50 protein-coding genes (1 of these 50 only partly in view) are annotated in these 56,304 nt (G+C 71.6%); 20 read left to right on the plus strand and 30 right to left on the minus strand.

The window, feature by feature from the left end:
* Positions 1 to 213 precede the first annotated feature (213 nt).
* The 3 genes from ACFYX0_RS33660 to ACFYX0_RS33670 all read right to left on the minus strand — a co-directional run bounded on the left by ACFYX0_RS33660 (position 214) and on the right by ACFYX0_RS33670 (position 3,881).
* Positions 214 to 2,766: an ATP-dependent Clp protease ATP-binding subunit gene (locus ACFYX0_RS33660; RefSeq protein WP_388976057.1), complete on the minus strand. Its 2,553-nt coding sequence runs from the start codon at positions 2,764 to 2,766 to the stop codon at positions 214 to 216.
* A gap of 183 nt (positions 2,767 to 2,949) precedes the next feature.
* Positions 2,950 to 3,153 (minus strand): helix-turn-helix transcriptional regulator, encoded by a 204-nt coding sequence (locus ACFYX0_RS33665; RefSeq protein ID WP_388976060.1) that lies wholly within the window; start codon positions 3,151 to 3,153, stop codon positions 2,950 to 2,952.
* Positions 3,141 to 3,881, minus strand: a complete 741-nt coding sequence (locus tag ACFYX0_RS33670) for a cupin domain-containing protein (protein ID WP_388976062.1) — start codon at positions 3,879 to 3,881, stop codon at positions 3,141 to 3,143. The genes ACFYX0_RS33665 and ACFYX0_RS33670 overlap by 13 nt, the downstream gene beginning before the upstream one ends.
* Before the next feature lie 183 nt (positions 3,882 to 4,064).
* On the opposite strand from ACFYX0_RS33670, the gene ACFYX0_RS33675 reads away from it, so the two are divergent.
* A complete protein-coding gene (locus ACFYX0_RS33675; protein ID WP_388976064.1) occupies positions 4,065 to 5,048 on the plus strand; it encodes an oxidoreductase in 984 nt (327 codons plus the stop codon).
* Here ACFYX0_RS33675 and mgrA read toward each other — a convergent pair.
* The gene (gene mgrA, locus ACFYX0_RS33680; RefSeq protein ID WP_311694691.1) at positions 5,026 to 6,027 is read right to left on the minus strand and encodes an L-glyceraldehyde 3-phosphate reductase; all 1,002 of its coding nucleotides are present in this window, start codon (positions 6,025 to 6,027) and stop codon (positions 5,026 to 5,028) included. The genes ACFYX0_RS33675 and mgrA overlap by 23 nt on opposite strands.
* Positions 6,028 to 6,146: 119 nt before the next feature.
* Between mgrA and ACFYX0_RS33685 the strand changes: the two genes are divergently transcribed.
* Together ACFYX0_RS33685 and ACFYX0_RS33690 are read left to right on the plus strand one after the other, a co-directional pair.
* Complete coding sequence (locus tag ACFYX0_RS33685; RefSeq protein WP_388976066.1) at positions 6,147 to 7,073, plus strand: LysR family transcriptional regulator; 927 nt, start codon at positions 6,147 to 6,149, stop codon at positions 7,071 to 7,073.
* A gap of 67 nt (positions 7,074 to 7,140) precedes the next feature.
* The gene (locus ACFYX0_RS33690; RefSeq protein ID WP_311694693.1) at positions 7,141 to 7,656 is read left to right on the plus strand and encodes a DinB family protein; all 516 of its coding nucleotides are present in this window, start codon (positions 7,141 to 7,143) and stop codon (positions 7,654 to 7,656) included.
* On the opposite strand, the gene ACFYX0_RS33695 is transcribed toward ACFYX0_RS33690, so the two are convergent.
* The 4 genes from ACFYX0_RS33695 to ACFYX0_RS33710 form a co-directional block, all read right to left on the minus strand.
* Positions 7,638 to 8,708, minus strand: coding sequence for an adenosine deaminase (locus tag ACFYX0_RS33695; protein ID WP_388976068.1), 1,071 nt, complete (start codon positions 8,706 to 8,708; stop codon positions 7,638 to 7,640). The genes ACFYX0_RS33690 and ACFYX0_RS33695 overlap by 19 nt on opposite strands.
* A gap of 46 nt (positions 8,709 to 8,754) precedes the next feature.
* Positions 8,755 to 9,147 carry a VOC family protein gene (locus ACFYX0_RS33700; RefSeq protein WP_388976071.1) on the minus strand — a complete coding sequence of 131 codons (393 nt, stop codon included), beginning with the start codon at positions 9,145 to 9,147 and terminating at the stop codon, positions 8,755 to 8,757.
* Between the two features lie 139 nt (positions 9,148 to 9,286).
* On the minus strand, positions 9,287 to 10,216 hold the full coding sequence (locus tag ACFYX0_RS33705) for a M48 family metalloprotease (protein WP_388976073.1): 930 nt from the start codon (positions 10,214 to 10,216) through the stop codon (positions 9,287 to 9,289).
* A complete protein-coding gene (locus ACFYX0_RS33710; protein WP_388976075.1) occupies positions 10,213 to 10,584 on the minus strand; it encodes a BlaI/MecI/CopY family transcriptional regulator in 372 nt (123 codons plus the stop codon). The genes ACFYX0_RS33705 and ACFYX0_RS33710 overlap by 4 nt, the downstream gene beginning before the upstream one ends.
* A 176-nt stretch (positions 10,585 to 10,760) precedes the next feature.
* On the opposite strand from ACFYX0_RS33710, the gene ACFYX0_RS33715 reads away from it, so the two are divergent.
* Positions 10,761 to 11,441: a phosphatase PAP2 family protein gene (locus ACFYX0_RS33715; protein ID WP_388976174.1), complete on the plus strand. Its 681-nt coding sequence runs from the start codon at positions 10,761 to 10,763 to the stop codon at positions 11,439 to 11,441.
* A 92-nt stretch (positions 11,442 to 11,533) separates the two neighbouring features.
* Here ACFYX0_RS33715 and ACFYX0_RS33720 read toward each other — a convergent pair whose 3' ends face one another.
* Together ACFYX0_RS33720 and ACFYX0_RS33725 are read right to left on the minus strand one after the other, a co-directional pair.
* Complete coding sequence (locus tag ACFYX0_RS33720) at positions 11,534 to 11,686, minus strand: hypothetical protein (RefSeq protein WP_388976078.1); 153 nt, start codon at positions 11,684 to 11,686, stop codon at positions 11,534 to 11,536.
* 35 nt (positions 11,687 to 11,721) lie between these two features.
* Positions 11,722 to 13,086, minus strand: a complete 1,365-nt coding sequence (locus ACFYX0_RS33725; protein WP_388976081.1) for an RICIN domain-containing protein — start codon at positions 13,084 to 13,086, stop codon at positions 11,722 to 11,724.
* Positions 13,087 to 13,405: 319 nt separating this feature from the next.
* Here ACFYX0_RS33725 and ACFYX0_RS33730 point away from each other — a divergent pair, with 319 nt between their 5' ends.
* A complete protein-coding gene (locus ACFYX0_RS33730) occupies positions 13,406 to 14,458 on the plus strand; it encodes an acyl-CoA dehydrogenase family protein (protein WP_355912672.1) in 1,053 nt (350 codons plus the stop codon).
* Positions 14,459 to 14,498: 40 nt separating this feature from the next.
* Here the strand turns inward: ACFYX0_RS33730 and ssuE are convergent, their stop codons facing one another.
* The 3 genes from ssuE to ACFYX0_RS33745 all read right to left on the minus strand — a co-directional run bounded on the left by ssuE (position 14,499) and on the right by ACFYX0_RS33745 (position 15,788).
* Positions 14,499 to 15,053 carry an NADPH-dependent FMN reductase gene (gene ssuE / locus ACFYX0_RS33735; RefSeq protein ID WP_388976084.1) on the minus strand — a complete coding sequence of 185 codons (555 nt, stop codon included), beginning with the start codon at positions 15,051 to 15,053 and terminating at the stop codon, positions 14,499 to 14,501.
* A gap of 383 nt (positions 15,054 to 15,436) precedes the next feature.
* The gene (locus ACFYX0_RS33740; RefSeq protein ID WP_365950599.1) at positions 15,437 to 15,520 is read right to left on the minus strand and encodes a putative leader peptide; all 84 of its coding nucleotides are present in this window, start codon (positions 15,518 to 15,520) and stop codon (positions 15,437 to 15,439) included.
* A 100-nt stretch (positions 15,521 to 15,620) separates the two neighbouring features.
* Positions 15,621 to 15,788, minus strand: a complete 168-nt coding sequence (locus ACFYX0_RS33745) for a hypothetical protein (protein WP_388976087.1) — start codon at positions 15,786 to 15,788, stop codon at positions 15,621 to 15,623.
* Between the two features lie 300 nt (positions 15,789 to 16,088).
* On the opposite strand from ACFYX0_RS33745, the gene ACFYX0_RS33750 reads away from it, so the two are divergent.
* From ACFYX0_RS33750 to ACFYX0_RS33765, 4 genes are all read left to right on the plus strand, one after another.
* A complete protein-coding gene (locus ACFYX0_RS33750; protein ID WP_388976090.1) occupies positions 16,089 to 17,612 on the plus strand; it encodes an SDR family oxidoreductase in 1,524 nt (507 codons plus the stop codon).
* Positions 17,613 to 17,681: 69 nt separating this feature from the next.
* On the plus strand, positions 17,682 to 19,058 hold the full coding sequence (locus ACFYX0_RS33755; RefSeq protein ID WP_388976093.1) for a cryptochrome/photolyase family protein: 1,377 nt from the start codon (positions 17,682 to 17,684) through the stop codon (positions 19,056 to 19,058).
* A 258-nt stretch (positions 19,059 to 19,316) separates the two neighbouring features.
* Positions 19,317 to 20,270: a YihY/virulence factor BrkB family protein gene (locus ACFYX0_RS33760; RefSeq protein ID WP_388976096.1), complete on the plus strand. Its 954-nt coding sequence runs from the start codon at positions 19,317 to 19,319 to the stop codon at positions 20,268 to 20,270.
* 112 nt (positions 20,271 to 20,382) lie between these two features.
* A complete protein-coding gene (locus ACFYX0_RS33765) occupies positions 20,383 to 20,823 on the plus strand; it encodes an SPW repeat protein (protein WP_311694706.1) in 441 nt (146 codons plus the stop codon).
* 81 nt (positions 20,824 to 20,904) lie between these two features.
* Here the strand turns inward: ACFYX0_RS33765 and ACFYX0_RS33770 are convergent, their stop codons facing one another.
* Entirely contained in the window at positions 20,905 to 22,353 is a 1,449-nt protein-coding gene (locus ACFYX0_RS33770; protein ID WP_388976099.1) for an APC family permease, read from the minus strand.
* A 204-nt stretch (positions 22,354 to 22,557) separates the two neighbouring features.
* Between ACFYX0_RS33770 and ACFYX0_RS33775 the strand changes: the two genes are divergently transcribed.
* Positions 22,558 to 23,742, plus strand: a complete 1,185-nt coding sequence (locus ACFYX0_RS33775) for an ROK family protein (RefSeq protein ID WP_388976102.1) — start codon at positions 22,558 to 22,560, stop codon at positions 23,740 to 23,742.
* A gap of 105 nt (positions 23,743 to 23,847) precedes the next feature.
* Entirely contained in the window at positions 23,848 to 26,604 is a 2,757-nt protein-coding gene (locus ACFYX0_RS33780) for a sugar-binding domain-containing protein (RefSeq protein ID WP_388976104.1), read from the plus strand.
* Positions 26,605 to 26,661: 57 nt separating this feature from the next.
* On the opposite strand, the gene ACFYX0_RS33785 is transcribed toward ACFYX0_RS33780, so the two are convergent.
* A complete protein-coding gene (locus ACFYX0_RS33785; protein ID WP_388976107.1) occupies positions 26,662 to 28,122 on the minus strand; it encodes a hydrolase in 1,461 nt (486 codons plus the stop codon).
* 336 nt (positions 28,123 to 28,458) lie between these two features.
* Here ACFYX0_RS33785 and ACFYX0_RS33790 point away from each other — a divergent pair, with 336 nt between their 5' ends.
* Positions 28,459 to 28,722, plus strand: a complete 264-nt coding sequence (locus ACFYX0_RS33790) for a GlsB/YeaQ/YmgE family stress response membrane protein (protein ID WP_355912645.1) — start codon at positions 28,459 to 28,461, stop codon at positions 28,720 to 28,722.
* Between the two features lie 109 nt (positions 28,723 to 28,831).
* On the opposite strand, the gene ACFYX0_RS33795 is transcribed toward ACFYX0_RS33790, so the two are convergent.
* The 3 genes from ACFYX0_RS33795 to asnB all read right to left on the minus strand — a co-directional run bounded on the left by ACFYX0_RS33795 (position 28,832) and on the right by asnB (position 32,578).
* Positions 28,832 to 29,686, minus strand: coding sequence for a GNAT family N-acetyltransferase (locus ACFYX0_RS33795; RefSeq protein ID WP_388976109.1), 855 nt, complete (start codon positions 29,684 to 29,686; stop codon positions 28,832 to 28,834).
* 235 nt (positions 29,687 to 29,921) lie between these two features.
* Positions 29,922 to 30,575 carry a chaplin gene (locus ACFYX0_RS33800; RefSeq protein ID WP_388976112.1) on the minus strand — a complete coding sequence of 218 codons (654 nt, stop codon included), beginning with the start codon at positions 30,573 to 30,575 and terminating at the stop codon, positions 29,922 to 29,924.
* A 161-nt stretch (positions 30,576 to 30,736) separates the two neighbouring features.
* Positions 30,737 to 32,578, minus strand: a complete 1,842-nt coding sequence (gene asnB, locus ACFYX0_RS33805; RefSeq protein WP_388976115.1) for an asparagine synthase (glutamine-hydrolyzing) — start codon at positions 32,576 to 32,578, stop codon at positions 30,737 to 30,739.
* Between the two features lie 368 nt (positions 32,579 to 32,946).
* Here asnB and ACFYX0_RS33810 point away from each other — a divergent pair, with 368 nt between their 5' ends.
* From ACFYX0_RS33810 to ACFYX0_RS33820, 3 genes are all read left to right on the plus strand, one after another.
* Positions 32,947 to 34,038 (plus strand): chemotaxis protein, encoded by a 1,092-nt coding sequence (locus tag ACFYX0_RS33810; RefSeq protein ID WP_388976117.1) that lies wholly within the window; start codon positions 32,947 to 32,949, stop codon positions 34,036 to 34,038.
* 60 nt (positions 34,039 to 34,098) lie between these two features.
* Positions 34,099 to 35,133 carry a Gfo/Idh/MocA family protein gene (locus ACFYX0_RS33815; RefSeq protein ID WP_388976176.1) on the plus strand — a complete coding sequence of 345 codons (1,035 nt, stop codon included), beginning with the start codon at positions 34,099 to 34,101 and terminating at the stop codon, positions 35,131 to 35,133.
* A 267-nt stretch (positions 35,134 to 35,400) separates the two neighbouring features.
* Positions 35,401 to 36,825: a PP2C family protein-serine/threonine phosphatase gene (locus ACFYX0_RS33820; RefSeq protein WP_388976119.1), complete on the plus strand. Its 1,425-nt coding sequence runs from the start codon at positions 35,401 to 35,403 to the stop codon at positions 36,823 to 36,825.
* A 79-nt stretch (positions 36,826 to 36,904) separates the two neighbouring features.
* Here ACFYX0_RS33820 and ACFYX0_RS33825 read toward each other — a convergent pair whose 3' ends face one another.
* Complete coding sequence (locus ACFYX0_RS33825; protein WP_388976121.1) at positions 36,905 to 38,404, minus strand: hypothetical protein; 1,500 nt, start codon at positions 38,402 to 38,404, stop codon at positions 36,905 to 36,907.
* Positions 38,405 to 38,637: 233 nt separating this feature from the next.
* On the opposite strand from ACFYX0_RS33825, the gene ACFYX0_RS33830 reads away from it, so the two are divergent.
* Complete coding sequence (locus tag ACFYX0_RS33830) at positions 38,638 to 39,777, plus strand: aminoglycoside phosphotransferase family protein (protein WP_311694717.1); 1,140 nt, start codon at positions 38,638 to 38,640, stop codon at positions 39,775 to 39,777.
* Between the two features lie 287 nt (positions 39,778 to 40,064).
* Positions 40,065 to 42,038, plus strand: coding sequence for an N-acetylmuramoyl-L-alanine amidase (locus ACFYX0_RS33835; RefSeq protein WP_388976123.1), 1,974 nt, complete (start codon positions 40,065 to 40,067; stop codon positions 42,036 to 42,038).
* A gap of 73 nt (positions 42,039 to 42,111) precedes the next feature.
* On the opposite strand, the gene ACFYX0_RS33840 is transcribed toward ACFYX0_RS33835, so the two are convergent.
* From ACFYX0_RS33840 to ACFYX0_RS33870, 7 genes are all read right to left on the minus strand, one after another.
* Entirely contained in the window at positions 42,112 to 42,609 is a 498-nt protein-coding gene (locus tag ACFYX0_RS33840) for a hypothetical protein (RefSeq protein ID WP_355912621.1), read from the minus strand.
* A 292-nt stretch (positions 42,610 to 42,901) separates the two neighbouring features.
* Positions 42,902 to 43,819, minus strand: coding sequence for a universal stress protein (locus ACFYX0_RS33845; protein WP_388976125.1), 918 nt, complete (start codon positions 43,817 to 43,819; stop codon positions 42,902 to 42,904).
* Positions 43,820 to 43,952: 133 nt separating this feature from the next.
* Positions 43,953 to 44,195, minus strand: coding sequence for a DUF397 domain-containing protein (locus ACFYX0_RS33850; protein WP_388976128.1), 243 nt, complete (start codon positions 44,193 to 44,195; stop codon positions 43,953 to 43,955).
* Positions 44,196 to 44,277: 82 nt separating this feature from the next.
* Positions 44,278 to 45,444, minus strand: coding sequence for a thiolase domain-containing protein (locus ACFYX0_RS33855; protein WP_388976130.1), 1,167 nt, complete (start codon positions 45,442 to 45,444; stop codon positions 44,278 to 44,280).
* A complete protein-coding gene (locus ACFYX0_RS33860; RefSeq protein WP_388976132.1) occupies positions 45,441 to 46,511 on the minus strand; it encodes a thiolase domain-containing protein in 1,071 nt (356 codons plus the stop codon). The genes ACFYX0_RS33855 and ACFYX0_RS33860 overlap by 4 nt, the downstream gene beginning before the upstream one ends.
* Positions 46,508 to 47,449, minus strand: a complete 942-nt coding sequence (locus ACFYX0_RS33865; protein ID WP_388976135.1) for a Zn-ribbon domain-containing OB-fold protein — start codon at positions 47,447 to 47,449, stop codon at positions 46,508 to 46,510. The genes ACFYX0_RS33860 and ACFYX0_RS33865 overlap by 4 nt, the downstream gene beginning before the upstream one ends.
* Before the next feature lie 40 nt (positions 47,450 to 47,489).
* Entirely contained in the window at positions 47,490 to 48,290 is an 801-nt protein-coding gene (locus tag ACFYX0_RS33870) for a crotonase/enoyl-CoA hydratase family protein (protein WP_388976137.1), read from the minus strand.
* A 186-nt stretch (positions 48,291 to 48,476) separates the two neighbouring features.
* Between ACFYX0_RS33870 and ACFYX0_RS33875 the strand changes: the two genes are divergently transcribed.
* Positions 48,477 to 50,093 carry an acyl-CoA synthetase gene (locus tag ACFYX0_RS33875; RefSeq protein WP_388976140.1) on the plus strand — a complete coding sequence of 539 codons (1,617 nt, stop codon included), beginning with the start codon at positions 48,477 to 48,479 and terminating at the stop codon, positions 50,091 to 50,093.
* A gap of 46 nt (positions 50,094 to 50,139) precedes the next feature.
* Here ACFYX0_RS33875 and ACFYX0_RS33880 read toward each other — a convergent pair whose 3' ends face one another.
* Complete coding sequence (locus ACFYX0_RS33880) at positions 50,140 to 50,976, minus strand: alpha/beta fold hydrolase (protein WP_388976143.1); 837 nt, start codon at positions 50,974 to 50,976, stop codon at positions 50,140 to 50,142.
* 194 nt (positions 50,977 to 51,170) lie between these two features.
* Between ACFYX0_RS33880 and paaK the strand changes: the two genes are divergently transcribed.
* A complete protein-coding gene (gene paaK / locus ACFYX0_RS33885) occupies positions 51,171 to 52,466 on the plus strand; it encodes a phenylacetate--CoA ligase PaaK (protein WP_388976145.1) in 1,296 nt (431 codons plus the stop codon).
* A gap of 6 nt (positions 52,467 to 52,472) precedes the next feature.
* Here paaK and ACFYX0_RS33890 read toward each other — a convergent pair whose 3' ends face one another.
* Complete coding sequence (locus ACFYX0_RS33890) at positions 52,473 to 53,972, minus strand: acyl-CoA synthetase (RefSeq protein WP_388976147.1); 1,500 nt, start codon at positions 53,970 to 53,972, stop codon at positions 52,473 to 52,475.
* A gap of 79 nt (positions 53,973 to 54,051) precedes the next feature.
* Positions 54,052 to 54,768 (minus strand): MerR family transcriptional regulator, encoded by a 717-nt coding sequence (locus tag ACFYX0_RS33895; RefSeq protein ID WP_388976150.1) that lies wholly within the window; start codon positions 54,766 to 54,768, stop codon positions 54,052 to 54,054.
* 207 nt (positions 54,769 to 54,975) lie between these two features.
* On the opposite strand from ACFYX0_RS33895, the gene ACFYX0_RS33900 reads away from it, so the two are divergent.
* On the plus strand, positions 54,976 to 55,173 hold the full coding sequence (locus tag ACFYX0_RS33900; protein WP_355912585.1) for a hypothetical protein: 198 nt from the start codon (positions 54,976 to 54,978) through the stop codon (positions 55,171 to 55,173).
* A gap of 7 nt (positions 55,174 to 55,180) precedes the next feature.
* Here the strand turns inward: ACFYX0_RS33900 and ACFYX0_RS33905 are convergent, their stop codons facing one another.
* Positions 55,181 to 56,304 carry the 3' portion of an acyl-CoA synthetase gene (locus ACFYX0_RS33905; protein WP_388976153.1) on the minus strand. Its footprint extends 427 nt past the window's final position, so 1,124 of the gene's 1,551 nt are visible here — the last part of the coding sequence; the start codon falls outside the window, past its right edge; its stop codon occupies positions 55,181 to 55,183.

Here is a 56,304-nt window from a genome sequence, read left to right on the forward strand (position 1 = left end):
CCCATCACCACAACAAAGAGTCTGGCCCCACCGCTCACGCGGCGGGGCCAGAACCCCAAGATCTTCATGACTCTTCTAGGTCCTGTCGTCAAACTGCCGTCGTCCGCCCGGAGGGCCCCCGCGGCGGCGTGGGGCCCCCTCCCGCTCGAGCGAAGCCGAGAGTGGGGGAGCGTGCATGGCGTCGCGGGGCAGGCGGGAGTTTGACGACAGGGCCTAGGAGATCGGGCCGGGCCAGCTCGGGGGCTGCTCTTCGGAGACCTCCGAGCTGCCCGGTGCCTTCTCGCCGGACTCGGCCCGCGCGGCCTTTCCCTCCTCGCTCACCGCCTTGAGCCGGAGAACCAGCTCGTCCTCCGCGACATCGACGACGACCGTGTCGCCCGCGTCGAGCGTGCCGTCGAGCAGCATGTTCGACAGCCGGTTGTCGAGTTCCATCTGGATGGTGCGGCGCAGCGGCCGGGCCCCGAACTCCGGTTGGTAGCCACGGTCGGCCAGCCACTCCTTGGCCGCGTCGGTGACCTCCATCTGCACGCCCTGCGCGTGCAGCCGGCGCCGGGTGCCTTCGAGGAGCAGATCGACGATCTGCACGAGGTTCTCGCGCTCCAGCGCATGGAAAATGATCACTTCGTCGATCCGGTTGAGGAACTCCGGGCGGAAGTGCGCCTGGAGCTCCGCCATCAGGTCGTCCCTGATCTCGTCGACATCGCCCTGGTGGTCGAGGATGTGCTTGGAGGCGATGTTGCTGGTCATGATGACGACGGTGTTGCGGAAGTCGACCGTGCGTCCCTGGGCGTCGGTCAGCCGTCCGTCGTCCAGGACCTGCAGCAGCAGATTGAAGATGTCCGGGTGGGCCTTCTCCACCTCGTCGAACAGCACGACGCTGTACGGCTTGCGGCGCACCGCCTCGGTGAGCTGGCCGGCCTCCTCGTAGCCGACGTAGCCGGGCGGGGAGCCCACGAGCCGGGAGACGGTGTGCTTCTCCTGGAACTCGCTCATGTCGAAGCGGACCATGCGGTCCGGGTCGCCGAAGAGCAGTTCCGCGAGCGCCTTGGCGAGTTCCGTCTTGCCGACTCCGGTGGGGCCGAGGAAGAGGAAGCTGCCGGTGGGCCGGTTGGGGTCGCCCATGCCGGCCCGGCCGCGCCGCACGGCCTGGGCCACGGCGGTGACCGCCTGGTCCTGGCCGATGACGCGCTCGTGCAGCAGTTCCTCCAGCTTCATGAGCCGCTCACGCTCGGTCTCGGTCAGCTGGGAGACCGGGATGCCGGTGCGCGCGGAGAGCACCTCGGCGATGTCGTCGACGGTGACGAGGGGCGTCGTCGCCACACCGCCGCCGGTGGTCTCCGAGAGCTGCTCCTCCAACTCCGCCATCCGGCGCTTGACCTCACTCGCGCGCTCGAAGTCCTCGGTGCGGACCGCCTCGTCCTTCTCCCGGCTCAGCCGGCCGAGGCTCTCCTCCAGCTCGGCGGTCTCGGCGGGGGCGCCCATGGTGCGCAGTTGGACCCTGGCTCCGGCCTGGTCCATGAGGTCGATGGCCTTGTCGGGCAGGAAGCGGTCGCTGATGTAGCGGTCGGAGAGGGCGGCGGCGGCGTCCAACGCCTCGTCGAGGTAGCGGACTTGGTGGTGGGCCTCGTAAGAGTCGCGCAGCCCCCGCAGGATCTCCGTCGTCTCCTCGACGGTCGGCTCGGGCACCATCACCGGCTGGAAGCGGCGTTCGAGCGCCGCGTCCTTCTCGATGTGCTTGCGGTACTCGTTGAGGGTCGTGGCGCCGACGACGCTGAGGTCGCCCCGCGCGAGGGCCGGCTTGAGGATGTTGCCCGCGTCCATGGAGCCCTCGCCGGTGGCGCCCGCGCCGACGACCTGGTGCAGTTCGTCGAGGAAGAGGATGATCCCCTTCTTGGCGCCGGTGACCTCGTCGATGACCTTCTTCAGCCGTTCCTCGAACTGGCCCCGGTACTGGGCCCCGGCGACCAGACCGGCGATGTCCAGGGCCACCACCCGGCGGTCCTTCAGCGCCTTGGGCACCTCTCCGGCGACGATGCGCTGGGCCAGCCCCTCGACGATCGCGGTCTTGCCGACGCCGGGCTCGCCGATGAGGACGGGGTTGTTCTTGGTGCGCCGGGAGAGGACCTCGATCGTCTGCTCGACCTCGACGGCCCGGCCGACCACGGGGTCGAGACGGCCGCTGCGCGCCTCGTCGGTGAGATCACGTCCGTACTCGTCCAGCGTCGGGGTGTCGGCGTGGCCGCCCGCGGCGCGCCTCTCTCGCGCGGCGCCGCTCAGCGCGCCAGGTGAGGCGCCCTCCGCCTGGAGGGTCTGGGCGAGCGGGGAGCGCGGGTCGTCGAGGAGCGCGGCGAGGATGTGCTCCGGGCCGATGTACGAGGCGTCGGCCGCCTGCGACCGGGCGTGCGCCGCGAGCAGCGCGCGCTTGGCCGCCGGAGTGAGCGCGGGCTCCCCCTCACCCGTTCCGGAGGGCAGCGACGCCTCGAGATCGGCGGCCAGCCGGTCCGGATCCACGCCCGCCTGCTCCAGGACCTGGCGTGCGGACGGCACCTGGGTGGCGGCCCACAGAAGATGGACGGCGTCGAGATCGGACCCGTCCTCCGCCGCCCGGCCACCCGCGGCGCCCAGCAGCTCGTGCGCGGATTCGCTGAGAAGCCGTCCGATGGGGACGCGTTGCACGGCGGGCGGGGAGGTCGCCGGGCTCATGCCGAAGAAGCGGTTGAAGAGATCGGAGAAGGGGTCACCTGACCCGAAGGGTGAGATCGTCACGGTTGACCACCCGTCCGGCGTGCGACACGGCTGCGCGGCACGCCGTAGTCGATTTGCCCGTACTCGCCCAGTCTTGGCCAGGTCGCGTCGTACCACAACCCAAGGATCAGCGCGTTACATCGGGGTTGTTGGGGACGGTTGGAGAGGGAGAGCACGGGTACTCGGCCGCGTCCGCTCACGCCCTCACGCTCGGACGGGTCGGCCCCGAGCGGCGTCCCGGTAACGCTTCGGCGCGACACCCACGGTGCGTTTGAAGGCGTTGCTGAAGGCGCTCTCCGAGGTGTAGCCGACGGACTGGGCGAGGGACACGACGGGGGTGTCGTCCTCCCGCAGGGCACGCGCGGCCAGGCTCATCCGCCAGTTGAGGAGATACGTCAGGGGCGGCACGCCGGCCGCCTCCTTGAAGCGCACGGCGAAGGTGGTCCGGGACATGGCGGCGGCCCGGGCAGCTCCTCGAGCTGCCAGGGGCGCGACGGGTCGCCGTGCATCAGGCGCAGCGCCGGGGCGAGACGCTCGTCGGCGAGCGCCCGCAGCGAGCCGGCCGGGAGCGTCTGCGGATCCACCAGACAGACCCGCAGCACCTGAAGGAAGAGCAACTGGGCGATCTGGTCCGAGGCGAACCCGGAGCCCGCGCGGCCCGCCGTCATCTCGCCCACGAGCTGCCCGATCAGCCAGCCGAGCACCGGCGCCTCGACGGAGGCCGCCCGCACATGGATCATCTCGGGCAGGGCCCGGCGCAGCAGCTCACCGCTGTCCCTGCTGAGGTCGATATGACCGGACACGCACAGAAAGCCCTCGCCGTCGCCGAGGTGCGCCATGCGCTCACCCGGGTCCACCGCGACCTCTTTCGAGTCGAGCGGCGTGACGTCCGGGGCGCTGCACAGCACGTAGGAGCGTCTGCCGTCGGAGACCACGACGTCGCCCGCCTCCACCCGCACGGGCTCGCCGCCCTCCTCGCGGACCAGCAGGCAGTGCCCCCGCACCACGGCGTTGACCTTGAGCTTGTACCGCCCGCGAAGCCTGACGGCCCAGTGGCCCCCGGCCGTGAAGCCGCCGGAGAAGACACAGCGCGCGTCGGCGACGGCGAGGGCGTCGGACAGGGGGTCCACGGACATGTCTGAACTATCACGCAAGTAATACGGACTCTCAAGCATTCATCGTACGGACCGCTCGTCCTACGGTGGCCGGGACAGCCCACGAACCGCCCCCGGCCGGACTCCCGGCGAACCGGCCCGAGAGGCGCGGCGCACCGGCGGCCCGCTGGGGCCACGTGAGGGATTTGCAAGGAGACACGCACCATGACCACCGCACAGCAGCCCGTCCGCTCCGGCTTCGACGCCGCCTCCACCGCCGATGAGGTCGTCAAGGGGATCGACCTGACGGGCACGGTCGCCGTCGTCACCGGCGGCTACTCCGGCATCGGCCTGGAGACGACCCGCGTGCTTCGAGCCGCGGGCGCCGAGGTCGTCGTACCCGCGCGGGACGTCGAGCGGGCCCGGGCCGCGCTCCGGGACGTCGGCGGCGTCGAGGTCAAGCCGATGGACCTGATCGACCCCGCGTCGATCGACGCCTTCGCGGCCACGTTCCTGGCCTCCGGCCGTCCGCTGCACATCCTGGTGAACAGCGCCGGCATCATGGCCACCCCACTGACCCGGGACGCGCGTGGCCACGAGGCGCAGTTCGCCACCAACCACCTCGGCCACTTCCAGCTGGTGTCCCGGCTGTGGCCCGCCCTGGTCGCGGCCCACGGGGCGCGGGTGGTGGCGGTGTCCTCCCGGGGCATCCGCTTCTTCCCCGTCGTCTTCGAGGACCCGCAGTTCACCGACCGTCCCTATGAGCCCTTCCTCGCCTACGGCCAGTCGAAGACCGCGAACGCCCTGTTCGCGGTGGAGCTCGACCGGCGCGGCCGGGCGGAGGGGGTGCGGGCCTTCTCCGTGCACCCCGGCACCATCATCGACACCGGGCTCGCCAAGCACCTCTCCGACGATGCACTGCGGGCGGCCGGCGCCATGGACGACAAGGGCCGCCCCGTGCGGGACCCCGCCCGGCAGCTGAAGACCGTCGCCCAGGGGGCGGCCACCAGCGTCTGGTGCGCGACCAACCCCCAGCTCGACGGCCTGGGGGGCGCCTACTGCGAGAACTGCGACATCAGCCCGCTGCTGGCCGCGGCGGACGAGCCCGCCTGGCGTGACGACGCGCAGATCCCCGGCGTGCTCCCCTACGCGGTCGACCCCGCGGCGGCCGCCCGCCTCTGGGACCTCAGCGAGCGTCTTCTCGCTTGATCGCCGCGTCGATCCGTGCCAGCTCCTCCGTGTCGAAGTCCAGGTTGCGGATCGCCGCCACACTGTCCTCCAGCTGCCGCGGGCTGCTCGCGCCGACCAGCGCCGAGGTCACCCGGCCGCCGCGCAGCACCCAGGCCAGGGCCATCTGCGCCAGCGTCTGGCCGCGGGAGCCGGCGATGTCGTCGAGCGCGCGCAGCTGCCGCACCAGGTCCTCGGTGACCTGGTCGGCCTGGAGGAACGGGCTGTCGCTCGCGGCCCGGGAACCCTCCGGGATGCCGTCGAGATAGCGGCCGGTCAGCAGTCCCTGCTCCAGCGGTGAGTAGGCGATGGAGCCGACCTGGAGTTCGTCGAGGGTGTCCAGGAGCCCGTCCTCGGGACGACGGTCCAGCATCGAGTAGCGCGGCTGGTGGATCAGCAGCGGGGTGCCCAGTTCGCGCAGGATGCGGGCGGCCTCACGGGTCTGCTCCGGCGAGTAGTTGGAGACGCCGACGTACAGCGCCTTGCCCTGCTGGACCGCCGAGTGCAGGGCACCCATCGTCTCCTCGAGCGGGGTCTCGGGGTCGAAGCGGTGCGAGTAGAAGATGTCGACGTGGTCGAGGCCCATCCGCGTCAGGCTCTGGTCGAGCGAGGACAGCAGATACTTCCGCGAGCCCCATTCGCCGTACGGCCCCGGCCACATGAGATAGCCGGCCTTGGTGGAGATGACCAGTTCGTCGCGGTAGGCGCCGAAGTCCGCCCGCAGGGCGTCGCCGAGGGCGGACTCGGCGGCACCGGGCGGCGGTCCGTAGTTGTTGGCGAGGTCGAAGTGCGTGACCCCGAGGTCGAAGGCCCGGCGCAGGATCTGCCGCTGGGTCTCCACCGGGCGGTCGGGGCCGAAGTTGTGCCACAGGCCGAGGGACAGCGCGGGCAGCTTCAGACCGCTGCGTCCGGTGCGGCGGTAGGGCATGGCCTCGTAGCGGGAGGGATCTGCCGTGTACAACGTGCACTCCAGAGGGACGTTCGCTGACAACGCTGACGACGCCGTCCACTCTCGCCCGGACGCCGTACAGCGGTCCAACAGAGGAATCGGATGAGATTCAGCGCTTAGGCTTCTCAATCATGGAACTGCGTCATCTCCAGCACTTCGTCGCGGTCGCCGAGGACCGGCACTTCACCCGGGCAGCGGAACGGCTGATGGTGTCCCAGTCGGGACTGTCGGCCTCGGTCCGCGCCCTGGAACGGGAGTTGCAGGCCCCGCTGTTCGTGCGCACCACCCGCACCGTCACCCTCACGGAGGCGGGCCGTGCGCTGCTGGTCGAGGCCGAGCGGATCCTGGCCCAGGTGCGCGCGGCCCGCGAGGCGGTGGCGGCCGTGCAGGGTGTGCTGCGCGGCACGCTCTCGCTGGGCACCGAGCAGTGCATCGCCGGGGTGGACGTCGCCCGGTTGCTCGCCGCGTTCCGGCGGCGCCATCCCGACGTGGAGATCCGGCTGCGGCAGGCGGGGTCGGGCGCGCTGGCCGAGGAGGTCGCCGCGGGCCGGCTGGACCTGGCGTTCGCGGTGCGCACCCAGGCGGACACCGATCAGCTGCGGTCCGTACCGCTGACCAGTGAGCCGATGACCGTGCTGTGTCATCCCTCGCATCCGCTGGCCACGGGCGGCCCGGTGACCCCCGAGGACCTGGGCGGCGAGGCGTTCGTCGACTTCCACCCCGACTGGGGGCCGCGCCGCACCACCGACGCGGTGTTCACGGAGGCGGGCGTCCAGCGGACCGTGACGCTGGAGGTCAATGACGTGCACAGCCTTCTGGAGCTGGTCCACGAAGGGCTCGGTGTCGCCGTCGTCCCGCGCCACTTCGGGCACAAGCGCGAGGCGTCCACGCTGGTCTCGCTCCCCGTCAAGTGCGACGCCGAGTACGAGACGGTCGCGATCCTGCCCCCGCACGAGGCCAGCAGCCCGGCGGCGCGGGCACTGATGAGCCTGCTCACGGCGAACCCGGCGGACACGTCGGAACCGGCGGATACATCGGACACCCCCTCGGCCGGCTGAACGGAGCGAGCGGCGCGCTGGGCGGGTTCGTTGTACGCCCGCGGGCACGATGCGCGATGGTGGACCCATGCATGCGAAGGACATCCTCATCGACGCGTACACCCGCATCCAGGAAGAAGTCCATGCCGCCGTCGACGGCCTGGGGCCGGACGACCTCAACGCCCGGCCCACCGCGGAGACCAACTCCGTCGCCTGGCTGATCTGGCACCTCACCCGAGTCCAGGACGACCACGTGGCCGACGCCTTCGGCCTGGACGAGGTATGGCTGTCACAGGACTGGGAGAAGCGCTTCGGGCTCGATCTGCCGCGCAGCGACACCGGGTACGGCCACAGCCCGGCGAAGGTCGCCAAGGTCCGGGTCGACTCGGGCGACCTGCTGACCGGGTACTACGACGCCGTGCACGAACAGACCCTCGGGGCCCTGCGGCAACTGGCCGCCAAGGACCTGGAGCGCGTCGTGGACGACGGCTGGGATCCCCCGGTCACTCTGGGCGTACGCCTCGTCAGCGTCCTGTCCGACGCACTGCAGCACGTCGGACAGGCCGCCTATGTGGGAGGGCTGCTTCAGAGCGCGGCCTCGTAGCCGGGCAGGACCACGTCGCGGATGAGGGCGTTGCGCTCGTCGAACGGGATGAACGCGCTCTTGAGGGCGTTCACCGTGACCGTGCGCAGGTCCTCGACGCTCCAGCCCGCCTCCTCGACGAGCAGGGACATCTCGCGGGTCATCGTCGTGCCCGAGACCAGCCGGTTGTCGGTGTTGAGGGTGACCCGGAAGCCCAGGTCCTTCAGGGCGGTGATCGGGTGCTCGGCGATCGAGGTGGCGGCGCCGGTCTGGAGGTTGGAGGTCGGGCACATCTCCAGCGCGACACGGCGGTCCCGCACCCAGCTCGCGAGCCGGCCGAGCTTGCCGTCGACGATGTCCTCGGTGATGCGCACACCGTGGCCGATGCGCTGGGCGCCGCACACCTGGAGGGCCTGGTGGATGCTGGGCAGACCGTGCGCCTCACCGGCGTGGATGGTGAACGGGACGCTCTCGCGGCGCAGGTGCTCGAACGCGGCCAGGTGGTCGGCGGGCGGGAAGCCGTCCTCGGCGCCGGCGATGTCGAAGCCGACGACTCCGGCGTCACGGTAGGCGACGGCCAGGTCAGCGGCCTCGCGGACGCGGTCGAACATGCGCATGCCGCAGAGCAGGGTGCCGACCCGGACCGGGGTGCCGGCGGCGGCCGCCTTGGCCATACCGGCGGCGAGGCCCTCCTGGACGGCCTCCACGACCTCGCTCATCGACAGCCCGCCCTGGGTGTTCAGCTCGGGGGCGTAGCGCACCTCGGCGTAGACGACACCGTCGGCGGCGAGGTCGAGGACGTACTCCTCGGCGACGCGCAGCAGGCCCTCGCGGGACTGCATCACGGCGAGGGTGTGCTCGAAGGTGGCTATGTAGCGGACCAGGTCACCGGAGTTCGCGGCCTCGAAGTACCAGGCGGCGAGCTCGTCGGGGTCGGTGGTGGGCAGGGTGTGGCCGACCGCGGCCGCCAGTTCGACGACGGTGGCGGGGCGCAGGCCGCCGTCGAGGTGGTCGTGCAGGACGGCCTTGGGGAGGCGGCGGATCAGTTCGGCATCTACGCGCGTAGCAGTCATGGCGGGTCTTTCCTTGGGCGGGCGGTTCGAAGCGGCGGGAGGAGGCTCAGCCGGCGGGCTGGAGAAGGTCCCAGCGGTTGCCGTACAGGTCCTGGAAGACGGCGACACTGCCGTACGGTTCGTGCCGCGGCTCTTCCAGGAAGGTCACACCGGCGGCGACCATCCGGGCGTGGTCGCGGGTGAAGTCGTCCGTGTGCAGGAAGAAGCCCACGCGCCCGCCGGTCTGGTCGCCGATCCGGCCGCGCTGGGCGTCGCTCTTGGCCCGGGCGAGGAGCAGGCCGGTGCCGTGGTTCGCGGCGCCGGTCTCGACGACGACCCACCGGGAGCCGTCGGGCCGCGGCTCGTCGGCCGCGAGCCGGAACCCCAGGGCCTCGGTGTAGAAGCGGATCGCCTCGTCGTAGTCGTCGACGACGAGGGTGACCAGGGCAATGCGTCTCATCGGGCCTTCCGGGGTACGGCGTCACGGCGTTAGCGCGTTATACGTAACACGTAGGGTACGGCATCCCGTCAAGCGGCTGAGCGGGGCGTCGGCGAGGGCAGGGCGGCCCCTCGGTGCGGCGGGGGCTCCCCGCCCGGCGTCAGTGGCCCTCTTCGCCCTGGGCGACCTCGACCGCGTGGTGGAAGCCGATGATCCCGGTCGCCGAGGCGCAGGCGGAGACGGCGGCGCACGCGATGAGCAGGGCGGCGATCCAGCGGGCGGTCCGGTGCGGTGCCCGCGGGGCCGCCAGCAGCGCGGCGACACGCTGCGGCACGGGCCCGGTGGTCGCCGCGGGGGCGAAGGACGGCCGCTCCCCCTGGGCGGCCCGGGCGGCGAGGGCGGCCCGGCCGATCGCCTGGGCGGTCAGCCGCCGGTTCCCGACCACCACGGCGGCGGCCTCGTCCGCCGCGCGTTCGGCGGCGAGCCGGATGACCGCGCCCGTGGGCCGCAGCCCGGGGTGGCAGAGCGCGGCGAGTTCGGCGACGGCGAGAAAGTAGTGGTGTCCGGCCGCGTTGTGGGCGCGCTCGTGGGCGAAGAGCGCCTCCCGCTCGGCCGGGTTGAGACTGCGCAGCATCCCGGTGGTGACCACGATGCGGTGCGGGCGTCCGGGCAGGGCGTACGCGTCCGGGCGCGGGGAGTCGATGACGCACAGGTCACCGGCGGTGGCTCGGCGGTCCGCCTCGCTCGTGGCAGCGCGGAAGGCCCGGGCCTGGTGTGCCACGGCGCGGCACACCGCCCACAGGCTCACGGCGAGCGCGCCCACGGAGAACGCCGCCGCCGGTACGACCACCAGGTTCGACGGGGTGCGCAGCGGCCGGACCAGTTCCCCGAACGCGGCGAACAGCGGCAGCTTGAGCAGCCCGGTGAGCACGAAGGCGCCCAGCGCGGTCAGGGAGCAGCACGCGAGGACGACCGCGGCGCCGGTCACCAGCCACAGCGCGGTCGCCGGGGCGAGGTGCTGGAGGGCACGGCGGCCGAGCGGAGCCGTCGCGAACGGCAGCGCGAGCGGGATGAGCAGCAGGAAGGTCACTGCTCACCGGATTCCAGCAGATCCCGCAGGACGCGCTCGTCGTCTTCGCTGAGCTGGGCGACGAAGCGGGCCAGCACGGTCTGCCGGTCACTGTCCCGGTCCAGTTCGGTGTGCATCCGGCGGGCGGTCAGGCCGTGCGCGTCCTGGACGGGGAAGTAGGCGTAGCCTCGGCCCTGGCGCCTGCGGTCGACGACGCCCTTCTCGTGCAGCCGGGACAGGATCGTCGTCACCGTCGTGCGGGCGAGACCGGTACCCAGGCTCACCTGCACCTCGCCGGGGGTCTGGGGCGCTCCCGCGGCCCACAGGGCGGCCATGACGCCGGCTTCCAGCTCGCCAGCCGGGCGACGCTCGTCCCTCGCTTCGGTCATGGGAACCTTCCTCACCCCGTTTTCGTCTACATTTCTGTAGACCGTCTACAGAATTGTAGTCCTCGCGGCTCCGGCCAGGACCGTACCGCACGTCCATTATGAAAGGGGTCCACGAACATGGGCGCAGCATCGTGCACCGCATCGCGGCGCACGCCCGACGTCCCCCGGGCGGCGGCGTGAAGCGGGCCGACACCTCGGACCTCGCCGGTTCGACGGCGCTGGGCGCCCTGGCGGCGTTCGTCCTGCTGGCGCTGACCGTGCGAGGGCGGGGCGGTTCCCCGCTGTACGGCGACTCCGACCTGCTGGCGTGGTCGGTCGGCCACCGCCCGCACCCGGTGGTCGTGGCGGCGCGGGCCGTGACGTTCACCGGCACGGGAGCCGTCCCGTATCTGCTCGCGGCCCTGGCCGGTCTGCTTGCCGGACGCACCCCGCGCCGGCGGGCCCTGTGCATGGCCGCCGCGGTCGTCTGCCTGGCCGTGGGCCAGGCACTGCGGTACGGGGTGATGAACACGGTGGCGCGCCCGCGCCCGGCCACACGGGACTGGGTCACCCAGGCGTCAGGCTGGTCCTTCCCCTCGGGGCACACGACGACGGCCGCGATCACGGCGGGCCTGCTGGCCCTCGCGATCCTGGCCCGCGCCCCACGAGCCAGAACGGCACTCCTGGCGACCGTTCTCACCTGGGGCATACTCGTCGGCCTCACCCGGGTGTATCTGGGCGTCCACTGGTTCTCCGACGTCCTGGGCGGCTGGCTGTTCGCCGTGTGCTGGCTGAGCCTGTGCGTCTACGCCGCCGCGCGGTTCGCCCCGCGCGCCCTCACCGGCACGGCGGATCCGGTCTCGCCCTCGACACCCTGAGGCCTCACCCCCGTGGACGCAGCGCGTCGAGGCCGGTGACGTCATCACCCACGACCGGATCTGGGCGCAGTACGGCCATCGACCGCTCAGGATCACTCGGCGTCCCGAAGGTGGAAGACGGCGCCGCCCGCCGGCCGCAACGCGCCGAGACCGATGCGGCCGACAGGCAGGCCCCCCGTTTCCAGATGCGCGTCCGCGGTGATCGCCTGTGAGGGGGTGAGCTCGTACGTGGACGATGCGCACACCGTTCGACCTTGCGCACGCACTCTTGGGGAGCGCTCTACGGATAGGTGTAGGTGTTCAGGGTGTTCACGGCGGAGGCCGGGTTCCCGAGGTCGTAGCGGTCGACCGCGAGGTAGTTGGGCTTCTTGCGGGCGGCGGGCCGGCAGAACCGCTGGGCGCGGTCGGTCAGCTTGGTGTTGTCGGTCTGGGCCGTGGACGTGATCGTCGCGTCACGGAAGTGGTTCATGACGAACAGCGGGCGGAAGCCCGGTTCGGTGCGGGTGAGAGGGATGGTGGTGTTGGCGTCGTACCAGCGGCTGTAGCAGGACCAGTCGGAGGATCCGATACCCGAGCCCATGGACCAGTAGTTCTCCACCGTCCAGTCCTTCTGGTACATCACGCCGAAGCTGTCGCGGGTGAGTCCGGCGGCCTCGTCGGAGGAGCGGCTGTGGTCGGTGAAGATCAGCAGCCGGTGGTTCGCCGCGATCAGATCGGCCATCTTCGGCCAGCCGTTCTGCCGTACACCGGTCTGGTCCGGCCGGTAGAGGACGTCCGACAGGCCGTTCACCCGGGCCAGTTCGCTGCGCAGCACGCCCGGGTCGACGTAGTCCTCCAGGAAGACGGTGATGAACTGATCGGGGTGCGCCTTGAGGAAGTCCACGATGCGCTGGACGTCCACCCACAGTGCGACCGGCCTGCTGACCAGGGTGCAGCTGTCGTGACAGAGGATGGCACCGTCCGGCGTCTGATGTATGTCCAGCATGAACCCGCGTACGCCGTCGGAGAGTTGCTGGTTGATACCGCGGGTCTGGTTGGGCACCAGGTTCACGAAGGGCGGGGCGAAGCCGCCGTCGACGCCGTTGGCGTACGCGTTGTGCGCGGTGAGGAACGTGACCTGGTCCAGGGTGCGCTGGTCCGGGGACGGCATGGGGCCGGTGGGAGACGTGACCGGGGTGAGGTACCAGGAGGCCAGGCCGCCCGAGGACCCGATGGCCAGCTGAGCGGGGTAGTTGGCGCCGGAGGGCTTGGCGGCGACCGTCAGGTAGCGCTCGGTCCCGGGGGCCTTGAGCGTGTACTGGTCGCCGCCGGCCGGCGCGATCTCCCAGGCCGCGTCGGCGCTCGTACAGGCGACCGTACGGGCCTGGTCACCGGAGCGGCCGAGGCAACTGCCCGCGGTGTCGACGCTTTCGAGGACGTACGAGGATCCGGCGGCCTTGAGGTTCCACTGCTGGTGGTCCTCGTTGCCCTTGGGGTTGTGCTGTTCGACGGCTCCCCCGTTGTCGGCCGCGTCGAGCCCTGTCGTGGCGCTCTGCACGTAGTAGGCACCGGCGGCGGGGACCGCGGCGGCCGCATGGGACGGGGGCGCCACAACCGCGGCGGTCAGCGCGATGGCCGCCGCGAGCAGGGCGTGGGGGGTTCGCATGGCAGAGCCCTTCGTTCGACGAGGCTAAGTCAGGTTCATGACAGCAGCCACGGCGGTCGGGCGCCGACAGGGAAGGTTGCCGTCGGGTGAAGCTCCGCGAACCCGGGCACGGCCGCTCCCGGGCAAGGGCGCAGCGGGGCGGCCCTTGCGCGCACGCGCCGGTCCGGCCGGGCACGGCGTGGGGGCGGCCGCGGTGGGGGGTTGCGGAGGCACACTCAACCGCGTTGATGTACGCCAGTCAAGGGTTTAGACCAGTTGACCGAAGGGCGGGCCCTGCCGGTCCCCTCGTCCGTAGGACCGCTGACGGAGAATGCCTCTCATGACCACCGCAGCGCACCCGCTCGTCGTCCGCGCCCGTCAGCTGGCCACCGGTCTCCTCGGACCACAGGCGGAGCGGGTCGACCAGGAGGGTGTGCCCGCGAGCCATGTCAAGGCGCTCAAGGGCTCGGGGCTACTCGGGGTGAACGCGCCGACGGAGTACGGCGGGGCCGCTGCGCCCCCCGCGGTGGCCCGGGACACCGCGGAGATCCTGGCCGGCGCCTGCTGTTCGACATGGTTCGTGCTGACGCAGCACTACACGCCGGTCAAACTGCTGGCGTCGACGGAACTGCCCGTGCGCGAGCGCCTGCTCGGCCCACTGGCCAGGGGCGAGTTGCTGTCCGGGATCGCCTACGCCCACGTCCGCGCCTTCCCCCGGGTCCCGGTGCGGGCCACATCCGAGCGAGGCGGCTGGCGCTTCGACGGGACCGTGCCGTGGTACACGGGGTGGACGCTGAACGACGTGATGCTGCTCGCGGGTGTCTCCGAGGCGGGCGAGGTGGTCTTCGCCTTCACCGAGGCGCGAGAGCAGCCCGGGCTGCGCCCCACGGCACCGATGCGGCTCGCCGCGCTCACCGCCGCGCACACGGTCTCACTGGAACTGAACGGCCTGTGGCTGCCCCGGGATTCGATCGTGCTGCGCACCCCGCAGACGAAGTTCGCCCAGGTGGACCGGCCCCGGAACACCAACGCCTCCCCGGCTGTCTTCGGGGTGGCGTACGCGGCGCTCGATCTGCTGGAGGCCAACCCGGAGGCGAAGGAGACGGCAGGTTCGCTGCGGAACCGTCTCGACGAGGCACGGCGGGAGGCCTACGCCCTGTGGGACCACCCTGTGCCGCACGAACGCATCGAGGAACGGCTCGCGTGGAAGCTGCGGGCCCACGATCTGCTGCGGACCACGACGACCGCCGCGCTCGTCGCCGGCGGCGGCCGGTCCATGGCCCTGGGCAGCCGGGCCCAGCGGCTGGCGAGGGAGGCGATGTTCCTGCTCGTGCAGGGACAGACGGCCGAGGTGCGCCATGCCCACCTCGGCCATCTCTCCGAACTTCCCTGACCCCTCCGGCTCGTCCGGCTCCCGGAGTTGGGCGCTCCGCTCAGCCCGCCGCAGCCAGCAGCGGGGTGGGGCCGAGAACCGCCGAGAACTGGTCGACCACCTGGGTCAGCGCCTCCGCCACGCCTGGCGCGACGGTGAGGGAACCGTCCTCGTGCACGGTGATGTCCTTGTCCAGGGTGAACCAGCCCTGCACTATGTGCGCCGCGCCCATGGAGTTAAGGACAGGGCGGAGGGCGTAGTCGATGGCCAGCACATGCGCGGTGCTTCCGCCGGTGGCGAGCGGCAGCACGGTCTTGCCCGTGAGGGCGTACTGCGGAAGCAGATCGAGCAGCGCCTTGAGGACGCCGGAGTACGACGCCTTGTAGACGGGGGTGCCGACGACGACCCCGTCGGCGCGGGCGAACAGCTCGGTGGCCTCGGCGATGGCCGGATGCCGGAAGTCCGTGCCGAGCAGGGCCTCCGCGGGGATCGTACGGACGTCGAGCGGCACCACCTGGTGCCCCTGTGCGATCAGGCGCTGGTCGAGGTGGCGCAGCAGGCGGTTGGTGCGGGAGGAGGCGGAGGGGCTGCCGGAGACGGACAGAACGGTGGCCATGCGGTCCTCTTTCGGGAGGAAGGGAGGGAGCGGGGCGGTCAGACGTGGGCCGGGACGGATTCAGCCGAGGGCGAGGCCGATGCCGGTGCCCGTTCCGGTGTCACCGCCGCTGTTTCGCTTCCCTCGCACCCGCTGAAGTCGCGTACCCGGTAGATGAGTTGCAGGGGCGTACGGGACATGCGGAACTCCAGTTGCGGACTGACGGACCACCGAATGCGGAATGCGCGGGAAGGCAGCAACACGACTGCGCCACCATGGCGATGCGCTGAATTCGGGGGACCGGAATGCGAGCACACATGCGCAAGGGCGTCACAGACTGCGTGCGTCACATACGGCTCGACGAGCGGACGTGTGCCGGGAGAACGCGGCGGACCGGAAGGCGATCAGGCCGCGGTGCAACAGGAGGCGCTGGAAACACGCGCGAGGTCGACATGGCGTCGCCGCGTGAGGTCCAGTCGCATCGTCATGTCGTCGATCGTGGCAGCCGCCGACTCGGACCGTCAAGGAAATCCCGGGCGTTCTCGTATCGCGGACCGAGGGCGCCCCGCTCCCGGTGGCCGTGTGCGGTCAGTCGTCGTCCCGCGTCGGGACCACCACGAGGAACGCGTCCGACTTCAGATCCATGACGACCTTCGCGGGCTCACCCTCGGCACGGCGCGCCGCCGCGAACTCCTCAGCCGGCCACGCTCCGCGCGGAGCACCTGCGGGAAACCGCTCCAACACCTTCGCGCCCATAGCGGCAGCCACCTCCAGCGTCGGCCGACACCGGCCGTCGACTCTACCCAGCACTTCTCCTCACTGTTCGCCTGCCCTCGATCGAAGCCGGCATGTCCGCCTGACGGAAACCAGTTTCCTGGCGGCCGCCGGCCCGGGCCCCGGACGCCGAGGGCGGCCTCTCCCCTCCCCCGATGACCTCGCGGTACTCCCCCGGCGCATCCGGCATACCCTCGAACGAGGGAGGCATCAGCGAAGGACTTGGACGACGGGGGACCGAGGAACCAGGATTGAGGATCAAGGGTCGAGGACTGAGGAACGATGAACGGCGATGAGGCCGGACCGGGGCTGAGCTGCCTCGTGACCGGCGCCACGGGATACATCGGCGGCCGGCTCGTGCCGGAACTGCTCGCCGCAGGGCACCGCGTACGCTGCCTGGCCCGCTCGCCCGGCAAACTGCGCGACCACCCCTGGTCGGGCGAGGTCGAGGTGGTGGCCGGAGACGTCACCCGGGCGGAGTCGGTCGTGGCGGCCATGCGCGGTATCGACGTCGCGTACTACCTGGTGCACGCGCTCGGCACGGGCGGCGACTTCGAGGACACGGACCGCACGGCCGCACGGATCTTCGGGGAGCGGGCCCGGGCCGCGGGCGTACGGCGCATCGTCTACCTCGGCGGCCTGACACCCGCGGGCGTCCCGGAACGTCAGCTGTCCCCGCATCTGCGCTCGCGGTCCGAAGTGGGCCGCATCCTGCTGGACTCGGGGGTCCCGACCACCGTGCTGCGGGCCGCCGTGATCATCGGCTCGGGCTCGGCCTCCTTCGAGATGCTGCGCTATCTCACCGAGCGTCTGCCCGCGATGATCACCCCGCGCTGGGTGCGCACCCGGATCCAGCCCATCGCGGTGCGGGACGTGCTGCGTCTGCTGGTGGGCAGCGCGCGGATGCCCGACGACGTCAACCGCGCCTTCGACATCGGGGGTCCGGACGTGCTGACGTACCGGGAGATGATGGTCCGGTACGCGGCGATCGCGGGTCTTCCGCCCCGGGTCATCGTGCCCGTCCCGGTGCTCACCCCCGGCCTGTCCAGTCTCTGGGTCGGACTGGTGACACCCGTGCCCGGGTCCATCGCCCGGCCGCTCACCGAGTCGCTGCGCCACGAGGTGGTCTGCGGTGAGCACGACATCGACCGCTATGTGCCTCCCCCGCCGGGGCATCCGATCGGCTTCGACGAGGCGGTCCGGCTGGCTCTGCAGCGGGTCCGCGACGCCCAGGTCACGACCCGTTGGTCGTCCGCGTCGCCACCCGGCGCGCCGAGCGACCCGCTGCCCACCGATCCCGACTGGGCCGGCGGCAGCCTCTACACGGATCGCCGGGAACTCACGGTCGACGCCTCCCGCGCGGCTTTGTGGCGGGTCGTCGAGGGCATCGGCGGTGACAACGGCTGGTACTCCTTCCCCCTCGCCTGGGCGGCACGGGGCTGGCTGGACCGGGTGGTCGGCGGGGTGGGGCTGCGCCGGGGCCGCCGCGACGCCGAGCGGCTGCGGGCCGGCGACTCGCTGGACTTCTGGCGGGTCGAGGAGATCGAGCCGGGGCATCTGCTGCGGCTGCGGGCCGAGATGCGGCTGCCGGGGCTGGCCTGGCTGGAGATGTACGTCGAGCGGGACGAGCAGGGCCGTACGCGATACCGGCAGCGGGCCCTGTTCCATCCGCACGGGCTCCTCGGGCACGCCTACTGGTGGAGCGTCTCCCCCTTCCACGCCGTCGTCTTCGGCGGCATGGCCCGCAACATCGCGAGGGCCGCGGCCCGGGCCCCCGCCGCCGAGGACGGCGCCCCCACCCGCTGACACCCGCGTCGACCGGGCTCTCCCGGAAGCAGACCACAGCCCACCCTCTCGCGTTCCGGAGTGCGCGCCATGAACGTCTCGGTCGTCCTGTTCACCTCGGATCTGCGCCTGTACGACCATCCCCCGCTGCGGGCCGCCCTCGACGACGCCCGGCAGGTGGTGCCCCTGTTCGTGCGCGACCCGGCCGTGGCCGCCGCGGGGTTCGCCGCGCCGAACCGGCTGGCGTTCCTCGCCGACTGTCTGCGGGACCTCGACGCGGGTCTACGGGCCCGGGGCGGCCGTCTCGTCGTCCGTTCGGGGGACGTCGTCGACGAGGTGTGCCGGGTGGCGGCCGCGACGGACGCCGACGTGGTGCACATGGCGGCCGATGCCAGCGCCTACGCCCACCGGCGCGAGGCGCGGCTGCGCCGGGCCCTGGAGGCGGCGGGGCGGCGGCTGCACGTCCATGACGCCGTGACCACCGCCGTGCCGCCGGGCGAGGTCACCCCGGCCGCCTCGGACCACTTCGCCGTCTTCACGCCGTACTTCCGGCGGTGGTCCGGGCGGCGGTTGCGCGACACCCTGGGTGCGCCCCGCACGGTCGGGGTGCCGGGCGACGTCGGGTCCGAGGAACTCCCCGTGCGGGCAGAGCTTCCGGCGCTCTCCCCGGGGCTCGCCCCGGGCGGCGAGAGCGAGGGCAGAAAGCGGCTCGCGGCCTGGCTGCGCGGCGGTGTGAACGCATACGAGGACCGCCATGACGACCTGGCGGGCGATGCCACGTCGCGGCTCTCGCCGCATCTGCACTTCGGCACGCTCTCCCCCGTCGAACTCGTCCACCGGGCCCGGCAGGCCGGCGGCCCGGGCGCCGACGCCTTCGTACGGCAGCTGGCGTGGCGGGACTTCCACCGTCAGGTGCTGGCGGCGCGGCCGGACGCGGCCACCCGCGACTACCGCACGAGGCACGACCGCTGGCGTTCCGGGCGCGCGGCACGCGCGGACGTGGAAGCGTGGCGGGAGGGCCGCACCGGTTACCCGGTGATCGACGCGGCGATGCGCCAGTTGCTGCACGAGGGGTGGATGCACAGCCGCGCCCGGCTGCTGACCGCGAGCTTCCTCACCAAGACCCTGTACGTGGACTGGCGGGTCGGCGCCCGTCACTTCCTGGAGCTGCTGGTCGACGGCGACCTCGCCAACAACCAGCTGAACTGGCAGTGGGTGGCCGGAACCGGCACGGACACCCGGCCCAACCGGGTCCTCAATCCGATCGCCCAGGCCAAGCGCCATGACCCGGACGGGGCATACGTACGCCGCTGGGTGCCCGAACTCGCCGGGCTCGACGCGCCCCTGGTGCACGAGCCGTGGAAGCTGCGGGGCCCGGAGCGCGCCGCCTACGACGCCTACCCGGACCCGATCGTGGACCTCGCCGAAGGCCTGGCCCGCTTCAAGCGGGGTCGCGGACACGGCTGAACAGCCCCGCCAGACCGGAACGACCGACCCGGCGGACCCGAACGAGCCGCCGCCCGGCGGCATCTGACGACCGACCGGGCCAGCACGCGAAAAGCCCGTCGCACCCCGGGCCGGGTCTCCTTCGACCGGGTGACAGCATGGCCTTTCGTGTGCGGGTCAGGGAATGGGTGACAGACGGGTCCGCCACCCGGCGCCCGCACCAGCGGGCCGGGCGACGGTACGCACGGTCGCGCGCGACGCGGCTCGGAGGGAAGGGCAGTGGTGGAAGGGCAGGCGTCGGTATCCCCCAGGAGACGGCCACGGCTGCGGCGGGTCGGCGCGCCCGCCTGCCCGGACTCCCCGGTCGTTCCCCAGCATGCGTTCACCCGGGCCGGCCGCTCGTGGCCGGTGCTCTGGACGGCCCTGCGGCGCACGCCGGTGGCGATGTGGCGGGACGATGTGTCGGACTGGGCGGCGGCCCTGACGTACTACGCCATCCTCGCCCTGCTGCCCACGTTCCTCATGACGTTCTCCCTGATCGGGGCGGTCAGCCCGCATCTCACGGACGCACTGATCATGCGGGTCACGGCCTGGGCCCCGGCCGAGGCGGGGACGGCCCTGCACAGTACGCTGCGCCGCCTGGCCGGGGAGCGGTCCGCCGCGCTGACCGTGGCCATCGGTGGCGGGGCGAGCGCGCTGTGGTCGGCCTCCAGCTATCTGGCGGTCTTCCGGCGCGCGCTGCACGACCAGCACGGTGTCGCGGACAACCGCCCCGCCCTGCGCAGGGCGCACCGGATCCTGCTCACGGCCCTGACGCTGCTGCCCCTGCTGTTCGGCAGCGCGCTGCTGCTCGTCCTGAGCGGCTCGCTGGTGCGGGCGCTGGGGCGGTGGGCGGGGCTCGGCGAGGCGACCGAGACCGTCTGGGTCCTGCTGCGCTGGCCCGCCCTGATGGCCCTGGTGGCGCTGCTGGTGCTGGTCCTCTTCCGGACCGGGCCGCCGCAGGCCCGCACCCTGCGCCACGCGGTGCCGGGCGGGGTGCTGGCCGCGGCTCTGTGGCTGGCCGCCTCGGTGTCGTTCACGGCGTACGCCGACGGGCTCGGCGCCTACAGCAGGCTCTACGGGTCCCTCGCGGGCGTGGTCGTCTTCCTCGTGTGGCTGTGGATGTCCCATCTGTCGCTGCTGGCGGGATCCCAGTTCACGGCCGAACTGACGCGTGCCGAGCGCGAGCGCTGACGCGGCCGTATCTACACATAAAGAAAAAATAAGAGCACAATATGCATACGCAGCCCTTCACCGCATACCGCACCAGACGCGGTCATGCCTGCGAAGTGGAAGGAGACGAGTGATGGCTGACGTCTCGCACACCAGAGGGGACATGACGACCCACCCCGACGTCCATGAGATGCGGGCCCGCTACGCCCGCGTACTGGGCGGCCGCGATGTGGCGCTCATGGACGGACCGGTGTTCCTGCTCGGTCTGTACTGCGCCGCGTCCCCGTGGATAGTCCACTACACGACGAGCCAGCCCCCCTTGGTGACGCACAACCTCATCATGGGGATAGCGATCGGTCTGCTGGCTCTCGGGTTCACCGTCATGCCGGAGCGTATGTACGGTCTGAGCTGGGCCATGTGCGCCCTGGGTGTCTGGATGATCATCTCGCCGTGGATCGTCGGCACGGCCCCGGACACCGGAGTCGTGGTGAACAACATCGTCATCGGCGCCCTCGCCGTGGTGCTGGGCATGCTGTGCATGGGCGCGACGGCAAAGGCCACTCGACGCCCGTAGCCGTATCCGCCCGCCATCGGGCACACGACAGGCACGTGGGCCGGTCCGCGGCAGCGCACCGGCCCACGTCCCGAGCGAGGACTACGCGCTCGCGGGTTCCGCCTCCGGGTCCGTGAGGTACTCCTCCACGATCTCCTTCGGCCCGAACGGCCAGACCTTCTCCAGCCGCGCCCAGACCAGGAACGCCACACAGCCGAGCACCAGCCAGCCCAGTGACCACTCGATGGGGTGGCGGCCCGGGGAGTTCTTGTCCGCGTAGCCGTAGATGACCAGCCAGCCGACGAGGGCCACGAGGCTCGGCACGGGGTACAGCCACATCCGGTACGGGCGGCGCAACCCCGGCTGCCGGCTGCGCAGTACCGTCACGGCCGCGATCTGGGCCAGCGCCTGGACGAGCACCATCACCGTGGTCAGCAGCTGGATCAGGGTGGCCAGGTCCGTGTGACGGCCGATCAGGAAGCCGATCGCCGTGACCACGCCCATGGTGGCCAGGCCCAGCACGGGGAAGCGGTGTTGGGGGTGCAGCTTGGCGTAGGGGCGGAAGAAGACCCGGTCGCGGGCCGCGTCGTAGGGCACCCGGGAGCCGCCCAGCAGGCCCGTGAACACGGACGCGAACGCCGTGATCAGGATGAGGACCGTGACCGTGTCCGCCGCGCCCTTGCCCCAGGTCTTCTCCAGCACCGCCGACGCCACCGAGGTGGAGGCGATGTCGTTCGGGTCGGTCATGCGGTGCCAGTCGACGACGCCGAGCGTGCCGATCTGCAGCAGCAGATAGATGGCCATGATGCCGAGGATGGAGTAGATGATCGAGCGCGGCAGCATACGGCCCGGGTCCTTGATCTCCGCGCCCATGTAGGCGGTGGTGTTGTAGCCCAGGTAGTCGTAGATGCCGATGGTCAGGCCCCCCGCGAACCCGAGCCAGAAGTGACCGCCCGTCAGCTCGAAGGCGTGCGAGGGGTAGGTGAAGGCCAGGTGGGGGCTGAAGTCGGAGGCCGCGGCGACGATCACCAGCAGTACGGAGGCGATCATGACGGCCCACATCACCGCCGTGATGCGGGCGATGTTCTCGATGCCCCGCCACAGCAGCAGGAGCACGAGCACGATCACGCCGAGCCCGATCAGATCACCGGTGGTCTGGCCGAGATGCGGCGCCAGATAGCCCAGATACTGCACGAAGCCCACCACACCGGTGGACATGATCAGCGGGATGAACAGCATCGCGGTCCACACGAACAGGAACGGCATCAGCCGGCCCGTGCGGTACTGGAAGGCCTGGCGCAGATAGACATAGCTGCCGCCGGAGCCGGGCATCGCCGCGCCCAGTTCGGCCCAGACGAGCCCGTCGGCGAGCGCCAGCAGGGCGCCCGCGACAAAGCCGATGACCGCCTGCGGTCCGCCGAACGCGGCGACCATCAGCGGGATGGTGACGAACGGCCCGATGCCGCACATCTGGCTCATGTTGATCGCGGTCGCCTGGAACAGGCCGACTCGGCGGACGAAACCGCCCTCTGGGGGCGGGCTACCGGACACGGGACCTCCTGAAAGCGGGACTCGGGGAGTGGGACGCACGGACTGCGGACCGACCGCGCGGAGCGGCCCGCGGATCAAGGGCGGCGGGTGTCCGGCCGGCGCTGGGCTCCCCTTGACTCGCCCGGCGACGCTGACTGGCGGATATAGTTAAGGAGTCTTACTAGAGGCGTCAAGAGCCCGTCATGAATGCGTGAGAATGGTGCGATGCCCGCCAGCGACGCCGTAGATCAGCCGGATCAGCCCTGGAACCGCCGACGGCTGCGCAGCACCAACGAGCGGCTGCTCCTGGACCGGCTGCGCGCCGCCGGCTCCGCCTCGCGCGCCCAGCTCGCCCGGGAGACGGGCCTGTCGAAGCCGACGGTCTCCAGTGCGCTTGCCGCGCTGGAGGAGGCGGGACTGGTCCGCGAGGCCGGTACGCACACACCCGAGCGCGGCCGGATGGCCGTGCTGTACGCGCCGGATCCGTCCGCCGGGTACGCGCTCGGCATCGACATCGGCCGCGGCTGGCTGCGGATCGCGGTCGCCGACCTCGCCGGCGAGGTGGTGGCCCGGTCGGACGTGCGCAACCGGGCCCGGACCTCGGGGGCGCTGGCCGACCTGGTCGTCGGCACCGCCCGGCAGGTGATCGCCGGCTCCGGGACCCGGATCGAGGAGGTCGCGCACGCCGTGGTCGGGACGCCGGGCGTGTACGACGAGGAGCGGCGGCGGGTGCGGTACGCGATGCATCTGCCGGGCTGGGGGCGAGCCGGACTGTTCGACCGGATGCGCGAGGAACTCGGCATCCCCCTGGAGGTCCACAACGACGCGAACCTGGCCGCGCTCGGCGAGTACTCCTACGGCGTCGGCACGGGCAGCCGGCTGTTCGCGTACATCCTGATCGGGACCGGCCTCGGCATGGGAGTCGTCAGCGAGGGACGGCTGTTCACCGGTGCGCACGGCGGGGCCGGGGAGATCGGGTTCCTGCCGTGGCCGGGGCGGCAGAAGCCCCAGACTCTGGAGGACGCGGTGTCGGGCGTGGCCGTCGTCGAGTCGGCGCGGGCGTTCGGGATGACCGGACAGCTCACCGCGAAGGCGGTCTTCGACGCGGCCCGGGAGGGTCACCCCGCCGCGACCAGGGCGGTGGAGCTGGAGGGCGAGCGCATCGCGCACACCGTGGCGGCCGCCGCGGCCGTGCTCGACCCCGACCTGGTGGTGCTCGGCGGCGGGGTGGGCCACAGCGTCGATCTGCTGCTGCGCCCCGTGCGCGAGACGCTGCGCGCGCTCACCCCGCTCCGCCCGAAGATCGTGCCGAGCCGGCTCGGCGAGGACGCCGTGCTGCTGGGGGCGCTGGCGACCGCTCTGGGCACTGCACGGGACGTGGTGTTCGAGCGCCGGTCGACGGGGTCCTGAGCAACTCCCCCATCCGCAACGGCGATTGACAGCGTGCACTCCGCGCCCTAGCGTGTGGCGGCGTTAGTAAAGTTTCCTAACTTTACGAAGAGGCTGGAGGACCCCGTGTTCCACCGCCCCGCCACCCCACCGCGCCCCGGCACCGCACCTCGTCCCGGCGCCGTACGTCGTCTCGCCCCGGCCGTCGTCGCCCTGGGTCTGCTGGGCACACTGACGACCAGTGCGTGGGCCGGCCCGCACACCGAGCGCGCCGCCTCGCATCCCCGGGTCACCCGGATCTCCTCCGCGCCCGGCAGCGCGACCGCGCTGTCCGGGTACACCATCCAGTCGACGGCCAAGGTCGCGGACCCGCCGGACGCGGTCTCCTCCCCCGGCTATTCGGCGACCGGCTGGTACCCGGCCGGCTCCCGCTCCACGGTCCTCGCCGCGCTGCTCGCGGACGGCGTGTACGCCGACCCGTTCTACTCCACCGACCAGCAGAAGATCCCGAAGGCCGACTTCCAGGTCCCCTGGTGGTACCGCTCGGACTTCACGGTCGCCGATCCGTCCGAGCGCACCTATCTGGACTTCAGCGGGGTGGTCTCGGCCGCGGACGTGTATGTCAACGGGCGTCAGGTCGCGCAGGCCGCGGATGTGACGGGCGCGTACACCCACCACGAGCTGGATGTGACCTCGCTGGTCCGGGAGGGCACCAACACGGTGGCCTTCCGCATCCGGCCCAACGACCCCGACAAGAACCTGACCATGGGCTGGATCGACTGGCTCCAGCCCCCGCCCGACCAGAACATGGGCATCGTCCGCGACGTACTGGTGCGCCGCGGCGGACCGGTCGCAGTGCGCGACGTCCATGTCCTCACCCGGCTCGACGTGCCCTCGCTCGCCGCCGCGGACCTGACGGTCAAGGCGCTGGCCCGCAACGACTCGGACGCCCCGGTCACCGCCCGGCTCACCGGGAGCGTCGGCTCGGTCTCCTTCGCCAGGGACGTACCGCTCGCCGCGCACGAGTCGAAGACGGTCACGTTCACCCCGTCCGACGCACCCGGCCTGCATCTGACCTCGCCGAAGGTGTGGTGGCCCGCCGGCATGGGCGGCCAGCCGCTGTACGCGCTGGACCTCACCGCGTCCGTCTCGGGCACCCCCTCGGACACCGCCCATGAGACCTTCGGCATCCGGGACGTGAAGGCGCCGCTGAACTCCGACGGAGCACGGCAGTACAGCATCAACGGCCGCAGGCTGCTCATCAAGGGCGGCGGCTGGTCGCCGGACGAGTTCCTGCGCTGGGACCGCACCTATGTCGAGGACCGCCTCAAGTACGCCCTCGATCTGGGGCTCAACACGATCCGTCTCGAAGGGCACATCGAACCCGACGAGTTCTTCGACCTCGCGGACCGCTACGGCATCCTCACGCTGCCCGGCTGGGAGTGCTGCGACAAGTGGGAGGGCAACGTCAACGGCGGCGAGCCGGGCGAGAAGTGGACCGCCGCCGACTATCCGGTCGCCAAGGCGTCGATGGCCGCCGAGGCCGCCCGGCTGCGCGACCACCCGAGTGTCGTCTCGTTCCTCATCGGCAGCGACTTCGCCCCCGACGCCACCATCGAGAAGAACTACCTGGACGCCCTGAAGGCCGCCGACTGGCCCGATCCGGTGGTCTCGGCCGCCTCGGACAACTCCTCGCCGCAGCTGGGCAGTTCCGGAATGAAAATGACGGGACCCTACGACTGGATCCCGCCGGACTACTGGTACGCCAAGCGCGAGGGCGGCGCCACGGGCCTCAACTCCGAGACGAGCGCGGGCCCCGACATCCCGACCCTCGACACCCTGCGCCGCATGATGAGCCCGGCGGAGCTGGACACCCTCTGGAAGGACGCGAGCGCCGAGCAGTACCACCGCTCCCCGTCCTCGACCTTCAGCACGCTCAAGCTCTACGACGACGCGCTCGCCGGACGGTACGGCCCGCCGACCGGCCTCACGGACTACGTACGCAAGGCGCAGCTCGCGCAGTACGAGAACGTACGGGCGCAGTACGAGGCGTACGAGCGCAACTCCACCGACTCGGCCAAGCCGTCGACCGGCGTGATCTACTGGATGTTCAACAGCGGCTGGACCTCGCTGCACTGGCAGCTGATGGACCGTTATCTCGACCAGGGCGGGGCCTACTTCGGGGCCAAGAAGGCCAATGAGCCACTGCATGTCCAGTACGGGTACGACAACCGCTCGGTCGTGGTGGTGAACAACCGGCACGCGTCCGTGTCCGGGCTGACCGCCCGGGTCACCCTGTTCACCCCGGACGGCACGCAGAAGTACGACCGGACGGCGAGCGGAGTGAGCGTCGCGGGGGACGGCGCGCACACCACCGCGCTCACCCTGCCCTCGTCGGTGAGCGGCCTGACGACCACCTACCTGGCCCGGCTGGTGCTGACCGACTCGACGGGCCGGGAGGTCAGCCGCAATGTCTACTGGCTGTCCACCAAGCCCGACACGCTCGACTGGGCCCACACGGACTGGTACTACACGCCGACGACGAGCTACGCCGATCTGACGGGACTCAGTTCGATGGCGCAGGTGCCGGTGACGGCCACGGCGTCCACGAGCACGAGCCCGGACGGCACCTCGACGACCACGGTGACCCTGCGCAACACGGGAACGGGCAGGACGCCCGCGCTGCTCACGGACGCGCACCTGGTGGACTCGGCGGGCAGGCCCGTGCTGCCGGTCCGCTGGTCGGACAACGACGTGAGCCTGTGGCCGGGCGAGTCGGCGACGCTGACCGCCACCTGGCGGACGGCCGATCTGCACGCCTCGGCGCCCCGCGTGCGCGTCTCGGGCTGGAACGCCCCGGAGCGGACCGTGCCGGCCGTGTGACCCGGGAGTGGAAAGCGGAAAAGGGGTGGGCCCGCGGGCCCACCCCTCACCGACGGGTCAGCTCACATTGAGCGCCGTGTCGTCGATGACGAACGACGTCTGGAGGCTGGAGCCCTCGGTGCCGGTGAACTTGAGAGTCACGGTCTGCCCGGCGTAGCTCGCGAGGTTGACGCTGCGCTGGGTGTAGCCGCTGCCGGCGTTGAGGTTGGAGTACGTCACCGGGGTGCCCAGCACGGTCCCGGAGCTGTTGAGGACCTGGAGCTTCAGCGTGTCGTACGCCGTGCCGGTGGTGGTCTCCGCCGTGTCGATGTGCAGATAGAAGCTGAACGTGGCGGAGGTGCAGCCGGAGGGGATGGTCACCGACTGGGACAGGGTGTCGGTGTGCGCGGAGCCGTAGCCGTCCAGCCAGGCGTAGTACGAGCCCGTACGGGGCGACTCACTGCTGGAGTTGGTGATGACGCCGCTGCTGGCGCTCCAGGTGGTGGCGCCGGACTCGAAGCCGTTGTTGCCGAGGAGCTGGGCGGCGGTGCAGGTGCCGGTGCCGCCGCCCCCGCCGCCGCCCCCGGTGCTGCCGCTCCCGCCCGCGAGCCATGCGGTGGCGTTGAGGGCCAGGGCCGCGTTGGTGGCGCCGGAGTCGTTCCAGCCGTCGTAGAGCGTGTTGCCGGACTGGCCGGTCCCGTCGTCGATCGGCGAGCTGTCACCCCAGAAGGCGACGCGGCCGCTGCCGAAGGTGCTGGTCAGGAAGAAGGCACCGGTGTTGCCGGAGTAACCGCTGCGGTAGACCAGGCCCTTGACGGAGGAGTTGTCGGAGGGCTTGAGCGTGGCGGTGGTGCCGTTGGCGATGAGGCTCTTGGTGACGGTGCCGAAGGAACCGTGCAGCACCGGGTCGGTGCTGTCGCTGATGGCCGCCGGGTAACCGGAGGCGATGTTCAGCGAGTCGATGGAGAAGCCGAACGGGTCGGTGGAGTCGACGCTGTTGTTGGTCATCAGGTCGTTCAGGATCTTGACCGCGTCGGCGCCGTCGTTGTTGCGGTCGGAGCCGGTGTGGTCGGAGATCATGAACAGTCCGCCGCCGTTCTTGACGAAGTTCATGATGGCCGTCTTCTCGGCCGTCGTGAACAGCGTGTTGGGCTCCGGCAGAACGAGCGTGTCGAAGTTCGACAGGTCGGTCGAGGACGAGCCGCCGTAGCTCAGGCTGGAGCCCGAGGGCAGCGTCTTCAGGCTGTAGTCGCCCGTCTTCTGCAGGGCGACGCCCCAGGACGAGAGGGCGCCGGTCCAGTCCGTCTCGACGGACGGGGAGGAGTCCTGACCGAGGGGGTCGGGCTGGCTGGTGGAGATGATCCAGTCGGCGTTTCCGGCCGTCTCCGCGTGAGCGTTGTCGAACAGGACGCGGTGCGGGGTGGCGGCGTGGGCCGGTGTGGCCGCCGTGGTCGCCTGGACGGCGGCGCCCGTGGTGAGCAGGCCGAACACGGCGAGGGCCGTGGTGAGTCTGTGGCGGGCCTTGGTGGATCGGAGCATCCGGCAGACCTCCGTGAGGTGAGGGGAGTTGGGGAGTGTGGGGAGTGGGGCGAACTCGGGCGGAGCGAGGTGCTGGTGCCGCGGGTCTTCGCGCGTAGAACCAAGGCCGCGGTCTGCGCGCGTAGAAATCCTTCCTACGCCGCCCGTGCGACCGACTGTTGAACGGTACATGGCAAAGCGAGGGCGGGACAGAAGAATGCCGCTCCGGCAGGGCGAGGATTGACCCGGCGTTGACCGGAGGTTGAACGTTGACCGGAGGTGGAAACAGCACGGACTGTTGCCGCGTTCAGCGGGCACATTGGAGGAGTGCGGAGACCTTCACGATAAGGGGCGAAGATGGAGATCTCGGGGATTATCAGTGCACTCGTCATCGGGCTCGTCATCGGCGTCCTGGGACGCCTTGTCGTCCCCGGCCGCCAGCACATCGGCGTGCTGTGGACGATCGTCGTCGGCATCGTGGCGGCCTTCATCGGCTCCGGGATAGCCGCCGCGTTCGGCGTGGCGAACACCAAGGGCGTGGACTGGATCGAGTGGCTCATCCAGATCGGGCTGGCGGCACTGGGCGTCGCGGCCCTGGACCGGGCGAAGGCACGGCGCTGACGCGTTCCGTCACGCCGAATTCCGTTGCGGGCGACGAGCCGTGGGGGGGGGGGGGGGGGGGGGCGCGGCCCCCCCCCCCCCCCCCCCCCCCCCCCCGCCGAGCGTGATGTCAGCCGAGTTCGAGGGTGGTCACACCGTAGACACGCTCGCTCGCGAACGGCCTGACGGGGCCGGTGTACATCCGGGCCGTCTCGAAGGACGGGGTGAGGCCCGCGCGTTCGGCCAGCGCGACGGCCGCGGAGTTGGGCTCGGGGACGTCGATGGCGATCTCCCGGCCGGCGGCCTCGGCGCTCAGCGCGCCGAACAGGGCGTCGGCGTCCTCGGCGGTGTCGGCGAACAGCGGACCGATGCGCAGGCCGTCGCGGGCCGGGCGGATCACGGCGTAACCGGTCAGCCGGTCGCCCTCGCCGCGGACGAGGACCCGATGACCGGGAGCGGTGAGCCAGTGCTCCAGGAAGCGGGGCCGGTCGGCCGGACAACAGGCGCTGTCGTACGCCGTCACGGCGTCGAGGTCCGCCTTCTCGGCCGGGCGCACTCCGGGTGCCGACTCCCCGGCGGGGGCGGGCCCGGTGTACCGCACGGTGCGGTGGGCGAACACGAATCCCGACCTGCGGTAGTTGTCCTGCTGGGCGACGACACCGTCCAGGCCGATCGTGCGCCCGCCCGCGTGGGCGAGCCCCGCCTTCCAGGTGGCCAGCCCCAGGCCCCGGCCGCGCAGATCGGGGCGTACGAGATAGCAGCCCAGGAAGGCGTAGTCGGCGCCGTAGGTGACCACGGAGACGGCCGACACGGGCTCCTCGCCGAGCCGTCCGATGAAGAAGCCTCCGGGGTCCTGGGCGAAGAAGGCCGGGCCGTCGGACAGTCCCGGGTTCCAGCCCTCGTCCGCCGCCCAGCCGCTGATCACCGGCCAGTCGTCGAGCGTGGCCCGGGTGACGACAAGGGCTTGGGGGCCCGCAGAGGTCATCGTTGCGCTCCGTTCCGTGGGGGGTGGCGGTCGATGCAGTGATCGGCCGCACCGGACCCGCAGCATCCTTCCCGATCCCGGAGCCCTGCGCCATGTCGACTCCCCCTGTGGCCGAGAACGATCTCCTCGCCCCGGTCACATTTCTGACGAGTCGTCAACGGCCCCTGCGCACCCGGGCGAGGGGCCCCGCGGATCGCTCGTGCGGCGGGGCCCTCCGCGGCGTGCGGAGGTCGGCTCAGCGGGTCGCTCCCACACGGAAACGGCGGTAGAGGATCGTTCCTCCAAGCACCAGGGCCGCGCCTCCCGCGAGCGCGGGCAGGGGCGCTTCCGCACCGGTGTGGGCGAGCATCGCCGTCGGCTGCGGGACGGGCCGGGCCACGACCGGTGCGGGCGCGGGCACCGTCGGCGGCACGACCGGCCGCGGCGCGGGGTGAGGCCGGCCGGGCGAGGAGTTGACGGACGTGTTGCCGACGGACGTGTTGCCGAGACCGACCACATTCACCGAGTTGCCGCTGACGTTCACCGGGAGGTGAACCGGCACCTGCACCTCGTTGCCCGCGAGCAGGCCGCCCGAGCCCTTCGCTCTGCCGCACGCGGAGGCGCCACCGGAGACGGTCCCGATCCCGTGACGCGAGGCTGTGCGGTGTGTGCCCCGGTTCACGCATGCGTTGCCCGCGGCCGGGTCGAGGAGCCCCAGGACGTTCACGGTGTTGCCGCACACGTTGACCGGCACGTGCACCGGGAGCTGAATGCTGTTGCCGGAGATCAGTCCGGGCGAACCCGCGTCGGTGCCGTGCGCCGCGGAGTCCGCGTGCGCCGGCAGCGCCGTGACCAGCGCCCCCGAGGCGGCGGCCGCGGCGATCAAACCATTTCGGGTAACCCGTTTCATAGGTTCTCTGCCTTCCAGACATGGTCGCGAGCACTCGCCCGCACCCGATAAAACGCAGAGGCACCAATCCGAGTTATGGCTTATCTGCCTTTCACCCCTTCGAGTGGCCCGGCCTCGAAACCCAGGACTCAGCGCACGCGCCGTCCGCGCGCCCCGAGGCGTCAGGTCAGGGACACCTCGGGCGTGTAGAGGTCGAGCCACAGCGCGAGGTCCAGGGTGCGTTCGAGGCCGCGGCGCGAGTTCTGGGTGATCTGCGGGGTGTCGCGTTCGGTGGCCTCCCGCACCCGTTCCCGGTCGACCAGGTCGAAGACCGGGTGGTCGGAGCGGGCGAGGAGCGCCTTGGCCTGTTCCTGGAGGGCGACCGCGTAGCGGGGGTCCTGGGTGGAGGGGTAAGGGCTCTTGACCCGGTCGTAGACGGACCTGGGGAGCAGGTCCCGGGTGGCCTCCCGGAGCAGGCTCTTCTCCCGGCCGTCGAACGACTTCAGCGCCCAGGGGGCGTTGTACACGTACTCCACGAGCCGGTGGTCGCAGTACGGCACCCGTACCTCCAGGCCGACCGCCATGCTCGTACGGTCCTTGCGGTCGAGCAGGATGCGGACGAACCGGGTCAGATGGAGATGGCAGATCCGCCGCATCCGGTACTCGAAGTCGCTCTCACCGTCCAGGCGCGCGACGCCCGAGACCGCCGTGCGGTACCCGTCCGCGATGTAGGAGTCCAGGTTCAGGACCTCGGCCACCTCGGGGCGCAGGATGTCCTCGTCCCTGCCGAGGCGCAGGGCGGAGGGCACGAGCCAGGGGAACGTCTCGGCGGCGCGGGCCTCCTCGTCGAAGAACTGGAGATAGCCGCCGAAGACCTCGTCGGCGGACTCCCCCGACAGCGCGACCGTGGAGCGCTCCCGGATCGCGCGGAACAGCAGCAGGAGCGAGGTGTCCATGTCGCCGAACCCCGTCGGGAGGTCCCGGGCGCGGATGACCGCGGCGCGCACGTCGAGGTCGGCGAGGGCTTCCACGTCGAGGACGATGTCCTGGTGGTCGGTGCCGCAGGCCTGCGCCACGTCGTGCACGAACGGTGTGTCGGGGGTGCGGCGCAGCTCGTCGGCGACGAAGTGCTCGGTCCGGCCGGCGAAGTCCACCGCGAAGCTGCGCACCTTCTCGCCGTGCACGGCCAACTGCCGGGCGGCCAGCGCGGTCATCGCGGAGGAGTCGAGCCCGCCCGAGAGCAGGGTGCACCGGGGCACGTCGGCGACCAGCTGGCGGCGCACGATGTCGTCGAGCAGCGAGCGGACCTTGGCGACGGAGGCCGCGCGGTCGTCGGTGTGGGGGCGGGTCTCGAGCTGCCAGTACACGCGCCGCCGGGGGCCGTTGCGGTCGACGGTGACGACCGTGCCGGGCTCGACCTCGTGCATACCGTCCCAGGTGGCGTGCCCGGGCGTCTTGATCATGGTGAACAGTTCCCGCAGCCCGTCGAGGCGGACCCGGGCCGGGGCCAGCGGGTTGGCGAGGATCGCCTTCGGTTCCGAGCCGAAGAGGACGCCGTCGGAGGTCGGGTAGTAGTAGAGCGGCTTGATGCCCATGCGGTCGCGGATCATCACGAGGGTGTCGTCGCGGCCGTCCCAGACGGCGAAGGCGTACATGCCGTTGAGGCGTTCGGCGAGGGCATCGCCCCATTCGAGGTAGCCGCGCAGGACCACCTCGGTGTCGGAGTCGGTGCCGAAGTGGTGTCCCCGCCCGGTCAGTTCGCGGCGCAGCTCGGTGAAGTTGTACGCCTCTCCCGAGTAGACGAGCGCGACCGTGCCCCCGGGGGTCTCGGCGGTCATCGGCTGGCGTCCGCCGGGCAGGTCGATGATCGCGAGCCTGCGGTGTCCGAGGGCGGCGGGTCCCCCGGCCCAGGTGCCGCGGGCGTCGGGACCGCGGCAGGCCATCGTCTCCGTCATCGCACCCAAGGTGGCGCCCTCGGTCCGCAGATCGCGGTCGTAGGAGACCCAGCCGGTGATGCCGCACATATGTGACCTCCCGCGTCCTGTCGCCCGGACCAACACGTTCACCTGCGACTTCCTCAGGAATACGGCTGCCTCCGGGCAAACCAGGTGTATGGAGCAGCTATATGTCGAGCGTCTGCCGCACGCGGGAGGCGGTCAACTCGCGCCCAACCCGGCGAGCCCCGGTCACCCGACGGTTTCGGCCCCGTTTTGCCCGGTGCGGACCCACGGACCGGCTTCGCCCCGGGCCGGAACGGCCGGGTCCCGGCCACGGGCAAAGAGTTCCTCAACCCTCGACGACCGGGCGCCGGCCACGCGTACGCCATGGCGGTGATGCCGTCGGCCCGATTGCCCCGAATGCCCTACACGCGAATCGGTCCTAAGGTGCTCATATGGAAGCGCTCAGTCCCTCGACCCTCGCGGAACTGCGCCGGCCGCGGCCCTACCCCGCGGTGTCGGTCCTCGCGCCGACGCACCGCCGCGAGCCGTACAACGCCCAGGACCGCGTGCGCCTGCGCAATGCGCTGGCCGACGCGAAGAAGCAGTTGGAGTCCGATCCCGCGGTCACACGCGAACGCCGTATCGACGTCGAGACCCAGCTCGACCAGGCGCTCAGCGAGATCGATCTGACGTACACCGAGGACGGCGTCGTGATCTTCGCCGCGCCGGGTGAGCACCAGGTGTGGGCACTGGGCCGTTCGGTGCCCGAGCGGGTGGTGCTCTCCGACACCTTCCTCACCCGCAACCTGGTGTCCGCGCATGTCGCGGAGCGGCCGTTCTGGGTACTGGCGGTCTCCCCGGACCGGGTGACGCTGTGGAACGGCGGCGCCGGTCATGTCACCGAGGCCCACACCGGCGGCTTCCCGCTGGCCAGGGGCCGGGAGAACTTCGACGCCGAGCGCCGGATGCAGATCGGTGACACCCCGAGCACCTTCCGCGACGAGGACACCCGCCATTTCCTGCGCGAGGCCGACATCGCGATGGGCCGGCTGCTGCGCCAGGACCCACGGCCGCTGTACATCACCGGCGAGCAGGCGGCACTGTCCGCGCTCGACGAGTCCGGCGGCGTCGCCAGGGAGGCGGTCCACGTGCCGCACGGCGGCCTCGCGCACGGCACCCCCGAGGCCGTGTGGCAGGCGGTGCAGCCGGTGATCGCCGCCGAGGCCCGCAAGAACATCGAACGGGTCAGCCGTGAGCTGGAGGCGGCGCGCGGCCGCAAGGCGTACGCCGCCGGGGTGGACGAGGTCTGGCAGAACGCGTCGGACGGCCGGATCCGGCTGCTCGCCGTCGAGGAGAACTACCGCGTGACGGTCCGCGACGACGCCGACCACCTCATACCGGCCGAGAGCGGGGATCTGGACGCCCGCGAGGACATCGTGGACGAGATCGTCGAGCGCTGTCTGGACACGGGCGCCGAGGTCCGCTTCGTCCCCGACGGCGCGCTCGGTGACGCGCAGGGCATCGCCGGGGTGCTCCGCTACTGAGGCCGCCCCCTTCCGGGGTCTACCCTGCCGGGGATGATCCACGGAAGGGGAGAGCGGCACATGGGCGACCTGCTGGGCGTGGCGGTACTGGGTGCGGGACACATGGGTGCCGACCACATACGTCGGCTGGACCATGGCGTGAGCGGGGCCAGGGTGGTGTCCGTGGCGGATCCCGACACGGACCGCGCCAAGGAGGCCACGGCCGGCATCGACGGCGTGCAGGTGCACTCCGAAGCGCAGGCGGCGCTCGACGCGCCCGGTGTCGAGGCCGTGCTGGTCGCCTCGCCCGGAGCGGCGCACGAGGAGGCGCTGCTCGCGGCCTTCGCCCGCGGCCTGCCGGTGCTGTGCGAGAAGCCGCTGGTGCCGGACGCGGCCGGGGCACTGCGCGTGGTGGAGGCGGAGGCCCGGCTAGGGCGGCGGCTCGCACAGGTGGGGTTCATGCGGCGGTACGACGCCGAGTACGTGCGGCTGAAGTCCCTGCTGGACAGCCGACGGCTGGGCCGGGCACTGATGCTGCACTGCACGCATCGCAACGTGTCCTCGCCGTCGCACTTCACCACGGACATGCTGATCAACAGCTCCGTCTCGCACGAGATCGACGCGGCCCGCTGGCTGCTGGACCAGGAGCTGACCGCGGTGTCGGTGCTGCGCCCGCGGCCGTCCGGGAACGCCCCGGAGGACCTCCTCGACCCCCAGTTCGTCGTGTTCGAGACCTCGGGCGGCGCCCTGGTCGACGTCGAGGTCTTCGTCAACTGCGGCTTCGGGTACCAGGTGCGCTGCGAGGCGGTCTGCGAGGACGGCAGCGCCCGGATCGGCGACGGGCACGCGATGCTCGTGACGCGCGCGGGGGCGGCGTACGAGGAGGTCGCGCAGGACTATCTGGTGCGGTTCGCGGACGCCTACGACCGGGAGGTGCAGTCCTGGGTCGACGCCACCCGGCAGGGGCGGGTCTCCGGGCCGTCCGTGTGGGACGGGTACGCGGCCTCGGCGGTGGCCGAGGCGGGGGTACGGGCCCTGCACGAGGGTGTACGGCAGACCGTGGATCTCGCCCCGCGGCCTGGGCTGTACGAGGACGACGGCAACCGCCCCCCGTAGTCGCACATATGCCCCACGAACGTACGCTTGAACGAGGGCGCGTACGCCCCTCGCGCCCCTCAAATCTCCTCCGTCACAGCCGACTTGGCCGGTCCGGGCACCCGTACCGGCCGGCTTGCTTCAGCATTCCGCCAAGCCGCTGGCATATGCCAGAAGCACCACCGTATCGTGTGTTGCCAAATCCCTTACAGGGCGTCGCGGGCTGTGCAACAGTCGTAATGGTCCTTCCGTAACGCTTGGTCGAGCCGTCCCGTATCGGAGCGCGTCATGCCACCCCATCTCTCCGCGGACCGCCCAGCCGCCGGGTCACCCCGACGCGGCACGGTGGATGCGCTCATCTCGCAGACACGGCAGCTGCGCGGAGAGGTGGACGCCGTACGGCGGGAGGCGCCGCAGGACGGATCGGACCCCGAAGGCCGGTGGCAGCGCGCACTGTGCGATCTCGCACTGCACCAACTGAGGGATCTGGACGAGCACTTGGGGCAGCTGCGGGACGGTCCCCCGGCCGTGCCCGCCAGCGACCGTCCCGCGGACACCGTTCCGACGGCCGCGCCCGCCGTACCGGGGGGCGCGTTGCTCAGCCGGGTCGGCAGCGCGGAGTGGAACCTCCTGACGGACGAGGCAAGTTGGTCCGCCGAGTTGTACCGGATCCTCGGTCGCGACCCCGCGGCCTCCGCGCTGACCCTCGACGAGCTGCCCTCACTGGTGCACGAGGAGGACCGGCCGCTGCTGACCGCGATGGTCACGGACTGCCTGGTCGACGGCAAGCCCATCGACGAGGAGTTCCGGATCGTGCGCCCCGGCGGTGAGGTCCGCACCGTGCACATGATGGGCGAGCCCGTGCTCGACGCCGACGGCAGCACCGCCTCGATGTGGGCCGTGCTGCGGGACGTCAGCGCACTGCGCCGCACCCAGCACACCGTGCACGAGACCCGTGACTCGCTGCGGCGCCAGCGCGCCCACACCGAGCGCCGGCTCGCGGTCGAACTGCAGGAAGCCGTGCTGCCGCCCGCGCGCGGCTCCCTGCGGCTCTCGCGCCGGGGCCCCGGCACACTGGACCTGGCCGTCCGCCATCTGCCCTCTTCCGCGAACCGACCGATCGGCGGCGACTGGTACGACGCACTGGAACTGCCCGACGGGGACACGCTGCTCGGCATCGGCGGCCTCACCGGACACGGGGTGACCGTGGCCTCCGGCATGGCGACGCTGATCGGTGCCCTGCGCGGTATGGCCGTCGCGGGCGCCGAGCCCGGCCCGCTGATGGGCTGGCTCAACCAGTTGCTCGACGCCTCCGCCCAGCCGGCCCTCGGCAGCGCGGTCTGCTGCCGCTACCGGCCCGCCACCCGCACCCTGAGCTGGGCACAGGCAGGACACCCCGCCCCACTGCTGTACCGCGGCGGGACGGGGCGTGTACTCGCAGCACCGGACGGCGTGCTGCTCGGGGCGACCTCGTCGGCCGCTTACGAGCAGGCCGAAGTGACCCTCCGGGCAGGCGACCTGCTGCTCCTGCACACCGACGGGCTGGTCCCGCGGCCCGGTGGCACGACTGCCGTCCAAAGGCTGCTCGACCTGGCCCCGCGCCTCGGTGGAGCCCGCACGGCCCAGGACTGCGTAAGGACCGTCGTGGAGGAGTTCGGCGAGAGCGAGCGCGCGGACGACGCCTGTCTGCTCATCGCCAGGGTCGTCTCCTGACGGACGAGACACCCGGGTTCGTCACGAACGCACAGGGACAGCGAAGACATGCGGGACTTCAGGTCCGGCACCAACCGCCTCACGCCGACGCGCTGTTGCCGCCCCTGGGCTTCGACAACCCCTTCGGAAGCGCCAGTTTGATCTCCTCACGCAGATCCTGGATCTTCGGGTAGCTGGCGTACTGCCCCGTGAGCCGGTACATCTCGCGCAGCCGGTCCCAGGTACGCAACGAGGAGTTCGCGCCCATCGACGTCAGAGCCAGGCGTGCGTAGCGGTCGGCCTGTTCCGGGTCGTCGGCGATGAAGCAGGCGGACGCGAGCGAGATGTGGTCGAAGATCTTCGACCGCTCCCGGCCGGTCCCCCGCAGCTCCAGCGCCTCCTTGGCGTGCCGCTGGGCGATCAGGGCGGCGCCCGGCTCGTGTTCGGCGAGGGTGCGGTAGGCCAGGGCCTGCATGCCGTGCAGATCCGCCTCGTCGAACAGCTGCATCCAGCTGGGCGGGGGCACATCCCCCTTGTCGGAGACGAACAGGTCCTCCGCCTCGCCGAGGGTGCGCCGCATGGCCTGCCCCTTGCCCATGGACGCCTGTGCCCAGGCCTCGATGGTGCAGAGCATGGCCTGGGTGCGCGGCAGCACCTGGTCGCCGGAGCCGGACTTGGCGAGCTGCATCAGATCGAGTGCGTCGTCGGGCCGGCCGAGGTGCACCATCTGGCGGGCGGCGCGGGAGAGCGCCTCCCCGGCGCGGGGCCGGTCGCCGCCCTCACGGGCCGCGTGGGCGGCGATGACGAAGTACTTCTGGGCCGTGGGTTCCAGGCCGATGTCGTGGGACATCCAGCCCGCGAGGACGGCGAGGTTGGCGGCGACGCCCCACAGGCGCCGCTGCAGATGGTCGGGGTGGTGGTAGGAGAGCATGCCTCCCACCTCGTTGAGCTGCCCCACGACGGCCTTGCGCTGCAACCCGCCACCGCGGGACGCGTCCCAGGCCCGGAACACCTCGACCGAGCGCTCCAGCTCCTCGACCTCCTGCGACCCGATGGGGGCGGCCTCATAGCGGTCGAACCCGGCGGGGTCGGCGTGCAGGGGATCGTCGTAGTGGGGGGCGTCGGCCGCGAGGGCCGGGTCGGTGTGCAGCCAGTCGTGCATGGCGCTGCTGAGTACGGAGCCCGCGGCGAGCGCGGCGCCCGCGCTCACCAAGCCGCGTCGGTTGAGCATGAGGTCCATTCCCGTGAATTCGGTGAGGACCGCGGCTGTCCGCTCGGGCGCCCATGGAACTCCGTCGGGGTGCTGCGCATGCCCGTCGTCACGCCGTCTCCCCACGCGCCCGTGCCTGACCAGACCGAGGTCCTCGATGGTCACGACACGGCCGAGTCGCTCGGTGAACAGCGCCGCCAGCACCCGCGGAACCGGATCGCGCGGGATCTCTCCCATGTCGATCCAACGCCGCACCCGCGAGGTGTCGGTCGCCAGCTGGGGGTGGCCCATGGCCGCCGCCTGCCGGTTGACCATCCTCGCGAGTTCGCCCTTGGACCAGCCGGCCAGGCCGAACAGGTCCGAGAGGCGGGTGTTGGGTTGTCCGCTCACGTCAAGCCCCCAGGTTCTCGGCTGAGTTGACAGTAGCCCTCCGTCAGTTGCTTGTGGACTATTCGCCAGGGTTCGCCAGGGTGCGCCAGATGGTGTGCCACGGGGCGACGGGTGTCAGGTAGGAACGCGCCACCCCGACCCGGTCGCCGCACGGGCATTCCCCAGGGTGCACCCACGACGGCCGAGCCGGGTGGCGCGGAATTCGCAGGCACACGAAGGGATCTGTATCACCCATGTACGCAGCATCGTCCTCCGTGTCCGCCCCGCCCCGGCCGCTGCGCCCCCGCCCGGGCGGCGGCGGCCCCTACCTCGAACCCGCGAGGCCGGCGGCCCCGGTGCTCGGTGCCGGCCGTACGCGCCGCGTCCCGGGCGTCGGCGCCCAGCCGCTCAGCGGCAGAATCGACCTGTCCGGCCCCCAGGGCGCCCAGCTGCGCACGGCGATCGCTTCGGTGCACCGCATCTGCCCGGAGTTCGCTCCGGTCCAGGTGCTGCGCCGTAGCGGGCGGTCCGTGCTCCTCATCGGCACGACCGGGCGCACCACGGCGGTCGCCAAGTGTTTACTGGACCACTCACCCATCTGGTCCGAGCGCATCCGGCACGAAATAGCGTCGTACCGGGCGTTCGTCAGGCACCGGCCCCCGGTACGGGTGCCCCGCCTGATCGCAGCGGACCCGGACAACTGCACCCTGGTGATCGAGCGGATGCCGGGCCGGGTGGCGGCGCTGCAACGGCATCCCGTGGAGGCACCGCCGCGCACGGACATCCGCACCGCGCTCGGCGCGATCTGCCGGCTCAACGCGTGGCGTCCCCCGGCCGGCACGTTCGACGCCCCGCTCGACTACCCGGAGCGCATCGCACGCTTCCACGAGCTGGGGCTGCTCACGGACCGGGACATGGGCGATCTGCAGAAGCTGCTGCACGACATCGCCCACACGGCGGGCCGGCAGGGCATGGGCCAGTTCTGCCACGGCGACGCGCTGCTGTCGAACATGCTGCTCTCACCGGCGGGCCCGGTGCTGGTGGACTGGGAGCACGCGGGCTGGTACCTGCCCGGGTACGACCTGGCGACGCTGTGGGCGGTCCTCGGAGACGCCCCCGTGGCCCGGCGCCAGATCAGCCAGATCGCGCAGTCGGCGGGTCCGGCCTCGCGCGACGCCTTCCTGGTGAACCTGATGCTCGTCCTGACCCGGGAGATCCGCACCTACGAGACGGCCGTGCAGCGTTCGATGCACGACACGGCCCCGGCGGCACCGGGAGTGGCCCCCCAGGGTGCCGCGCCGTCCGGCGAGGAGCAGCGGCTGCTGCTGAGGCGGCTGCACGACGACTGCCAGTTGGCCCGCCGGGCCGTACGAGCGGCGGTCGGCACTCGCTGAGGGGGATGACGGTCCGCGGTGCGTGCGCGACAGTGCTGTACCGCGGACCGTCGTCGTTCCCGGACCGTCCTGCCGCCCGACGGGTGTGCACCGTTCGGGTCATTGGTCCACGCCACTGACGCCCCGCAGGCCGCGTCACCACTTTGAGGAAACCTCCCGCCACCGCCGCTGACATGGGAAATCGCCCTGGTCCGGGCGTGATTGACGGATCGTCGGAGAGCCGATACCACTGACGCACGTTCGGCCCCCGCACGCCCCGAAGCGCCCGACCGTCCCAGGAGGCTGCATTGCGAGGTTCCGTCACCGACCACCACTCCCCCGCCTGGCACAGACGCGTCCTCAGGACAGCGGGCGCCGTCGCCTCGGCGGCGCTGCTGCTGCCGCTGCTGGGCGCCGCCCCGGCCCCCGCACCCGCCGCCCCGGCCGGACTGCAGGGCGCGTTCGCCGCCGCGGCCGACACGTACCACGTACCACCGAGTGTTCTTCTCGGCGTCTCGTATCTGCAGTCCCGCTGGGACACCCACGGCGGCGCGCCCAGCGTGTCAGGGGGCTACGGCCCCATGCATCTGACCGACGCCCGCACCGCGCTCGCCCAGGCCGCACCCCACAGCGGGGGTACGGAGGACGCCCGGGGCGACCAGGCCCGCGCCGCGCTGCTGCCGACGACGAAGGTGCCCGCGGCCGCCGAGCTGCCGGCCCGGCTCAAGACCCTGCCCAGGGCGGCCGAGCTGACCGGCATCCCGGCCGCCCGGCTGCGCACCGATCCGGCCGCGAACATCGCGGGCGGTGCCGCGCTGCTGGCCGCGGCGCAGAAGCAGTTGGGCGAGCCGCTCAGCGACGATCCGGCGGACTGGTACGGCGCGGTGGCCGAGTTCTCGGCCGCGGACGACCGGGCCACGGCGGCGGCGTACGCGGACGACGTCTTCTCCGTACTGCGCACCGGCGAACGGCGCACCACGGACACGGGCCAGAGCGTCACGCTCACCGCACGGCCGGGCCTGGCCACCGACACCGCGCAGCTCGGACGGACCGGACTGCGCACGGCCGACCCCGGCGAGACCGAGTGCCCGAGGTTCGTCTCCTGCGAGTGGATCCCGGCACCGTACGAGCAGTTCGGCGACAACGACTACGGCAACCACGATCTGGGCGACCGGCCGGTGTCCCAGAGCATCAAGTACATCGTCATCCATGACACCGAAGGTCAGTGGGATGGCGTGATGAAGCTGATCCAGGACCCCACTTATGTGTCCTGGAACTACACCGTGCGCTCGACGGACGGTTTGATCGCCCAGCATGTGAAGGCGCAGGACGTGGCCTGGCATGCGGGCAACTGGTACGTCAACGCCAAGTCGGTCGGCATCGAGCACGAGGGTTTCCTCGCCGCCCCGGACGCCTGGTACACGGAGGCGATGTACCGGGCGTCCGCCCGGCTGGTGCGGTATCTCGCCGGGAAGTACGACATCCCGCTGGACCGGCAGCACATCCTCGGGCACGACAACGTTCCGGGCCCGACGACCTCGACGATCCCCGGCATGCACACGGACCCGGGTCCGTACTGGGACTGGCGGCACTACTTCGAGCTGCTCGGCAGGCCGTTCCACACCACGGCGGGCCCCCGGGGCGGCCTGGTCACGATCCTGCCGGACTACACCGCGAACCAGCCCGTCTACACGGGCTGCACCACCCCGGGCACGCCGTGTGCGGCGCACGGTTCCAGCGAAGTGCGCCTGTACAGCGCGCCGGACGAGACCGCGCCGCTGATCAAGGACATCGGGCTGTATCCCCGGGGGAACGACTCGACGATCGACGTGAACGACGTGGGCTCACGGGTCTCCACCGGCCAGCGGTACGCGGTCGCCGGCCGTGACGGGGACTGGACGGCGATCTGGTACCTGGGGCAGAAGGCCTGGTTCCACAACCCACGGGGGCAGCGGACCGCGGTGAACGCGTCCGGTCTCGTGGTGACGCCGAGAGCCGGCCTCGCCGACATCCCGGTCTACGGCCGGGCGTACCCGGAGAAGGAGGCGTACCCGGCGGGGGTGCCCGTGCAGTCGGTGTCGCCGCTGCCGTATCGCCTGCCGGCGGGCCAGCGGTACGTGATCGGCGACCGGGTGCCGGGCGAGTACTACTACTCGGTCACCTTCACCCCGGACTCGCATCGGGTCGTGGTCGGCAAGGACCTGTACTACGAGATCCAGTTCGGTCACCGGGTGGAGTTCGTCCGGGCGGCGGACGTCCAGGTGGAGCTGTCGGGCGCGTAGCCGCCGGACACGCGCCCGCCGTACGCCGAAGGGCCGGACCCGCCGCCTGCGGGTCCGGCCCTTCGTATGCCGGTCAGTCCTGCCGGAACAGCTCCGCGGGCAGGGGCTTCAGCAGCGCGTACAAATCGTCGGTGATCGGGCGGTCCCAGGCCGCGATGGTCACGAGGACGTTGTCGCTGCGGTCGAACTGGACGCAGGAGATCCGGCTCTCGGAGAGCTTGAGGCGGCGCACGATGAGGAGGTTGTCGCCCTGCATCACCGGGAGGTCCTCGGTCCCCACGACCGTGACCTCCTCGTCGTTCCCCAGCGCGACCAGGAGCTGGGTCGCCTCGAAGGGGATCTCGCCCTCATCGACGTCGCGTGCCGGGGAGCCCTCCGGCAGATTGCCGATGATCATCGCGGTGCCGCGGCCGCCGAACAGGTCGTACCGCAGGAAGACGCCCTGGCAGCTGCCGTCGGGGGCGGGCAGCAGACCGGCACCGAGGTTGCCCGGCCAGTCACCCGGGTCCATGGCCAGTACGTCGAAGTCGGGCCCGGCGGGGGTGGCGCTGCGGCGGCGGAGGAAGGACATGCCGCAATGGTACGTGCCCGAGCGGAGAGCCGGGCCCTGGGTCCGACCGCGTGGAGTGCCGGTCGTCCGCCGTCGCGTACCGCGACACGGTGGCGGCTTCGTCGGCGGATGTTCGGGGATCGGCGGTCGTGGTCGGCAATGAGAGGAAGACGACGCCATCGACGAAGGTGGCACGTGGATCTCGTAAGAGTCTCGTCTTCGCCGTCGGTTCGACCGGGGTGACGACAGGGGCTCGGGCAGCGGTGAGCAGGCCCTGATGTGACCGGTTCCGCACGGTGAGCGGTTGCTGCGGTCAGCCATCGGTGTGGACGGCGTCCGCCGAGGGCGGAATCACCGCGACCGGGCACCCCGCGTGCAGCAGGACCGCCTGGGTCACCGAGCCGATCATGCGGGCGGGGGCCAGGAGGCGTCGGCGGTGACGGCCCACAGCGACGAGTTCCGCGTCCCTGGAAGCCGCGACGAGATGGCCCGCCGCGTCCCCGGGCGGGGTCGACAGATCGACATGGACATCCGGGTGCCGCTCGCGGTGGATGGCGAGGAGCCCCATGGCCTGGGTCCGGATCTCGTCGTCGACGGCGTCCTCGTCGACGGCCGGGGGCATGAGTTCACCGGGCGCCGGCCAGAGCTGCACCGGGGGCCACGGGTACACGGCGATCACATGCAGGCGGGCGCCTCGGCGGTCCGCCTCCGCGAAGGCGAAGGCGAGGGTGGCCTCCGCGGGGCTGTCGATGTGCAGACCCACGACCACCCGTGGCCCCGGGGCCGGGGGCGGGCCCTCGTGCACCTCGCGTCCCGGGCGTGGCACGACGACCACCGGGCAGTCGGCGTCGCGGGCCGCCGCGAGGCTGTTGGAGCCGAGCAGCAGGCCGGCGAAGCCCCCGCGGCCGCGCGAGCCGAGCACCATCAACTGGGCGTCGGCGCCCAGTTCGGGCAGGACCGCGACCGTAGGACCCCCCGGAGCCAGGTACTTCACGAAGGGTCGCTCGGCCTTGCTCTCGACGAGGCTCCGTGCCTGGTCGAGCACGGGGTCCTGGGCCGGCTCCGGGGGGCCCGCCACGAGCACGTCGGGCTGCCCCCAGGGCGCGTACTGCCGTACATGCACCACATGCAGCGTCGCCTCGCGCAGCCGGGCCGCGGTCAGCCCCCAGTCCAGGGCGCGCAGGCTGTCGTCCGACCCGTCGACGGCCGCGAGGACCGGCAGGGTGCTCATGGAATCTCGCCTCCGGCACACAGCTGTGATCGTTCCGGGGCCAGCCTGGCGCACAGGGTGGCCCCGGGACGGTTTCCACGGCCGCGTGTCCGTGAATTGCGGACCGGGCGGCGGCTGCCGTCGGCGGCGGGACTCAGGTGAGGTCGAACTCTCCCTCTCGCGCCCCTGACACGAACGCACCCCACTCCGCGGGGGTGAAGATCAGGGACGGGCTCTCGGGACGGCCGCTGTTGCGCATCGCGATGAAGCCTTCGACGAAGGCGATCTGGACATCTCCTTGCCCACGGCTGCCGGAATGCCAGTCGGCGTTGGTCAGATCAAGCTCCGGCTTGTCCCAGCCCGCGAGCGGCTGCTGCTGGGTGGTGCTCTCGGCCACGTCCGTGCTCCTCCCGATTCGTCGTCCGCGGCCAGCCTAGCGATCGTGTCCCCCTGCGGACAGAGCGGGTGGACGGATGGCCTCAGGAGGTGGGCGGCCGGTCGCCGACCAGCCACACGGAGAAGAACTGCGACCCTCCTCCGTAGGCGTGCCCGAGCACCCGGTGTGCGCCCTCCACCTGGTGTTCTCCGGCCTGGCCGCGCACCTGGAGGGCCGCCTCGGCGAAGCGGATCATGCCGGAGGCCCCGATGGGATTCGTCGAGAGGACCCCGCCGGACATGTTGACGGGCAGGTCCCCGTCGAGCTCGGTGACTCCCGACTCGGTGAGCTTCCAGCCCTCGCCCTCCTCGGCGAAACCGAGGTTCTCCAGCCACATCGGCTCGTACCAGGAGAACGGCACGTACATCTCCACCGCGTCGATGTCGCGGCGCGGGTCGGCGATGCCCGCCTGCCGGTAGACGTCGGCGGCGCAGTCCTTTCCGGCCTGCGGTGACACGAAGTCCTTGCCCGCGAAGAGGGTCGGCTCGCTGCGCATCGCGCCGCCGAGCAGCCACGCGGGGGGCCGGGGCGAACGGGCCGCTCCGGCGCGGTCGGTGAGCACCATGGCGCAGGCGCCGTCGGAGGACGGGCAGGTCTCCGAGTAGCGGATCGGGTCCCACAGCATGGGTGAGGACTGCACCTTCTCCAGGGTGATGTCGTGCTCGTGGAGGTGCGCGTAGGGGTTCTTGAGCGCGTTGCGCCGGTCCTTGTAGGCGACCAGGGAGCCGATGGTGTCGGGGGCGCCGCTACGTCGCATGTACGCACGCACGTGCGGGGCGAAGAAGCCGCCGGCGCCGGCCAGCAGCGGCTGCTGGAAGGGGATCGGCAGGGACAGTCCCCACATGGCGTTGGACTCGGACTGCTTCTCGTACGCCAGGGTCAGCACCGTGCCGTGCACACGGGCCGCGACGAGGTTCGCGGCGACGAGTGCGGTGGAGCCGCCGACCGATCCGGCCGTGTGCACCCGGAGGACGGGCTTGCCGACCGCGCCGATGGCGTCGGCGAGATACAGCTCCGGCATCATGACGCCCTCGAAGAAGTCGGGGGCCTTCCCGATGACCACGGCGTCGATGTCGGACCAGGTCAACTCGGCGTCGTCCAGGGCCCGTCGGCCCGCCTCCCGGACGAGCCCGGCGATCGACACGTCCCGGCGTGCCGCGACATGGCGGGTCTGGCCGATGCCGGTGACGGCCACGGGCTCCTTGCTCATCGCGGGTCTCCTTCGAGTACGGCGACCAGGTTCTGCTGCAGGCACGGGCCGGACGTGGCGTGGGCGAGGGCGCGGTCGGAGTCGCCGCGGTGGATGCGGGCGGCGGCCTCGCCGATGCGGATCAGTCCGGCGGCCATCATCGGGTTGGCGGCGAGGGGTCCCCCCGAGGGGTTGAGGGTGACGTCCGGCCCGAGCCGCATTGCCTTGCGCAGGATCACCTGTTGCGCGGTGAACGGCGCGTGCAACTCGGCGGTGTCGATGGGGTGTTCGAAGGCACCGGCCCGCTCGGCGGCGCGGCGGGCGGACGGCGAGTCGGTCAGGTCGCGTGATCCAGGGGCATGGGCCTCGACGCGGTGGTCGATGCCCCGGATCCAGGCGGGCCGTCCGCACAGCTCGCGGGCCCGTTCGCCGGCCGCGAGGATCACGGCGGCGGCGCCGTCGCCGATCGGCGGGCAGTCCCCGGTGCGCAGGGGGCGTACGACATAGTCCCCGTGCGGCACCGAACCGCTCAGCTGGGCGTGCGGGTTGGCGGTGGCGGCACGGCGGTCCCGGGCGGCGATCCGGGTGAGCTCGGCCTCGTCGGTCTCGCCCGCGTCGATGAGCGCCTGGGTCTGCAGGGCGGCGAGCGCCACCGAGTCCGGCCACAGCGGTGCCAGGTAGTAGGGGTCGAGCTGGCGGGTGAGGACGTCGCGCAGGGATCCGGGTGACGACTTGCCGTACGCGTAGACGAGCGCGGTGTCGGCATCGCCCGTGAGCAGTTTGGTCCAGGCCTCGTAGAGCGCCCACGCGCCGTCCATCTCGACATGGGACTCGGAGATGGGCGGCCAGGCGCCGACTCCGTCGAGGGCGAGTGTGAACGAGAAGGCGCGGCCCGCGAGATAGTCGCTGGAGCCGGAGCAGGTGAAGTCGATGTCGGCGGTCTTCAGGCCGGTCCGGTCGAGGACGTCGTGCAGGACCGGCATGAGCATCTCCACCTCGGAGAGCTCGTCGCTGGTGCGCCGGTGGTCGGTCTGGGCGAAGGCGACCACGGCGATCTCCCGCCTGTTCGGGGTGCCTCCGTGTGTCACAGCAGCTCCTTGTAGGTGTCGTAGTCCGCGTCGGGTTCGCCGGTCGGCCGGTAGTGGTCGGGGTAGCGGGCCCCTTCGGTCCATACGGGCTCGACGCGCAGGCCCATGCGCACCTGGTCGTAGGGGATGCCACCGATGCGTCCGTGCAGCGCGAGGTCGGCACCGTCGAGCGCGATGTGGGCGTAGACGTAGGGCACCTCGATGTCGAGGTTCTTCGCTTTGATGTTGACGATGCAGTACGTGGTGACGGTGCCGCGGGGCCCCACCTCGACCTGTTCGGCGGTGGCGACGCCGCAGGTGGGGCAGGCGCCCCTCGGCGGGACGTACACCTTGCGGCAGGAGGGGCAGCGTTCGCCGACGGTGCGCTGTCCGGACAGGGCGTCGATGTAGGCGGACTGGGCGCGGCCGGGCGAGTAGGTGTAGTCGAGGCGGGCGGGGGCGACGATGCCTGTCACGGGGGTCTCGAACGTGCCGGGGTGGCCGGCCGGTTCGGCGGGGCCGCCGTCGTACGGCTCGAAGCAGGCGATGTCGGTGATGGCGCCGTGGCGTTCGGCGGCCCAGCGGATACGGACCCGCATTCCGGTGCGGACGGCGTCGGGTCCGGGGGCGTCCAGGGCGTGCAGGAGTGCGGTGTCGGCCCCGTCGAGCCGGACCAGGACCCAGGCGAAGGGGGTGTCGAGGGGCTGGCCGCGACGTGGTGCGTGGTTCCAGGCCCAGGTGGTGACGGTGCCGGTGGGGGCGACCTCGACGAGGTCACGGAGTTCCGCTGCGGTGACGGGGTCGTACTCGACCGGCGGCACCAGGGTGCGGCCGTCGCCGGTCCTCACTCCGAGCACGACGCGTTCCCGCAGGCCGGTGAGGAAGGCACTCTGCACGGGGCCGAGGGAGCGGGTGAAGGGGAACTCGACGACGAGGGGGGCTTTGAGGAGTGAGGGCATCCGGGGGTCTCCTTGGGTTGCCGCTGGGGTCTGCCGCCGGTCAGGCGCGCCTGTAGACGGCCGGGCGTTTCTCCGCGAAGGCGCGGGCGCCCTCCTTGGCGTCCTCGGTGTCGAAGACCGGCCACCCACGCTTGAGTTCGGCGGCGAGCCCCTCGGTCTCCGTCAGCTCGGCGGCCTCGTAGACGGACGCCTTGACGGCCTCGACGGCGAGCGGCCCGCAGGCGTTGATCCGCTCGGCGATCTCCAGGGCCGTCTCCAGGGCACTGCCGTCGGGCACGACATGGCCGACGAGTCCGATGGCGGCGGCCTCGGACGCCGAGTACGGGCGCCCGGTGAGCAGCATCTCCAGGGCGTGGGTGCGCGGGATCTGGCGGGGAAGGCGGACCGTGGAGCCGCCGATGGGGAACAGCCCGCGCCTGACCTCGAAGAGCCCGAAGGTCGCGGACTCGCCGGCCACCCGGATGTCGGTCCCCTGGAGGATCTCGGTGCCGCCCGCGACGCAGGGGCCCTCGACGGCGGCGACGACCGGTTTGCGGGGGCGGTGGTGGCGCAGCATCGCCTTCCAGTGCAGATCCGGGTCGGCGGTGAGCCGGTCCCGGTAGCGCTGCCCCTCCATCCCCCGGCCGGCCAGGGCCTTGAGGTCCATGCCGGCGCAGAAGGAGCCGTCGGCGCCGGTGAGCACGATCGAGCGGACCCCGTCGTCCTCGTCGGCCTCCAGCCAGCCGTCGTAGAGCCCCACCAGCATCGGCAACGAGAGCGCGTTCTTGGCCTGTGGCCTGTTGAGCGTGAGCACGAGTGTGGCGCCTTCGCGCTGCACGGTGAGGTGTTCCGTCCCGCTCATCGCTTCCTCCCGTCTCCGGAACGAGAACAGGTTGCAGGAGGCACGCGACGAGGACAAGCCTTTTCTGACACCTAGTCAGATTTCTTGGCCACGGGCCTTCACAGGTGCGTCCGCCTTTGCTCTGATGACCGGCGAACCGACGGACACGACCCACCTCGCCGAGCGTCGCCGGGGACAGGAGGAACGGTGGAGTACAACCTTGCCGACCTGTTCGAGTCGGTCGTCGACGTGGTCCCGCACCGTGAGGCGCTCGTCTACGTCGACCACCCGGGCACCGGAACGGAGCGCCGCCTCACCTACGCGGACCTGGACGCGGCGGCCAACCGCATCGGGCACCATCTGCTCGATGCCGGGATACGGCCCGGGGAGCACCTCGGGCTGCATCTGTACAACGGGGTGGAGTATCTGCAGACGGTGCTGGGCTGCCTGAAGGCGCGCATCGTGCCGGTCAATGTCAACTACCGCTATGTGGAAGAGGAGTTGGCCTACCTCTACCGGGACGCCGATCTGGTGGCGCTGGCCTTCGACGCGGAGTTCACCGACCGGGTCGCGGCGACACTGCCCCAGGTCCCCGGGCTGCGGCGGATGCTGCGGGTGGGGGCCGCCGCGCCGGGTGCCGCCCCGCTGCCCGCCCTGGACTTCACCGAGGCCGAGGCGGCCGGATCGCCGGGGCGCGGGTTCCCGGCCCGGTCGGGAGACGACCAGTTCATCATCTACACGGGCGGCACGACCGGGATGCCGAAGGGGGTGATGTGGCGCCAGGAGGACCTGTTCTTCTCCGGGCTCGGCGGCGGCGCTCCGACCGGGGAGCCGGTGCGGACACCGGCGGAGCTGGCCGAGCGGGTCGCCGCCGGCGGGGAGGGCATCACCTTCTTCCCGACTCCCCCGCTGATGCACGGCACCTCCACGCTCACGGCGTTCATCGGCTTCAACTTCGGCCAGCGGGTCGTGCTGCACCGCAAGTTCGCCCCGGTGGAGGTCCTGCGGACCGTGGAGCGGGAGAGGGTCAGCAGCATGTCGCTGGTGGGGGACGCGATGCTGCTGCCGCTGATCGACGCACTCAGCGGGCCCATGAAGGGGACGGACTGCTCGTCGCTGTTCAGTGTGTCGTCGTCCGGGGCGATCATGTCGGACACCGTGCGCGCCCGGTTCCAGGAACTCGTGCCGAACGCGCTCCTGCTGAACAACTTCGGCTCCTCGGAGTCGGGCTTCAACGGCACCGCGACCCGTGACTCGGGCCCGGAGCGGGGCTTCAGGATCCGGGTCAACTCCCGTACACGGGTAGTGGATCCGGTCACCCGTGAACCGGTCGCGGCGGGGCAGCCGGGCCGCATCGCGCAGCGGGGACACGTGCCCCTCGGGTACTACAACGACCCGGCGAAGACCGCGGAGACGTTCTTCCGCAAGGACGGCGAGCGATGGGTGCTGCTCGGCGACATGGCGACGGTCGACGAGGAGGGCGTCGTCACAGTCCTCGGCCGCGGCTCGCAGTGCATCAACACGGGCGGCGAGAAGGTGTACCCGGAGGAGGTCGAACAGGCCCTCAAGGCGCATCCGGCCGTGTACGACGCGCTGGTCGCGGGGGTGCCGGACGCGACCTGGGGCAACCGTGTGGCGGCGGTGGTGCAACTGCGCGAGGGCGCGCCACGGCTGTCCCTGGAGGAGGTCCAGGCCCACTGCCGGTCACGGCTGGCGGGCTACAAGGTCCCCCGTCAGCTGGTGCTCACCGACGCCGTACGCCGTTCGCCCAGCGGGAAGGCGGACTACCGCTGGGCCAGGAAGGTGGCGGCGGGGGCGGGCTGAGCCCCGGCGGAAGCGGCGCCCGGCCGCCTCCGCGCGACCCACGCCGTCATCCCTCGAAGAAGTCTCCGACCCGGGCGGTGAACCGCTCCGGATCGTCCAGCCACGGGTAGTGGCCTCCGCCGGGCTGCACGAAGAACTCGGCGTTCGGAACGAAGTCGGCCACGCGGCGGGCCAGTTCGGGGGTGGGCCCGCCGTCGGCCTCGCCCGCGTACACGAGGACCGGCGCGGTCAGACCGGCGAGCGCCGCGCCGGTCGCGGGCGGATCGTAGGCGCCCTCGGAGTGGTAGACGTCCGCCGCCGACTCGTTGGTCTGCTCCTCGTCGGCCGCCGCGTGGGCCTGGGCCACCGCGTCCCAGCGCCCGTAGAAGAACGGCGTGATGACGGGGTCGTACTCGCCCTCTCCCGCAAGCCAGGCCCGGAACGCCGGGAAGGCGTCCTCGAACCAGGGCTCGTCCTTGCGCAGCCGGGCCGCCGCGAGCCGCTGCTCGGGGGTGGCGGGCATCCCCAGGGCCCACGGGATCGCGGTGATCAGGGCCAGCCGGGAGACACGCTCGGGGTACCGCGCCGCGTAGCGCAGAGCGAGGCTCCCGCCCGCCGAGTGGGCGAGGATGTCCATGCGCTCCCGTCCGAGATGCGTGCGGAGCGCCTCCACGTCGTCGACGAGCCGGTCGCACCGGTACGTCCCGGGGTCCGCCGGCGTCGCGGAGTCACCGGTCCCGCGCAGATCGAGCAGCACCAGCCGGCGCCGGGCGGCGAGCCCGCCGAGGTCCCCGAAATAGGCGGACGCCCGCATGGGCCCACCGGGCAGCACGACGAGCGGCTCGCCCTCTCCCCGCAGGTGGTACGTGAGTCTGGTCCCGTCGTACGCGTCGAAGATCGGCATGTCCCGATCATGGCGGCGGGGCGCGCCCAAGAGCAATGCGGTTTCCGGAGCATGCCTCCGGCGCGGACGCTGCCGCCGGAAAATTCGAACGGGCCTCTTGCCTTCGGGCCGACGAACTGGATTACTGATCCCCACAAGATCCGACCGAATGATCGGTCGCCCGGAATGGTGTGATTGACGAGGGAGACGCCCTCATGGCGAACGCGCACGACCTGCTGGACGCGGGGGAACGGCTCGATCCGGAGGCGCTGCGGGACCTGCAGCTGGAGCGGCTGCGGGCCTCGCTGCGGCACGCGTACGCGCACGTCCCCTTCTACCGGGACGCCTTCGACAAGGCGGGCGTCCACCCGGACGACTGCCGGACGCTCGCCGATCTCTCCCGCTTCCCGTTCACCGTGAAGGCCGATCTGCGGGAGAACTACCCGTACGGGATGTTCGCCGTGCCCCGCGAACGGATCCGGCGGCTCCACGCCTCCAGCGGCACCACCGGGCACCCCACCGTCGTCGGGTACACCGACGGCGACCTGTCGATGTGGGCGGACATGGTGGCCCGGTCGATCCGCGCTGCGGGCGGACGCCCCGGCGACACGGTGCACGTGGCGTACGGCTACGGCCTGTTCACCGGCGGCCTCGGCGCCCACTACGGCGCCGAACGCCTTGGCTGCACGGTGATCCCCGCCTCCGGCGGCATGACGGCACGCCAGGTGCAGCTGATCCAGGATCTGCGGCCGGGCGTCATCATGGTGACCCCGTCGTACATGCTGACCCTCCTCGACGAGTTCGAGCGTCAGGGCGTCGACCCGCGCACCACCTCCCTGCGTGTCGGGATCTTCGGCGCCGAGCCGTGGACCGAGGAGATGCGGCGCGAGATCGAGGAGCGGTTCGCGATCGACGCCGTCGACATCTACGGGCTGTCGGAGGTGATCGGCCCGGGCGTGGCGCAGGAGTGCGTCGAGACCAAGGACGGCCTGCATGTGTGGGAGGACCACTTCTACCCCGAGATCGTCGACCCCCTCTCCGGCGAGGTGCTGCCCGACGGCGAGGAGGGCGAATTGGTGTTCACCTCCCTCACCAAGGAGGCCATGCCCGTCATCCGCTACCGGACCCGGGACCTGACCCGCCTGCTGCCCGGCACGGCCCGGCCGTTCCGTCGCATGGAGAAGATCACCGGCCGCAGCGACGACATGGTCATCCTGCGCGGGGTCAACCTCTTCCCCACCCAGATCGAGGAGATCGTGCTGCGCACCCCCGGCGTCGCGCCGCACTTCCAGCTCCGGCTGACCCGCGAGGGGCGGCTCGACGCGCTGACGGTGCGGGCCGAGGCCCGGGCCGGCGCCACCCCCGAACAGCGCGACGCGGCGGCGCTCGCCATCGCCGCGGCCGTGAAGGACGGCATCGGCGTCTCGGTCGGTGTGGAGATCGTCGAGCCGGAGTCGCTGGAGCGGTCGGTGGGCAAGATCCGGCGGATCGTGGATCTGCGGCGGAGCTGATCCGTCTCAGGCGCGCGCGAAGCGCTCCCGCAGCGCCCGCTTGAGGATCTTCCCGCTGGCGTTGCGGGGCAGCTCGTCCACGAACAGCACCCGCTTGGGGGCCTTGAAGGCGGCGAGCTGCTCGCGCACATGCGCGAGGAGTTCGCTCTCGGTCACCTCGCCGCGCGGCACGACGACCGCGGTGACCGCCTCGATCCACCGTTCGTCGGGCAGACCGATCACCGCGACCTCGGCGACCCGCTCATGGGTGTACAGCGCGTCCTCGACCTGCCGCGAGGCGATCAGCACGCCACCGGAGTTGATGACGTCCTTGACCCGGTCGACGATCGTGAAGTAGCCGTCGGCGTCCCGCACGGCGAGGTCGCCGGAGTGGAACCAGCCGTCCCGGAAGGCCTCGGTGGTCTCCTCGGGCTTGTCCCAGTACCCCTCGCACAGCTGCGGTGACCGGTAGACGATCTCGCCCCGCTCTCCGTCGGGCACGTCCTTGCCGGACTCGTCGACCAGCTTCGCCTCCACGAACAGCACGGGGCGCCCGCAGGAGTCCATCCGCCCCTTGTGCTCATGCGGCGCGAGGACCATGGCCAGCGGGCCGATCTCGCTCTGCCCGAAGCAGTTGTAGAACGCGAGCTTCGGCAGCCGCTCCCGAAGCCGCTCCAGGACGGGCACGGGCATGATCGAGGCGCCGTAGTAGGCCTTGCGCAGCCCGCTCAGGTCGCGCGCGGCGAAGTCGGGGCGGCCTGCGAGGCCGATCCACACGGTGGGCGGCGCGAAGAGGCTGTCCGCGTCACCCGTCTCGATCAGGTCGAAGAGCCGGTCGCCGTCGGGCGCGTCCAGGATGATGTTCGTCGCGCCGACGGCGAGAGAGGGCAGCAGGAAGACGTGCATCTGCGCCGAGTGGTAGAGCGGCAGCGCGTGCACGGGCCGGTCGCCCGCGCTCAGGTCGAGTGCGGTGATCGCGCTGAGGTACTCGTGCACCAGTGCCCGGTGGGTCATCATCGCGCCCTTGGGGAGCGCGGTCGTGCCGGACGTGTAGAGGAGCTGCACCAGGTCCTCGCCGCGCGGCTCCTCGCCGTCGTAGGGCTCGGTCTCCGCCAGGCGGGCGAGCAGGGAGTCGTCCGCGTTCCGCAGCGGCTGTACGCGTACGCCCTCGGGAAGGTGTCCGGCGAGGTCGGGATCGGCGAGGACGAGGGCGCAGCCGGACTGCTCGACGAGGTAGGCGAGGTCGTCGCCGGTGAGGTTCTGGTTGACCGGCACATGCACCAGTCCGGCGCGGGCGCAGGCCAGGAAGCCGATCAGATACGCGTCGGAGTTGTGACCGTAGGCGCCGACCCGGTCACCGGGGGCGAGTCCGCTCTCGCGCAGTACGCGGGCGGCCCGGGAGACGGCGTCGTCGAGCTCGGCGTAGGTCCACGACCGGTCCTCGTAGCGGATCGCGACCCGCTCCGGGGTGCGCCGGGCGCTGCGCCGCAGTGTGCCGTCGACCGTGACGCTTCGTCCCGCCGTCATGTACCGCCCCTTCCTCCTGACTTGCTGCTGCCGCGATCCTCGTGGCGTCACGCGACGCGGGTCAAGCCTGCCGTGGGCTTCAGGGCGCGAGTCCTTGGTACCGCAGATAGGCGTGCAGGGCCGCCGACGCCTGCAGCCGCTGGAGACTGCGGCGGTGGAGGTCCCGTTCCCGGTGGGTCAGTTCTTCGAGGACACGGTCGGGGCTGCCGCTCGTGCGCAGTTCCTCCAGGACCGCGCCGATGGTGTCGAGCGGGTGGTGGGCCCGGCGCAGCAGGGCGGCGATGCGTGCGGCGACCTGCTCGGTACGGGGGTAGACGCGGTATCCGGTGGCGGGCTCCCGCTCCGGCCGCAGCAGACCGCGGCTCTCCCAGAGCCTGAGTACGGGTGGCTTGACGCCCACGGCGCGGGCGACCTGGCCGATGCGCAGACGGCGGTGTCCGGTGGCCGGGTGGCTGGGCTGGTCCGTCACGACGGACTTCAGGGCGTCGCGGACCGCCGCCAGTTCGCCGCGCTCCCGGTGCAGCAGAGCGTGGCTCGCGTCCAGCGCGGCGAGCGCGGTCTCCAGGTCCCCGGTGTGCACGGCGCTCAGCACGAGACGGGTCGTTCCCCAGCCGTGCCCTGCGGCCAACTGCCGTGCGGCGGTGAGGGCTTCGGCGTGTAGGTCGGTGAAGACGCGGTAGCCGCTCGGCGTGCGGTCGACCGGAGGCAGCACCCCTGTCTCCACATAGGTGCGGACCTGCTGGACCGAGATCCCCGCCGCTCGCGCCAGATCGCTGACACGCAGCCGGTCCCCCATGCCCCCTCCCCCGCTGTCGACGACCGCCCGCACTCACCCTAGACCCTCGGGCCTCACCACGGGTTGAGACTTTTCCGGCACACAGCGGGTTCGACCTGCAGCAAGAGACATCGAAGTCTCTGGCAGCATTTGACTGAGACAATTGATACCGCAGGTCGCGGCGGGACGGGCCGGGCCGAACACGTCCATGAAGGGAAGGCGGGGCACATGAGGTTTCAGCTCGACGTCGACATGGCCGACGGGTGGTCCACGGAGGATGCCGTGCGTGAACTGGGGCGCATCCTGCGGTACTGGGGCGGCAACCTCGGCCACTACGCCCTGAAGCCCGGCGACGGCGCGGCCGTCCACGACTCGGACTACCGGGAGGTCGGTCAGTGGCGCGTCGTCGCCGCCCCCGAGGCCTGACCGCGGCTCAGAGGTCGCGGGCGCGGTTCTCCCAGTAGGGCGCGCGCAGCCGGCGCTTGTACAGCTTGCCGTTGGGGTCGCGGGGCATCGACTCGATGAAGTCGACGCTCTTGGGCCGCTTGTAGCCGGCGAGTTGCCGGGCGCAGTGGTCGAGGATGTCCGCGGCGAGGGCGGGGCCCGGCTCATGGCCCGGAGCGGGTTCGACGACCGCCTTCACCTCCTCCCCCCAGTCGTCGTGCGGGATCCCGAAGGCGGCGGCGTCGGCCACCGCGGGGTGTCCCAGCAGGGCGGCCTCGATCTCGGCCGGATAGATGTTGACCCCGCCGGAGATGATCAGGTCGATCTTGCGGTCGCGCAGGAAGAGATAGCCGTCCCCGTCGAGGCAGCCGAGGTCGCCGACGGTGAAGAAGTCGCCGAGCCGGTTCTTCCTCGTCTTGGCCTCGTCCTTGTGGTACGAGAACCCGCCGGTGCTCATCTTCATGTAGACGGTGCCGAGTTCACCGGGCGGCAGCCGGTTCCCGTCGTCGTCGAAGATCGCCAGTTCGCTGATGGGCCAGGCCTTGCCGACGGTGCCCGGCTTCTTGAGCCAGTCCTCTGCGGTCGCGAAGGCGCCGCCGCCCTCGCTCGCCGCGTAGTACTCCTCGACGCACTCGCCCCACCACTCGATCATCGCCCGCTTCACATGGTCGGGGCAGGGCGCGGCGCCGTGGATGGCGTGGCGCATGGAGGAGACGTCGTAGCGCGCCTTCACCGCGTCGGGGAGCGCGAGCAGGCGGTGGAACTGGGTCGGCACCATGTGCGTGTGTGTGCACGCGTGGGTGTCGATGAGACGGAGCATCTCCTCCGGGGTCCACCGGTCCATCACCACCAGCCGGTGCCCGAGGTGCAGGGAAGCGCCCGCGAACTGGAGTACGGCCGTGTGGTACAGCGGCGAGCAGACGAGGTGGACGTTGTCGTCGTACGGCCTGATGCCGAAGATGCCGAGGAAGCCGCCGAGGTGGGCCCCCTCAGGGGGTTTGCCGGGCAGCGGCCGGCGGATGCCGCGCGGGCGGCCCGTGGTGCCCGAGGTGTAGTTCATAACCCAGCCGAGGGTGCGCCCCTCGGGCGCCGAGTCGGGCTGTCCGGCGAGGA

It is taken from the genome of Streptomyces sp. NPDC002573 (assembly GCF_042889625.1).
GTDB lineage: Bacteria > Actinomycetota > Actinomycetes > Streptomycetales > Streptomycetaceae > Streptomyces > Streptomyces gibsoniae.

What these genes read in the sequence shown, in the direction of transcription:
- ACFYX0_RS33670 (WP_388976062.1), bottom strand. Translation starts at nt 3,881, where the DNA reads ATGTCCGTGGACCCCCTGTCCGACGCCCTCGCCGTCGCCGACGCGCGC.
- ACFYX0_RS33675 (WP_388976064.1), top strand. Translation starts at nt 4,065, where the DNA reads ATGACCACCGCACAGCAGCCCGTCCGCTCCGGCTTCGACGCCGCCTCC.
- ACFYX0_RS33685 (WP_388976066.1), top strand. Translation starts at nt 6,147, where the DNA reads ATGGAACTGCGTCATCTCCAGCACTTCGTCGCGGTCGCCGAGGACCGG.
- ACFYX0_RS33690 (WP_311694693.1), top strand. Translation starts at nt 7,141, where the DNA reads ATGCATGCGAAGGACATCCTCATCGACGCGTACACCCGCATCCAGGAA.
- ACFYX0_RS33695 (WP_388976068.1), bottom strand. Translation starts at nt 8,708, where the DNA reads ATGACTGCTACGCGCGTAGATGCCGAACTGATCCGCCGCCTCCCCAAG.
- ACFYX0_RS33700 (WP_388976071.1), bottom strand. Translation starts at nt 9,147, where the DNA reads ATGAGACGCATTGCCCTGGTCACCCTCGTCGTCGACGACTACGACGAG.
- ACFYX0_RS33710 (WP_388976075.1), bottom strand. Translation starts at nt 10,584, where the DNA reads ATGACCGAAGCGAGGGACGAGCGTCGCCCGGCTGGCGAGCTGGAAGCC.
- ACFYX0_RS33725 (WP_388976081.1), bottom strand. Translation starts at nt 13,086, where the DNA reads ATGCGAACCCCCCACGCCCTGCTCGCGGCGGCCATCGCGCTGACCGCC.
- ACFYX0_RS33730 (WP_355912672.1), top strand. Translation starts at nt 13,406, where the DNA reads ATGACCACCGCAGCGCACCCGCTCGTCGTCCGCGCCCGTCAGCTGGCC.
- ssuE (WP_388976084.1), bottom strand. Translation starts at nt 15,053, where the DNA reads ATGGCCACCGTTCTGTCCGTCTCCGGCAGCCCCTCCGCCTCCTCCCGC.
- ACFYX0_RS33740 (WP_365950599.1), bottom strand. Translation starts at nt 15,520, where the DNA reads ATGACGATGCGACTGGACCTCACGCGGCGACGCCATGTCGACCTCGCG.
- ACFYX0_RS33745 (WP_388976087.1), bottom strand. Translation starts at nt 15,788, where the DNA reads ATGGGCGCGAAGGTGTTGGAGCGGTTTCCCGCAGGTGCTCCGCGCGGA.
- ACFYX0_RS33750 (WP_388976090.1), top strand. Translation starts at nt 16,089, where the DNA reads ATGAACGGCGATGAGGCCGGACCGGGGCTGAGCTGCCTCGTGACCGGC.
- ACFYX0_RS33755 (WP_388976093.1), top strand. Translation starts at nt 17,682, where the DNA reads ATGAACGTCTCGGTCGTCCTGTTCACCTCGGATCTGCGCCTGTACGAC.
- ACFYX0_RS33765 (WP_311694706.1), top strand. Translation starts at nt 20,383, where the DNA reads ATGGCTGACGTCTCGCACACCAGAGGGGACATGACGACCCACCCCGAC.
- ACFYX0_RS33775 (WP_388976102.1), top strand. Translation starts at nt 22,558, where the DNA reads ATGCCCGCCAGCGACGCCGTAGATCAGCCGGATCAGCCCTGGAACCGC.
- ACFYX0_RS33785 (WP_388976107.1), bottom strand. Translation starts at nt 28,122, where the DNA reads ATGCTCCGATCCACCAAGGCCCGCCACAGACTCACCACGGCCCTCGCC.
- ACFYX0_RS33790 (WP_355912645.1), top strand. Translation starts at nt 28,459, where the DNA reads ATGGAGATCTCGGGGATTATCAGTGCACTCGTCATCGGGCTCGTCATC.
- ACFYX0_RS33795 (WP_388976109.1), bottom strand. Translation starts at nt 29,686, where the DNA reads ATGACCTCTGCGGGCCCCCAAGCCCTTGTCGTCACCCGGGCCACGCTC.
- ACFYX0_RS33800 (WP_388976112.1), bottom strand. Translation starts at nt 30,575, where the DNA reads ATGAAACGGGTTACCCGAAATGGTTTGATCGCCGCGGCCGCCGCCTCG.
- asnB (WP_388976115.1), bottom strand. Translation starts at nt 32,578, where the DNA reads ATGTGCGGCATCACCGGCTGGGTCTCCTACGACCGCGATCTGCGGACC.
- ACFYX0_RS33810 (WP_388976117.1), top strand. Translation starts at nt 32,947, where the DNA reads ATGGAAGCGCTCAGTCCCTCGACCCTCGCGGAACTGCGCCGGCCGCGG.
- ACFYX0_RS33815 (WP_388976176.1), top strand. Translation starts at nt 34,099, where the DNA reads ATGGGCGACCTGCTGGGCGTGGCGGTACTGGGTGCGGGACACATGGGT.
- ACFYX0_RS33820 (WP_388976119.1), top strand. Translation starts at nt 35,401, where the DNA reads ATGCCACCCCATCTCTCCGCGGACCGCCCAGCCGCCGGGTCACCCCGA.
- ACFYX0_RS33830 (WP_311694717.1), top strand. Translation starts at nt 38,638, where the DNA reads ATGTACGCAGCATCGTCCTCCGTGTCCGCCCCGCCCCGGCCGCTGCGC.
- ACFYX0_RS33840 (WP_355912621.1), bottom strand. Translation starts at nt 42,609, where the DNA reads ATGTCCTTCCTCCGCCGCCGCAGCGCCACCCCCGCCGGGCCCGACTTC.
- ACFYX0_RS33845 (WP_388976125.1), bottom strand. Translation starts at nt 43,819, where the DNA reads ATGAGCACCCTGCCGGTCCTCGCGGCCGTCGACGGGTCGGACGACAGC.
- ACFYX0_RS33855 (WP_388976130.1), bottom strand. Translation starts at nt 45,444, where the DNA reads ATGAGCAAGGAGCCCGTGGCCGTCACCGGCATCGGCCAGACCCGCCAT.
- ACFYX0_RS33865 (WP_388976135.1), bottom strand. Translation starts at nt 47,449, where the DNA reads ATGCCCTCACTCCTCAAAGCCCCCCTCGTCGTCGAGTTCCCCTTCACC.
- ACFYX0_RS33870 (WP_388976137.1), bottom strand. Translation starts at nt 48,290, where the DNA reads ATGAGCGGGACGGAACACCTCACCGTGCAGCGCGAAGGCGCCACACTC.
- ACFYX0_RS33880 (WP_388976143.1), bottom strand. Translation starts at nt 50,976, where the DNA reads ATGCCGATCTTCGACGCGTACGACGGGACCAGACTCACGTACCACCTG.
- paaK (WP_388976145.1), top strand. Translation starts at nt 51,171, where the DNA reads ATGGCGAACGCGCACGACCTGCTGGACGCGGGGGAACGGCTCGATCCG.
- ACFYX0_RS33890 (WP_388976147.1), bottom strand. Translation starts at nt 53,972, where the DNA reads ATGACGGCGGGACGAAGCGTCACGGTCGACGGCACACTGCGGCGCAGC.
- ACFYX0_RS33895 (WP_388976150.1), bottom strand. Translation starts at nt 54,768, where the DNA reads ATGGGGGACCGGCTGCGTGTCAGCGATCTGGCGCGAGCGGCGGGGATC.
- ACFYX0_RS33900 (WP_355912585.1), top strand. Translation starts at nt 54,976, where the DNA reads ATGAGGTTTCAGCTCGACGTCGACATGGCCGACGGGTGGTCCACGGAG.